Origin of the sequence: Paenibacillus sp. FSL H7-0737, assembly GCF_000758545.1 — a bacterium.
Taxonomy (GTDB): domain Bacteria; phylum Bacillota; class Bacilli; order Paenibacillales; family Paenibacillaceae; genus Paenibacillus_AQ.
Window position 1 is genome coordinate 2710559 of the sequence record NZ_CP009279.1, and the last position, 57671, is coordinate 2768229.

50 protein-coding genes (2 of these 50 running past the window's edge) are annotated in these 57671 nt (G+C 44.6%); 45 read left to right on the forward strand and 5 right to left on the reverse strand.

The window, feature by feature from the left end; all coding sequences use genetic code 11:
* The 6 genes from H70737_RS11590 to H70737_RS11615 all read left to right on the forward strand — a co-directional run.
* On the forward strand, positions 1 to 965 hold the end of the coding sequence (locus H70737_RS11590; RefSeq protein ID WP_042187360.1) for a helicase-associated domain-containing protein. It extends 967 nt beyond the left edge of the window; only the last 965 of its 1932 coding nucleotides appear in the window; the start codon falls outside the window, past its left edge; it ends in the stop codon at positions 963 to 965.
* A gap of 15 nt (positions 966 to 980) precedes the next feature.
* Complete coding sequence (locus H70737_RS11595) at positions 981 to 1418, forward strand: YlbF/YmcA family competence regulator (RefSeq protein WP_042187363.1); 438 nt, start codon at positions 981 to 983, stop codon at positions 1416 to 1418.
* Between the two features lie 40 nt (positions 1419 to 1458).
* Entirely contained in the window at positions 1459 to 1722 is a 264-nt protein-coding gene (locus tag H70737_RS11600) for a YlbG family protein (RefSeq protein WP_042126853.1), read from the forward strand.
* A gap of 164 nt (positions 1723 to 1886) precedes the next feature.
* Positions 1887 to 2324 (forward strand): hypothetical protein, encoded by a 438-nt coding sequence (locus H70737_RS11605; RefSeq protein ID WP_042193736.1) that lies wholly within the window; start codon positions 1887 to 1889, stop codon positions 2322 to 2324.
* A gap of 133 nt (positions 2325 to 2457) precedes the next feature.
* Entirely contained in the window at positions 2458 to 3357 is a 900-nt protein-coding gene (locus H70737_RS11610) for a selenium metabolism-associated LysR family transcriptional regulator (protein WP_042187365.1), read from the forward strand.
* A gap of 49 nt (positions 3358 to 3406) precedes the next feature.
* Positions 3407 to 4321, forward strand: a complete 915-nt coding sequence (locus H70737_RS11615) for a PHP domain-containing protein (protein ID WP_042187367.1) — start codon at positions 3407 to 3409, stop codon at positions 4319 to 4321.
* A gap of 83 nt (positions 4322 to 4404) precedes the next feature.
* Here the strand turns inward: H70737_RS11615 and H70737_RS11620 are convergent, their stop codons facing one another.
* Positions 4405 to 6294 (reverse strand): Rqc2 family fibronectin-binding protein, encoded by a 1890-nt coding sequence (locus H70737_RS11620; protein WP_042187369.1) that lies wholly within the window; start codon positions 6292 to 6294, stop codon positions 4405 to 4407.
* Positions 6295 to 6587: 293 nt separating this feature from the next.
* Between H70737_RS11620 and H70737_RS11625 the strand changes: the two genes are divergently transcribed.
* From H70737_RS11625 to H70737_RS11645, 5 genes are all read left to right on the forward strand, one after another.
* Positions 6588 to 9407 (forward strand): calcium-translocating P-type ATPase, SERCA-type, encoded by a 2820-nt coding sequence (locus tag H70737_RS11625; protein ID WP_042187372.1) that lies wholly within the window; start codon positions 6588 to 6590, stop codon positions 9405 to 9407.
* A 91-nt stretch (positions 9408 to 9498) separates the two neighbouring features.
* Entirely contained in the window at positions 9499 to 10335 is an 837-nt protein-coding gene (dapF, locus tag H70737_RS11630) for a diaminopimelate epimerase (protein ID WP_042187374.1), read from the forward strand.
* A gap of 138 nt (positions 10336 to 10473) precedes the next feature.
* Positions 10474 to 12138 carry a spore germination protein gene (locus H70737_RS11635; RefSeq protein WP_081951094.1) on the forward strand — a complete coding sequence of 555 codons (1665 nt, stop codon included), beginning with the start codon at positions 10474 to 10476 and terminating at the stop codon, positions 12136 to 12138.
* Complete coding sequence (locus tag H70737_RS11640) at positions 12128 to 13342, forward strand: Ger(x)C family spore germination protein (protein ID WP_042187376.1); 1215 nt, start codon at positions 12128 to 12130, stop codon at positions 13340 to 13342. Before H70737_RS11635 ends, H70737_RS11640 begins: the two co-directional genes overlap by 11 nt.
* An 18-nt stretch (positions 13343 to 13360) precedes the next feature.
* Complete coding sequence (locus H70737_RS11645) at positions 13361 to 14461, forward strand: GerAB/ArcD/ProY family transporter (RefSeq protein WP_042187378.1); 1101 nt, start codon at positions 13361 to 13363, stop codon at positions 14459 to 14461.
* Here the strand turns inward: H70737_RS11645 and H70737_RS30700 are convergent.
* Positions 14434 to 14691, reverse strand: a complete 258-nt coding sequence (locus H70737_RS30700) for a hypothetical protein (protein WP_149644186.1) — start codon at positions 14689 to 14691, stop codon at positions 14434 to 14436. The two genes, H70737_RS11645 and H70737_RS30700, sit on opposite strands and share 28 nt — an antisense overlap.
* A gap of 169 nt (positions 14692 to 14860) precedes the next feature.
* On the opposite strand from H70737_RS30700, the gene H70737_RS11650 reads away from it, so the two are divergent.
* The 16 genes from H70737_RS11650 to spoVM all read left to right on the forward strand — a co-directional run bounded on the left by H70737_RS11650 (position 14861) and on the right by spoVM (position 31964).
* Positions 14861 to 16732 (forward strand): bifunctional homocysteine S-methyltransferase/methylenetetrahydrofolate reductase, encoded by a 1872-nt coding sequence (locus H70737_RS11650; RefSeq protein WP_042187379.1) that lies wholly within the window; start codon positions 14861 to 14863, stop codon positions 16730 to 16732.
* Between the two features lie 38 nt (positions 16733 to 16770).
* Entirely contained in the window at positions 16771 to 17664 is an 894-nt protein-coding gene (locus tag H70737_RS11655; RefSeq protein WP_042187381.1) for a YicC/YloC family endoribonuclease, read from the forward strand.
* A gap of 48 nt (positions 17665 to 17712) precedes the next feature.
* The gene (gene remA / locus H70737_RS11660) at positions 17713 to 17973 is read left to right on the forward strand and encodes an extracellular matrix/biofilm regulator RemA (protein ID WP_006209218.1); all 261 of its coding nucleotides are present in this window, start codon (positions 17713 to 17715) and stop codon (positions 17971 to 17973) included.
* A gap of 19 nt (positions 17974 to 17992) precedes the next feature.
* Positions 17993 to 18562 (forward strand): guanylate kinase, encoded by a 570-nt coding sequence (gene gmk / locus H70737_RS11665; protein WP_042187383.1) that lies wholly within the window; start codon positions 17993 to 17995, stop codon positions 18560 to 18562.
* Between the two features lie 52 nt (positions 18563 to 18614).
* Positions 18615 to 18815 carry a DNA-directed RNA polymerase subunit omega gene (gene rpoZ / locus H70737_RS11670; RefSeq protein ID WP_036686188.1) on the forward strand — a complete coding sequence of 67 codons (201 nt, stop codon included), beginning with the start codon at positions 18615 to 18617 and terminating at the stop codon, positions 18813 to 18815.
* 229 nt (positions 18816 to 19044) lie between these two features.
* A complete protein-coding gene (coaBC, locus tag H70737_RS11675) occupies positions 19045 to 20280 on the forward strand; it encodes a bifunctional phosphopantothenoylcysteine decarboxylase/phosphopantothenate--cysteine ligase CoaBC (RefSeq protein WP_042187385.1) in 1236 nt (411 codons plus the stop codon).
* Complete coding sequence (priA, locus tag H70737_RS11680; protein WP_042187387.1) at positions 20280 to 22811, forward strand: primosomal protein N'; 2532 nt, start codon at positions 20280 to 20282, stop codon at positions 22809 to 22811. The genes coaBC and priA overlap by 1 nt, the downstream gene beginning before the upstream one ends.
* Positions 22812 to 22895: 84 nt before the next feature.
* Complete coding sequence (gene def / locus H70737_RS11685) at positions 22896 to 23381, forward strand: peptide deformylase (protein ID WP_042126884.1); 486 nt, start codon at positions 22896 to 22898, stop codon at positions 23379 to 23381.
* 4 nt (positions 23382 to 23385) lie between these two features.
* Positions 23386 to 24321, forward strand: coding sequence for a methionyl-tRNA formyltransferase (fmt, locus tag H70737_RS11690; RefSeq protein WP_042187389.1), 936 nt, complete (start codon positions 23386 to 23388; stop codon positions 24319 to 24321).
* Positions 24322 to 24398: 77 nt separating this feature from the next.
* Entirely contained in the window at positions 24399 to 25793 is a 1395-nt protein-coding gene (rsmB, locus tag H70737_RS11695; RefSeq protein WP_156113223.1) for a 16S rRNA (cytosine(967)-C(5))-methyltransferase RsmB, read from the forward strand.
* A gap of 151 nt (positions 25794 to 25944) precedes the next feature.
* Positions 25945 to 26985 carry a dual-specificity RNA methyltransferase RlmN gene (rlmN, locus tag H70737_RS11700; RefSeq protein WP_042187390.1) on the forward strand — a complete coding sequence of 347 codons (1041 nt, stop codon included), beginning with the start codon at positions 25945 to 25947 and terminating at the stop codon, positions 26983 to 26985.
* A gap of 6 nt (positions 26986 to 26991) precedes the next feature.
* Positions 26992 to 27765 carry a Stp1/IreP family PP2C-type Ser/Thr phosphatase gene (locus H70737_RS11705; protein WP_042187392.1) on the forward strand — a complete coding sequence of 258 codons (774 nt, stop codon included), beginning with the start codon at positions 26992 to 26994 and terminating at the stop codon, positions 27763 to 27765.
* Positions 27765 to 30032: a Stk1 family PASTA domain-containing Ser/Thr kinase gene (gene pknB, locus H70737_RS11710; RefSeq protein ID WP_042187395.1), complete on the forward strand. Its 2268-nt coding sequence runs from the start codon at positions 27765 to 27767 to the stop codon at positions 30030 to 30032. The genes H70737_RS11705 and pknB overlap by 1 nt, the downstream gene beginning before the upstream one ends.
* Before the next feature lie 100 nt (positions 30033 to 30132).
* The gene (rsgA, locus tag H70737_RS11715; RefSeq protein ID WP_042187397.1) at positions 30133 to 31038 is read left to right on the forward strand and encodes a ribosome small subunit-dependent GTPase A; all 906 of its coding nucleotides are present in this window, start codon (positions 30133 to 30135) and stop codon (positions 31036 to 31038) included.
* Between the two features lie 3 nt (positions 31039 to 31041).
* Complete coding sequence (gene rpe, locus H70737_RS11720; protein WP_042187399.1) at positions 31042 to 31707, forward strand: ribulose-phosphate 3-epimerase; 666 nt, start codon at positions 31042 to 31044, stop codon at positions 31705 to 31707.
* A 176-nt stretch (positions 31708 to 31883) separates the two neighbouring features.
* Positions 31884 to 31964: a stage V sporulation protein SpoVM gene (spoVM, locus tag H70737_RS11725; RefSeq protein WP_020431362.1), complete on the forward strand. Its 81-nt coding sequence runs from the start codon at positions 31884 to 31886 to the stop codon at positions 31962 to 31964.
* 108 nt (positions 31965 to 32072) lie between these two features.
* On the opposite strand, the gene rpmB is transcribed toward spoVM, so the two are convergent.
* Entirely contained in the window at positions 32073 to 32261 is a 189-nt protein-coding gene (gene rpmB / locus H70737_RS11730; RefSeq protein WP_042187400.1) for a 50S ribosomal protein L28, read from the reverse strand.
* 191 nt (positions 32262 to 32452) lie between these two features.
* On the opposite strand from rpmB, the gene H70737_RS11735 reads away from it, so the two are divergent.
* The 4 genes from H70737_RS11735 (at position 32453) to H70737_RS11750 (ending at position 37600) form a co-directional block, all read left to right on the forward strand.
* Positions 32453 to 34237 carry a DAK2 domain-containing protein gene (locus tag H70737_RS11735; protein WP_042187402.1) on the forward strand — a complete coding sequence of 595 codons (1785 nt, stop codon included), beginning with the start codon at positions 32453 to 32455 and terminating at the stop codon, positions 34235 to 34237.
* 84 nt (positions 34238 to 34321) lie between these two features.
* Positions 34322 to 35185 (forward strand): DegV family protein, encoded by an 864-nt coding sequence (locus tag H70737_RS11740; RefSeq protein WP_042187404.1) that lies wholly within the window; start codon positions 34322 to 34324, stop codon positions 35183 to 35185.
* A 9-nt stretch (positions 35186 to 35194) separates the two neighbouring features.
* A complete protein-coding gene (gene recG / locus H70737_RS11745; RefSeq protein WP_042187406.1) occupies positions 35195 to 37246 on the forward strand; it encodes an ATP-dependent DNA helicase RecG in 2052 nt (683 codons plus the stop codon).
* 66 nt (positions 37247 to 37312) lie between these two features.
* Positions 37313 to 37600 carry a stage VI sporulation protein F gene (locus tag H70737_RS11750; protein WP_042187408.1) on the forward strand — a complete coding sequence of 96 codons (288 nt, stop codon included), beginning with the start codon at positions 37313 to 37315 and terminating at the stop codon, positions 37598 to 37600.
* 583 nt (positions 37601 to 38183) lie between these two features.
* Here the strand turns inward: H70737_RS11750 and H70737_RS11755 are convergent.
* Positions 38184 to 39044, reverse strand: coding sequence for a YitT family protein (locus H70737_RS11755; RefSeq protein ID WP_197071282.1), 861 nt, complete (start codon positions 39042 to 39044; stop codon positions 38184 to 38186).
* Between the two features lie 867 nt (positions 39045 to 39911).
* Here H70737_RS11755 and H70737_RS11765 point away from each other — a divergent pair.
* Together H70737_RS11765 and H70737_RS11770 are read left to right on the forward strand one after the other, a co-directional pair.
* Positions 39912 to 40325 carry a DUF2500 domain-containing protein gene (locus H70737_RS11765; RefSeq protein WP_231573434.1) on the forward strand — a complete coding sequence of 138 codons (414 nt, stop codon included), beginning with the start codon at positions 39912 to 39914 and terminating at the stop codon, positions 40323 to 40325.
* A 97-nt stretch (positions 40326 to 40422) separates the two neighbouring features.
* Complete coding sequence (locus H70737_RS11770; RefSeq protein ID WP_042187412.1) at positions 40423 to 43149, forward strand: calcium-translocating P-type ATPase, SERCA-type; 2727 nt, start codon at positions 40423 to 40425, stop codon at positions 43147 to 43149.
* A gap of 94 nt (positions 43150 to 43243) precedes the next feature.
* Here the strand turns inward: H70737_RS11770 and H70737_RS11775 are convergent, their stop codons facing one another.
* On the reverse strand, positions 43244 to 44179 hold the full coding sequence (locus tag H70737_RS11775; RefSeq protein WP_042187414.1) for a C40 family peptidase: 936 nt from the start codon (positions 44177 to 44179) through the stop codon (positions 43244 to 43246).
* Between the two features lie 324 nt (positions 44180 to 44503).
* On the opposite strand from H70737_RS11775, the gene H70737_RS11780 reads away from it, so the two are divergent.
* The 12 genes from H70737_RS11780 to H70737_RS11835 form a co-directional block, all read left to right on the forward strand.
* Positions 44504 to 45574 (forward strand): ABC transporter substrate-binding protein, encoded by a 1071-nt coding sequence (locus tag H70737_RS11780; protein ID WP_042187416.1) that lies wholly within the window; start codon positions 44504 to 44506, stop codon positions 45572 to 45574.
* A gap of 61 nt (positions 45575 to 45635) precedes the next feature.
* Positions 45636 to 46559, forward strand: a complete 924-nt coding sequence (locus H70737_RS11785; protein WP_042187419.1) for an ABC transporter permease — start codon at positions 45636 to 45638, stop codon at positions 46557 to 46559.
* Positions 46552 to 47346: an ABC transporter ATP-binding protein gene (locus H70737_RS11790; RefSeq protein ID WP_042187421.1), complete on the forward strand. Its 795-nt coding sequence runs from the start codon at positions 46552 to 46554 to the stop codon at positions 47344 to 47346. Before H70737_RS11785 ends, H70737_RS11790 begins: the two co-directional genes overlap by 8 nt.
* 181 nt (positions 47347 to 47527) lie before the next feature.
* Entirely contained in the window at positions 47528 to 49303 is a 1776-nt protein-coding gene (locus tag H70737_RS11795) for a sensor histidine kinase (protein WP_081951098.1), read from the forward strand.
* Positions 49296 to 50864 (forward strand): response regulator transcription factor, encoded by a 1569-nt coding sequence (locus H70737_RS11800; protein WP_042187425.1) that lies wholly within the window; start codon positions 49296 to 49298, stop codon positions 50862 to 50864. The genes H70737_RS11795 and H70737_RS11800 overlap by 8 nt, the downstream gene beginning before the upstream one ends.
* A 120-nt stretch (positions 50865 to 50984) precedes the next feature.
* Positions 50985 to 52322: an extracellular solute-binding protein gene (locus H70737_RS11805; protein WP_042187427.1), complete on the forward strand. Its 1338-nt coding sequence runs from the start codon at positions 50985 to 50987 to the stop codon at positions 52320 to 52322.
* A gap of 142 nt (positions 52323 to 52464) precedes the next feature.
* On the forward strand, positions 52465 to 53385 hold the full coding sequence (locus H70737_RS11810; protein ID WP_042132108.1) for a carbohydrate ABC transporter permease: 921 nt from the start codon (positions 52465 to 52467) through the stop codon (positions 53383 to 53385).
* Positions 53386 to 53388: 3 nt separating this feature from the next.
* Positions 53389 to 54228, forward strand: a complete 840-nt coding sequence (locus tag H70737_RS11815) for a carbohydrate ABC transporter permease (RefSeq protein WP_042126927.1) — start codon at positions 53389 to 53391, stop codon at positions 54226 to 54228.
* A 30-nt stretch (positions 54229 to 54258) separates the two neighbouring features.
* Positions 54259 to 55371: a rhamnogalacturonan acetylesterase gene (locus H70737_RS11820; RefSeq protein WP_042187429.1), complete on the forward strand. Its 1113-nt coding sequence runs from the start codon at positions 54259 to 54261 to the stop codon at positions 55369 to 55371.
* Positions 55372 to 55485: 114 nt separating this feature from the next.
* On the forward strand, positions 55486 to 56277 hold the full coding sequence (locus tag H70737_RS11825) for an SDR family oxidoreductase (RefSeq protein WP_042187431.1): 792 nt from the start codon (positions 55486 to 55488) through the stop codon (positions 56275 to 56277).
* A gap of 169 nt (positions 56278 to 56446) precedes the next feature.
* Positions 56447 to 57163 (forward strand): MgtC/SapB family protein, encoded by a 717-nt coding sequence (locus tag H70737_RS11830; RefSeq protein WP_042126933.1) that lies wholly within the window; start codon positions 56447 to 56449, stop codon positions 57161 to 57163.
* An 84-nt stretch (positions 57164 to 57247) separates the two neighbouring features.
* A protein-coding gene (locus tag H70737_RS11835; protein ID WP_042187433.1) for an aldose 1-epimerase crosses the window boundary here: on the forward strand, positions 57248 to 57671 show its beginning. Its footprint extends 566 nt past the window's final position; the window shows 424 of its 990 coding nt (coding positions 1-424); it begins with the start codon at positions 57248 to 57250; its stop codon lies beyond the right edge, outside the window.

Genomic DNA, 57671 nt, shown 5'->3' on the forward strand with positions numbered 1-57671 from the left:
CCGATTTTGAAGTCCTGATTTCACCGGATGTTCTCTATACTGTGCGCTGGGTTTTAGCTGAATGCGCTGAACTTCTGCAAACAGATACGATGTGGAGCTTCCGACTGACTCGTGAGATGCTAGTGCATGCATCAGAGCGAGGGATGCCTCCAGAAGAAGCGATAGCTTGGATTAAAGATCATGCACTGGGTGGTCTGCCATCTGTGGTGGAGCTGTCTTTAGAGCAATGGGGAAAGAGCATTGGCCGAACATCACTCTCTGAAGTGATTCTGTTGACTTGTCAGACGGAGGAGGACGGAGGGGCTATTGCAGCCCATCCGCGACTGCAAGAGAGCCTTAAACGTATCGGACCGCTTCATTTTCTTGTATCTCCGGAGAATGTGGAACAGATGCGTAAGGAGCTGTTCTTAGCAGGATTGGCCCCTTCTAGGATGATTGGAGGACGTGAGGAAGAGGTGGATGCTGAATGGACTTCATTTCATCAAGAAGCCGAAACCGGGCAAGCGTTGTATTCACTTCCAGAACTAAATGCTGAACTAAAGCTACTCGACAGAGGGAATCCCTTTTTAAACCTACCAGTTATTTCTCCTGAGCAGGAGGAGGATATCTTATTAGGTGGAGAAAATGTGCCACAGATCTGGAGCAAGGAATGGCGCCATTATCATAGCTCAACCGCTCAGAAAGTAATGGAACAAGGGCTGAAATGGGGAATTAAGGTGCGGTTTTCCTTAAAGGACCAAATGTTAGATTTCATCCCCTCCAGAATAAAAGGTAATCCTTGGAAAGTGGCAGGCCATCTGCTGTATAACGATGGTGAAACGGTTGAGGAAATAGAGCTGGCCCCTGAAGACTGGAAGGAAATGAAGTTAGTAATTCCCAAAAGGCGAAGAAATTCCTCTTCTGCTGAAGCGAGTGATTATGGTATGATAGAAAAGTCTACTGAATTCGGTAGAACATTAACGTAGAAAAGAGCTGAGTTCATGAGCGTAGCGGAATTAAATACGGTCGATATGGCTGAAGTGCTGACATACGCCTATGAATTAGGCGATATGATTAATCAATCCGCCGAAGTGTCGGATTACTTATACTGGAAAGGACGGGTTGATTCGAACCCAGAAATTCAGGCCATGGTCAAACAGCTTCAAGCCAAGAAGGAGTTGTTTGAAGAAACACAGCGATTCGGACATTTTCATCCGAACTATCATTCAGCGAAGGATGAGGTTTCGGCAGTAGAAGCGGAATTGGAGAATTTTGAAGAGGTCGCTCGTTTTAAGCAGGCGGAGAAGACTCTTGATGACATTCTGCATTCCATGTCGGAAGCGATTGCTTTTTCAGTATCGGATAGCATTAAAGTACCAAGCAATGATCCTTCCCCTAAAGGTGGATGCGGTAGCGGGGGGAAATGCTCCTGCGGATAAGCTTCCCTTAGGATTTAGAGAGAGAAAGGCGGTTTAGCTTATGTTTGCGGAACGGACAGGATACATCATTTGGGTAAGTGACGTTAAAGCGGCACGTAACCTTGAGAAATACGGAACATTACATTATGTTTCTCGGAAAATGCATTATGCAGTGATGTATGTAAATGCAGAACGTGCCGAGGAAGTTATGAAGAATGTCCGCAGACTCTCCTACGTTCGTAAGATCGAAAGATCCTATCGTAACGAAATTAAGACAGAGTATACCAGTAATGGGCCGGACAAGTCCCGTAACTACGGTATGTAATTCTTGGAGATGAACAGGTGCTTAAGTAGCACCTGTTTTTTTATGCGCAGATCTCGGGTAACCGCGGTTTCTTCCGTGCTCTGGAACTTGTACAACTTTCAGCAATGAGGTAAGATGACAACATTAAGTACATACAAAGACCCTTATGGTGGAGTGTGATGATGATGCGCAACAAAGGGACGGATTGGCCCAGTTCTTACGAGCCCTTCCACATCATGCTGAACGACTACAGGGTCGCTGACATCGTTATAACAAATCATGCGAAGAGTCGTTATTTGGACCGGATCAGTAAAGGTGTAAGCGATGACGAAGAGGTCGCCGCATGGATGTGGCAGTGCCTGATGCAGAATCGGCTCAAGCCCTTTTCAGACAGTGATTTTAACGCGTATTTAATTGACGATGACTCTGTAGTAATCGCTGAGTTCACGGAATTGATAGGTGAAAAAGATATTTCAGGTCAGCCATTATATTCTATGATCATCGTTTCGTTTCTTGGTAGAATCTCTGCGACTCCACAGTTGAGAGATTTAAAAACTTACTTTTCGCTGCTGCGCAATTCCCGCCGCACTAAGCTAACGAAGAAGAAGCGTAAACGTAAATAGTGTATAAAGAACGAACAGGAGGCATGCGGCGGTGGCTGCATGTCCTTTTTGAAAATAAGAATATATAAGCTTCATATCGTACATAATCCCTTACTTAAGTTTCTTTTATAGATAGCACAAGGAGTTGCAGAGCATGAACTTTCATCAATTACATATTTTTTATACTGTCTTAGAGCGAGGAAGCTTCTCGGCAGCGGCACAGACATTACATATGACTCAACCAGCAGTGACCATGCAAGTACAGGCGCTAGAGGATTATTTTGGAACCAAGCTCTTCAATCGTTCTACCAAAAAAATCATGCTCACCGAAGCAGGTCATACGTTAATGCCATACGCGCTGCGCAGTATCCAATTGATGCGGGAGACGGATCAAGCGATGTCGGCGTTTACGCATATGTTGGAAGGGCGCTTGCAGCTTGGGGCAAGCCTTACCATTGGTGAGTATGTGCTGCCACGGCTCTTAGGTCCTTTTGGAAAGCAATATCCGAACATTTCAATCATGATGAAGGTCATGAATACCTCGCAAATTATGGAGGAAATCCTAAAACATCAGTTGAATTTTGGTTTAATTGAAGCATCGGTAACACATCCTGATATGGTGATTGAGCCGGTGATGGGGGATGAATTGAAGTTGATTGTGCCCCATGATCATCCGCTTGCAGAGCAGCAAGAGGTCACTTTGGAGGAGGTGCTTCAGCACCCTTTTGTTCTGCGTGAGCAGGGCTCAGGAACGCGGCGTGTGATGGAAGAGCAGCTGTTCTCGAAGGGGCTTGATCCGGGATCGATGAAAATAGTGATGGAGCTTGGTAGTACGGGTGCTGTGAAGTCGGCAGTGGAGGCAGGTCTTGGGGTTACTATTATCTCGACTTCTTCTGTTAAACATGAGGTTGCGCTTGGACTACTGAAAATCGTGAATATCTCGGATGCCTCATTTAAAAGACAATTCTACGCCATTCATCTAAAATCGACACTGCTGCCAATTTCTGCAGTGACGTTCTTGACTTTTTTGCGCGAGCATTCGAATGATAACTAAAGCAATATGACCAGAGGCAGGAAACTTAGAAACTAGCGAGGTGATAGAAATGGAGAATGAAACTAGACTGGATGAACTGAAGGGCGACAGACCGGAGAATATTGACGCCTCACGATGCGATCTTCACACGCATACTCAAGTCTCTGATGGCATGCAGCCACCAGAGGAAAATGTACGTCTCGCTAAAGAGAAGGGACTAATCGCAGTTGCCATAACGGATCATGATACTGTGGCTGGTGTGAAGGAAGCTCTCAAAGCAGGAGAGAAATACGGAATCACTGTTGTACCGGGTGTAGAGATCAGCACTCGTGCTGGAGGAAAAGATATTCACGTCCTTGGATACTACATAGATCCAGCAAATGAGTTGTTTCTTTCCCGTTTGGGAGGGCTAAGAGAAACCCGGGCACTAAGGAATGAGGCGATCCTCTCAAAATTACGTGGGCTTGGGATTGAAATTACGCTTGAGGCAGTTGTCGCGGGAATTGGACGGGAACTGAAGCCTGATGAGAGTATTGGGCGACCACATATTGCTGATGAGCTGGTTCGTCTTGGAGCAGCTACGGATATGAGAGATGCGTTCAATAAGTATTTAGCCGAAGGTGCAGCGGCTTACGTGTCACCCCCACGAATCACGCCCGAGGATGCCTGTGATTGGATCATCGAGGCGGGTGGGTCTCCAGTATTGGCGCATCCAGGCCTATATGGTGACGACCAGTTAGTACGAGGGATTATGGAGCGGGGGGCTTTTAAAGGGATTGAGGTTTATCATTCGGATCACGAACCCGCTGATTCAGAGCGTTACCTAACCATGGCTGAAGAATTCAGCTTAATTATAACCGGTGGCTCGGATTTTCATGGTGCCCGCCAAGGTGTTGTATTCCATGGAGATATCGGTAGTGTTACGGTTTCTGTTGAAGCGCTGGAACAGTTGAAGAAGGTTGCTGGCATGTTACGTCAAAACTAAGTTCAATCAGTTGCACATAATATACTGAAAAACGAAAACCGGCTGTCATCCACAAATGGACGACAGCCGGTTCTTTTTGTTAATTAGCTTCTCAGCGTATTTGGAAGACTCTTAATGCGATTTTCATCTGGAGTGACAAACAATGTTTTCTGATGATCATAGATCACAAATCCGGGTTTCGAGCCACTCGGTTTGCGGACATGGCGGATTAGTGTGCAGTCTACAGGCACACTGCTTGACTGCTTCGCCTGACTGAAATAAGCGGCAAGCTGGGCGGCTTCTTCCAGTGTGGCATCTCCAAATTCCTCACTACGGATGACAACGTGAGAACCAGGAATATCCTTGGTATGCAGCCAAGTATCATTAGGTGAAGCCAGTCGATTAGTGACGTATTCGTTCTGTAAATTATTTTTTCCGACATAAATGTCGATGCCTTCAGACGAGGTGAAGACCTGCAATGTAGGTCTGGTTGCTTTTTTCTTTTTCTTGCCTTTTTTGCTTCGGTCGCGAAGATATCCTTGACTTACAAGCTCGTCGCGGATCTCTTCAATGTCATTCAATGAGGCATGGGCAAGCTGCTGAAGTAAACTTTCCATGTAGGATATTTCCTCATGGGTCTTAATCAGCTGCTCATTAATGACAAGGAGGCTGTTTTTATATTTGTTGTACTTTTTAAAATAACGTTGTGCATTATCCGATGGGCTTAATAAAGGGTCGAGTGGGATGACCATTTCTGCCTGATTTACGTCATAATAATTGACCAAAGAGGCTTCTTTATCTCCTTTGGACACGGCATGTAAGGACGCGAATAGCAATTCACCCCAAATACGATAGCGATCTGCGTCTTGCGCTTCGTCTAGATCCTTCTGTAGATTGGCAAGCTTCTTAACGTTTTTGCTACGTTCGTTGCTCAGGAAACGGATCAAATCACTTACCCGTTGCTTCACCGTATCACGTTCAGCTTTATCCCCGTAATAATCCTCCATGCACTCACTAATCGTGTTATATTGCTTCGCATTCTCATCCAATAGAGATAACGGAATCGCGGAAAAAATCATTTTCCCTTTCGCATTCGCACCTGAAACAGGAGAGAATTCGCAATTATGGACAGGTCCCATTACAGACTGGAAGGCGTCCCATAACTTTGTTGGAAATTCTGGTGCAGATCCCTGTGTATCACCTATCGCAAGGTCATTTCTGAGACGAAGAGCAATCTCTCCGGCAACAAGTGGACTCATTCCGCTGAAGGCATGCACCATCCAGCCTACCGGGTCAGCTGATGGGGAAGGACCGCCTGAGCCGTCAGGTTTCTGTTCAACCTCTTCTTTTGTAATCAGGTTGGCGAGCTCACCTTCAATGATTTCTTCCGGTTCGGCCTCCTTCTCATCTTCTTCCAGTAGAGCGGATTCTTCAGCAGCTGAGATCAAATTGAGAAATCGTTCTTTATCGATCTCCAGAGGGTTCAGCTTGTGTTGCTGAGGAGGCTCTGTGTAAGCGACACCGGGCATTACGATCCGGTAGCTGCTGATTGATGGAGTAACATGATGAATGCCGTCTATGATCGTTCCTGTGCCGAGCTCAGTAAGGATGATATTACTATGCCGTCCCATGAGCTCAATGATGATCTTTTTGGCAGAGACGTCTCCAAGCTCATCTCTAGTCTTAACATTTATGTGAATAATTCGTTCCATGCCTACCTGAGTGATACTCTCAATAGCCCCACCTTCACAATGCTTACGCATGAGCATGCAGAACATAGGTGCTTCTGACGGGTTTATGCTGCTTCTTTCTGTAAGATGCAGACGCGGATATGTCGGATTAGCAGAGAGCAATAGCTTGCCGCCGCCACCGGCACCCCGCAGGTTGAAGATAAGATCGTGATTGCTCGGTTGATATATTTTGCCTATACGCGCACCGATGAATGATTGCAGTTCGTGCACGATAGCTCGGGTAACAATGCCGTCTAATGCCATGATAAAGCTCTCCTGTCGACGTGAAATGAATTTCTGAAAATATAAGAAAGTATAAGTTTCACATCATACTTTATATCTTATATTTCTTGTTTAAACGCTTACCGCCCTTATAAGAACACCGAAGACGTTTAAGCTTACCTCTCTATGATGCCATACTTTGGGACATTCGTGCAAAAGGGGAATTGGTTAGGCGGTGATATTATTGGACGACCTTGAATACACTTGGTCATGAACAGGTGGAAAAGCTGTGCGCCGCCGGAAGTCAAGAAACGACCGGGAGGGAAAGAAAAGTCATGGAACAAAACAGTTGGCACCGGCTCGGTGCAGAAGAGCTGCAGAAAATGTTCAATGTCCATCCGAGGACGGGCCTCAGTGGAGAGGATGCCGCGGAGCGACGGAAGCAAAATGGGTATAACGAGCTGTCCGAAGGAAAGACCGTATCCCCGTTTACCCTGCTGTTGAACCAGTTTAAGGATTTCATGGTGCTTGTGCTTATGGGTGCGACGCTCGTATCCGGTTTGCTTGGCGAATATTTGGATGCCATCACGATCATCGCGATTATCCTTTTAAACGGAGCCCTTGGGTTTGTTCAAGAGTTCCGCGCCGAACGTTCGCTAAGAGCTTTAAAACAGCTCTCCGCACCTTCTGCCAAAGTACTGCGTGGGGGGAACAGCGAGGTTATTCCAGCAAAGATGTTAGTACCAGGTGATATTGTCTTGCTGGAGAGTGGTGATCGAATACCCGCGGATATACGATGGCTGGATTGCAGTTCTCTATATGTGGAGGAATCCGCGCTAACTGGGGAATCACTGCCTGTCTCGAAGCATTCGGATGTGATCCGCGCGGAGGAGATTCCGCTCGGCGATCAGAAGAATCTTGGGTTCATGGGCACAATGGTAACCAGGGGTACTGGTAAAGCTATCGTAATTCGTACGGGTATGGACACAGAGATGGGTAAGATTGCAGACCTGATCCAGAATACAGAGTCTCAGGAGACTCCCCTTCAGCATCGTCTCGAGCAGTTAGGGAAAATTTTGATCTATGTATCACTAGGTTTAACTATTGTAGTTGTAGCAGCCGGTATTTTACATGGACAGCCTGCCACAGCAATGTTCTTGGCCGGGGTAAGCTTGGCGGTCGCTGCGATTCCGGAAGGGCTTCCGGCCATTGTAACCATCGCACTTGCGCTGGGCGTGCAGAGGATGATCAAACGAAAGGCTATCGTTCGTAAATTACCTTCAGTGGAAACCTTGGGCTGCGCATCCGTCATCTGTTCGGACAAGACGGGTACATTGACTCAGAATAAAATGACGGTGACCCGATTATGGACGGGCGGACGTGGCCTTGAAGTAACAGGTGAAGGTTATGCTCCGAACGGACAGGTTCTGGAGAAAGGTAAACCGGTAGATCTCAAAAATGATCAAAGTTTAAGACGGATGCTACAGGTGGGTGCTTTGTGCAGTAATGCGGAGATTATTGAGACCTTTCCGACCGAAGTGCGAGGTAAGCGTAAAGGGAAGGATAAGGACATAGTAGTTGATAAATCTTCTGACAGCTCATCGATCTGGGAACTCAAAGGAGATCCAACGGAAGGAGCTCTAGTAGCGCTTTCAGGGAAGATGGGTTTGACTGCCCAGACGCTAGCCGTAACATACTCCCGTGAGAAGGAATTTCCTTTTGATTCCGAGCGGAAGTTAATGTCAGTTATTATTGGTCATCCCGGAGGACGGATGGTATGTACGAAAGGCGCGCCTGATGTGCTGCTTAATCGCTGTTCGTATATGCTCTGGGAGGGCGGTGTCGTGCCTTTAACGCCAACATTGCGGCAGAAAGTACTTGATGCCAATGAGCAAATGGCTTCAGGTGCACTTCGTGTCCTAGGTATGGCTTATCGTGATATGCGTCCAAGTGAAAATGTGGATAGTGAAAAGGATGCGGAGTGCCAACTTGTCTTTATCGGATTGGCTGGAATGATTGATCCGCCACGGCGTGAAGTTCGCGATGCCATTAGCGTCACACGCCGAGCAGGAATTAAGACTGTGATGATTACTGGGGACCATGGAACGACTGCAGAGGCCATTGCTCACCAATTAGGAATTCTGCAACGTGGGGGCACAGTATTAACAGGGGCTCAACTGACTCGGATGGATGATGATGAGCTGGATAAAGTATCGGATAATGTGTACGTATTCGCCCGCGTATCTCCAGAGCATAAGCTTCGTATCGTGAAGTCTTTGCAGCGCCGTGGTCATGTTGTGGCTATGACCGGAGACGGAGTCAATGATGCTCCAGCCATCAAAGCGGCAGATATAGGAATATCTATGGGGATCACCGGAACAGATGTGACCAAGGAAGCATCTTCATTAGTGCTAGGGGATGACAACTTCTCAACCATTGTTGCTGCCATTGAAGAGGGTAGAAACATCTATGAGAACATTCGTAAATTCATTCGATACCTGCTCGCATCAAATGTAGGGGAAATCTTGACCATGTTCTTTGCCATGATGCTCGGTCTGCCTCTGCCATTAGTGCCTATTCAAATTTTATGGGTCAACTTGGTGACAGACGGACTGCCAGCGATGGCGCTTGGTGTTGACCAGCCTGAGAAGGACTTAATGGAGCATAAGCCGCGTGGTGCAAAGGAAAATATCTTTGCCCGTCGTTTAGGGTGGAAGATCATAAGCCGTGGATTTTTAATCGGTTTATGTACGTTAGGAGCATTTTGGCTAACCTTACGTGTAGCACCAGAAAATCCAGCGCAGCTGATTCGAGCACAGTCCGTAGCTTTTGCGACACTCGTTATGGCTCAGTTGATTCATGTCTTCGATTGCCGCAGTTCTCGTTCGGTGTTCCATCGAAATCCGTTCCAGAATAAGTACCTAGTTCTTGCTGTTTTGTCATCCGTGATTTTGATGCTGGCTGTTATGTATATTCCATTTCTCCAGCCCGTCTTCAAAACAGTGCCGCTTAATTTCCGTGAATGGTGTCTAGTATTCGTAACAGCGGGAATTCCGACCTTCTTGATGGGGGCTGGCAGTGTTTGGGGCGGTAAACGAAATCGAGGTCGTAGCGGCAGTAATTCGATGATAAAAAGTACAAAAATTTCGGCATAAAGTTAATAGTAACGCTCCATTCCTAAAGGTATACTTGTTGCAGTAAATAGCTCGTATCTAACTTAACATAACCTTTAGGAGTGGACTTTCAATGGAATTTACAAAAATGCACGGTCTAGGCAATGACTTCATCGTAGTTTTCGGCGAGCAAGAGCTACCAAGTAATGCAGCGGATCTTGCTGTAACGTTATGCAATCGATTCTTCGGAATTGGTGCGGACGGACTTGTATACATCCTTCCGTCTGAACGCGGCGATTACATGATGCGCATTATGAATTCTGATGGCTCGGAAGCAGAGCAGTGCGGAAATGCCATTCGCTGTGTATCCAAATATGTCTACGATCATGGCTTGGTAAACTCCGAGCAGATTGTTATTGAAACGATTGGTGCCGGAGAACAAAAGGTTACCTTGAATGTAAAAGACGGTGTAGTGGAAACTGTAACGGTTGATATGGGTGAACCTGTATTGTCCGGTCTTCAAATTCCGGTAGCTATTGATGCAGAACCCGTGCTCTCAGAGCGGATTGAATCGGATGGAACCGAATTTAAGTTTACTGCAGTATCTATGGGTAATCCTCATTGCGTTATTTATGTAGAAGATGCCGTATCTTTCGATCTAGCGACATGGGGACCTAAGCTAGAGGTACATCCATTGTTCCCGAGAAAGGTAAACGTTGAGTTCGCGACGGTTCTGGATCGAGGCAGAGTAGATATGCGGGTATGGGAACGCGGAGCTGGACCAACACTTGCTTGTGGGACTGGAGCTTGCGCAACTTTAGTGTCTTCTGTGCTCAATGGTCTGACGGACCGGGCAGCTTGGATTAGTCTAAAGGGTGGCGATCTCTATATTGAATGGAACGAAGAGGATAACCATGTGTATATGACAGGTCCTGCTGAGGTTGCATTCACAGGTAGTGTAGCCATTTAGAAAAATACTTAAGAAGGCAGCCCAAGAGAATCTCTTGGGCTGCCTTCTTGTGTTTCCACATCCTTACGACTTTATGTAGCCGAATAATGGAAGGGATAACCGAGAATAATACCTCTAAGATTGAAAAAAGGGGGGACCTTGTTGAACATAAACGGGATAAACAGAAGAAACAAATCCGCTAAGGAACAACAAGGAGCCTCAGTTCATGAAGATACTCGAATTCCGAGGCTTACCGATGATTTGGACCAAACGCTCGACCAAATAGATAATGAGTTGGGTCATAGTCCTGATCTCAAAATTCGTCAGGTAAAGATCGGAGGTGAGAGCCCCGTTCAAGCAGCAGTGATTCATCTTAATGGTCTTGTCAACAAGGAAACGGTCGATGAATTCGTAATCGGTTCGTTACTCGGAATTACAGACGAAATGCTCAAAGAGAACATCTCTGCAACAAATGATCTTAAGGAATTCGTATTGAACCGTGCTTTGGAAATAGGTCAAGCACAGCTGCAAGAGGAGTGGAATGAGGTTCTACTGGCGATCCTTTCTGGCAAAACGGTCATTCTGATTGAAGGTTATGACAGTGCAATTGTGTGTGAGACCGAGGGAGGAGAAGCTCGCTCCGTCAGCGAACCATCCACCCAGCTAGTCGTGCGAGGCCCAAAGGATAGTTTTGTTGAATCTGTAGCTACGAACATTTCCTTGATTCGGAGAAGAATTAAGTCTTCTAAGCTAAGACTAGAACATTTAAAGATCGGAAAGGTAACTCACACAGATGTGGCCCTCATGTACATTAAAGACAATGCAGACGAGAAGTTGGTAGAAGAGGTGAGAAATCGGCTACAACAGATTAATGTCGATGCCATCATGGAATCCGGTTATATTGAAGAACTAATTCAGGATAAAACCTTCACACCTTTTCCAACCATTAATAATAGTGAACGGCCTGACGTTGCAGCGACGAACCTATTAGAGGGTAGGGTTGTGATCATTATAGATGGCACCCCGTTTGTATTGATTTTGCCTGCGGTATTTACACTGTTTTTTCAGTCTGCCTCGGATTATGCTCAAAGGTTCGATATTGCAATTCTCATGCGTCTTGTTCGATATATCAGTTTTATTGTACTAATTCTTGGACCTTCCGTTTATATAGCGTTAACCACTTACCATTATGAGATGATTCCTACAACCCTGTTAATCAATCTATTATCACAACGTGAAAATGTACCTTTCCCTGCTTTTGTGGAGGCAATCCTGATGGAAGGAGCGTTCGAGATCATTAGAGAGGCTGGAGTAAGAATGCCGCGTGCAGTAGGACAGACAGTATCCGTTGTTGGTGCTCTTATTTTGGGACAGGCAGTAGTAGAAGCAGGAATCATCACACCGGTTATGGTTATTGTAGTAGCGCTGACAGGGATTGCGAGCTTTGCTATACCTGCTTATAACATGGCGATAGCAGGTAGAATTATCCGTTTCGGATTTTTAGTGCTGGCCGGTATGTTTGGTTTTTATGGGATTACTTTAGGCTTAATTGTTTTGCTTGCACATATGAATAGTCTGCGTTCATTCGGTGTCCCTTATCTATCCCCTATTGTGCCTATATCCTCACATGGTCAAAAAGATGCGTTCTTAAGACTGCCCTTATGGGCTTTGAGAACGGAGCAAGTTTCTACAACAAAGAGGCAAGAAGGCATTTCGGAAGGAAAGAAGATCTCAACAGGACATGAACAGAATATTTCTCCTAAAATCCTTGAAAAATCTACTGGGGCAGAGCATCCAAAAAAAGGAGCGCAGGATGAAGAGTAATCGCACTATTTTTATTGGGGTTGTCCTGCTATGTTTATTGATATTTCTCAGTCTTACAGGCTGCTGGGACAGTGTGGAGCTAAATAGAAGGGCAATCGTTTCTGGAGTGGCTATTGATAGAGGTCCTACAGATGAGGAAAAATATGTATTATCTTTTCAGATTATAATTGCTGACGAAATCTCTGGCGAGAACGCCAGAGGTACTTCGCCAGTCGTAGTATATAAAGGCAGTGGACGTACAATGTTTGAAGCGTTGGCTAATGCCTCGCGTCAGACTGCGCGCTTCTTGTCCTTAGGACATATCCGAGTGATCGTTATTTCGGAAAAGTTTGCTCGCGAAGGTATCAAAGATATGATGGATGTCCTAGAAAGAGAGAGTGAAACTAGGCTAACCAGTTTTATTTTTATATCAAAGGGACAGCCGGCGGTAGATAGTATGACGACCATGACTACGTTTGGCAAAATACCCGCCAATGATCTAGTGGAGAAGCTGCAGACGACCTCTAAACAGTATGGATATAATTACCGGATGGAAGTAGACGATATAATTCGTGGTATTCAAATTCCAGGTGGTGGGCCTATCGTCAATGGGGTAATGGTAACAGGCGAATTGGACAAAAAAGATAATAACGACAGTTTGAAAAATATAGATCCTGAGGCCATTCTTAGAGTTACAGACTTCGCTGCATTTAAAGAGGACAAGCTGATAGGCTGGCTACGAGGTGATGAAGCTATAGGCACTGCCCTGCTAAAGAATAAAATCACACAAATTCCAGTAGTGGTTTCGATTGGTGAGGATGAATATGTAGCGTTCATCGTGTATTTATCTCAGGTACATATTCATGCTGATGCGAAGGACGCCGAGCATCCGGTAATCACAATAAATATCACTGAGCAGGCAGGTTTAAAAGAATCGCCTAATGCTTTGGATTTGACAGATCCCAAGGTCTTAAATAATCTTTCGGAACTTCTAGAACAGAGTATCAATGATAAGTTACATGCAGCTGTCTCAGCAGCCCGTTTGTTAAAAAGCGATTACCTTGGATTTGGTGAAGTTGTAGAACGAGAGAATCCGCGGGGGTGGAAGCAAGTAAAAGATCATTGGGATAGCATATTTGCAACCTGTGAGATCAAGTTTAATGTGGATATAGTTATTCGGCATACCGACATGCGGAGTGATTCTTTTCAGTCCAAAAAGAAATGAAAATTTAGGAGGGCAGCTATGGGAAATATAAAAATAGGACTACTTCAATTTTTCACCCTGACAGTGTTGTTTGAACTAGGGACGGCGCTGGTAGTAAATCTTGGAATGGAGTCTGATAAGGATGCTTGGATTTCCATATTGCTGGGGAATTTGATAGGATTAATTGTTTTTGCAGGATATGCCTATCTTTATAGAAAGTTTCCGAATCTGCCCCTTACGGCATATCTCCGGCAACTATTTGGTAAATATGTGGGTTCGTTGATATCCATAGCTTATATCGTGATATTTCTTAATTTGGCTGGTCGTGATCTGCGAGATGGTAGCTCTATGCTAGTTATGGCTACTATGCACAGGACGCCGTTATTCATTGTAGCGATGTTAATGGTATTATCTAGTGCTTATGTATTGCATAAAGGAGTAGAAGTGCTGTCCCGAACTTCGTTGGTGTTTGCGGTGATTGTGATATTAATCGGTTTATTTTGTTCGAGCATGTTAATGTTCTCGGGCTCCATTAATTTGAACCGTTTGCTCCCTGTTTTTGAGAATGGAATTAAGCCAATTGTTTCTTCTGTTTTACATCAAAACTACATTTTCCCTTTTGGTGAAATGATCTGTTTTACTATGCTTATGCCCTATCTGAATAACGTTAAAAAAGGTCCTTGGGTAATCGCAGCGGGCATATTTGTATCAGGTATACTGTTAAGTATGACCATGGCCTTAAATATATCGGTGCTTGGTACAGATATTGTCAGGCGTTCTCCGTTCCCCTTAATGCCTACGATCAGTAAGATCTCTATCTCCGATTTTATTCAACGTGTGGATATTCTAATTGTCATGGTGCTAATAATAGGTGTTTTTTTCAAATTGTCTGTTTTTTTTGCAGCAGCACTTATTGGGATTTCAGATTTGTTCAAGATTCCTTACCGAAGAATGGTGTATCCGGTAGCTCTAATAATCCTGTTCAGTTCGATGCTGAACGCACGGAGCTTCACAGAGCATATTGAAGAGGGAGGGAAACTGCTATATACGGTCTTTCCCTTCTTTATGGTGTTGATTCCATTGCTCCTAATTATTATTACAGCGATAAGAAGTCACAGTTCCCCTCCTCGTTCTGGTTGATGCCCCGTGTTCCAGGCTAGGATATCGGGAATAATCAGACAGAGTAACAAAATACAAGCAGCGACTTTCTCAGAGGGGGTATATAGCAAGTAATTTAGAATATAACCGATATTGCCCAGACCATACCCGTACATCCAATCTCCCAAATACAGAAATAATAGGCAGAGAATACATAGAAGTAGAATTACAGTGTATTTTCGGATCAGAAGCTTTCTTGTTTTTTTCTTCACTTAAACACCCCTTTAATTTTTTTAACGTTAGTATGAGGCTTTTAATACTTGTTCATGCATACCACTGGGGGGGATTGCTTTTCTTATGAAAGCTTATCATCCATAGCGATTTATGTTACATTAGTATGAAACTAAAGTAGAACCTAATGTGACAGGGGAGGATCTTGCAGTGAAGCCGGATTTACGTTCCGCATGGGGAAACAAAGTATTGGTTGGAGACGGAGCGATGGGTACCTATTTATATCAGAAGGGTTTCCCTGTCGGCATTTCCTACGAAGAATTAAATTTGACCTCTCCGGGGGTTATCGAAGATGTCCATCGCAGCTATATCGATGCAGGAGCAGTGCTGCTAGAAAGCAACACCTTCTCAGCGAATTTTGACAGGCTGTCCAAATATGGTTTGGAGTCCAAGGTTGAAGAAATTAATCGCGCCGGAGTAAGAATCGCTCGTAAAGCTGCTGGAGATACAGGTTATGTATTAGGTGCTGTAGGCTCTATTCGCGCCGGTAAGCGTGCAAATCTCTCATCGACAGAGTTGAAGAAGTATTTTACACAGCAGATTACAGCTTTGTTAGAAGAAGAAGTAGACGGCATTATGCTAGAAACCTTCTACGATGTCGAGGAACTGCATCTTGCACTAAGAACAGTACGTAAACATAGTACTCTCCCAGTCATTTGCCAATTTGCTGTGGATGAATCGGCACGAACATTAGATGGATTGACGTTACCAGAGGCTTTCCGGATCTTAGAAGGTGATGGAGCGGATATCATCGGATTTAACTGTAATACTGGCCCGAATGGAATTAAGAGAGCACTAAAAGCGGTACAAGGCAATCTTATTCTGCCTATCTCGGTCTATCCGAATGCGGGCGTTGCGGATTATGTAGACGGAGAATATCGGTATGGAGCCTCACCGGAATATTTCGGACAAATGGCAGTTACTTTTGCAGAAATGGGTTGCAGAATTATTGGGGGCTGCTGTGGTACTACTCCGCAGCATATTGCTGAAATTTCTTCCGCATTGAAAGATTACGTACCTCAGCCACTTCCAGAACCGACGCTTCCGACTGTGGAGCGTGTATCTTTGCAGGAGCATTTTGGCGAAGATGAGGGAAGAGATGGTCGTGAGCCGAACCTGGTTGATCTAGTCAAGGAACGTCATACGGTTATCGTTGAGCTTGATCCACCTCGTGATTTGGATATCGGCAAGTTCATGAAGGGTGCAGAAGCGTTGAGAAGAGCAGGTGCGGATGCGCTGACACTCGCCGATAACTCACTGGCTGTTACACGGATGAGCAATATGGCTTTGGGCCATTTGGTGCATGCTAAAACTGGACTCCGTCCACTAGTGCATATTGCTTGTCGCGATCGCAATCTGATTGGTACCCAATCGCATTTGATGGGTTTTGATGCGCTAGGAATTGATCATGTGTTAGCGGTGACTGGAGATCCAGCGAAATTCGGAGATCTTCCCGGCTCAAGTTCGGTTTACGACTTAACCTCTTTTGAAATTATTCGTATGATTAAGCAGTTGAATGATGGTATTTCCTTCTCAGGTAAACCTTTGAAGCAGAAAGCGAATTTTGTTATCGGTGCTGCCTTTAACCCGAATGTTAAACATTTAGATAAGGCCGTGCAGCGACTGGAGAAGAAAATTGCCTCTGGTGCAGATTATATTATGACTCAGCCTGTCTATGATCAGGAGCTTATCGTAAAGATCGCTGAGGCAACTGCACATCTGGATATTCCCGTGTTTATTGGTGTGATGCCATTGGCTAGTGGGCGTAATGCAGAGTTCCTGCATAACGAGGTTCCGGGAATCCAGCTTACGGATGATGTCCGGAATCGCATGAAGGGACTTGAAGGGGAAGCGGGAAGAGCAGAAGGGGTCGCCATCGCCAAGGAATTGCTAGATGTTGCAACTGCCCATTTCAATGGAATCTATTTGATGACACCGTTTATGTTCTATGATATGAGTACACAGTTGATCGAGTATGTATGGGAGAAATCAGGACGTAAATTGTCCCCCTTGTTTCGCTAGTAATAATCAATTACAATAGTGTAATGGATGTGATTCCGTTGTCATTTAGCATGACCGGATACGGTCAATCGTCCCTGCAATTCGGCGGCTACAAGATTATGTTCGAAGTGAAATCGGTGAATCACCGATACTGCGAAGTTGTACTGCGGATGCCCCGGGATTGGACGGGTTATGAGGATGTGCTGAGAAGAAAGGTTCAGCAGCACGTCAAACGGGGAAGGATAGATGTTACCATCAATAGAGAGCACGATGAGTCGTCTTCCGGACCGGTTCTGAATCGCTCTACTGTCATGACTTATCTTAAGGCAGCAGATCAGCTTAAGAACGAGTATGGTTTGTCCGGTGAGTTGACTCTACGTGATATACTTTCTATACCCGGTATTATGGAAAGCAAAGATGAGGCTGCGGGTGCCGTGTCCGCGGCCTTAGAAGACTACTCTGAAATGTTGGAGACGGGACTTGAGCAGAGTTTGCAGTCTCTGCTAGAGATGCGCGCCCGTGAAGGCAGTTTTCTAGCCGCTGATATTGAACAGCGTCTCAATCATCTCGAATCCATGCATGCTGAAATGGTAGAACTTGCACCTGTTGTAATCATTGAATATCGTGACAAGCTTCGTCATCGATTAAATGAGTTAAATGATGGGACGTTCGCTTTTGATGAGCATAAATTCGGGATGGAAATCGCTATTTTTGCAGATCGCTGTAATATTGATGAAGAGTTGACCCGGTTGTATAGTCATTTCGAACAATGCAGAACCCTCCTGAAGGGGAAAGGACCGGTAGGACGCAAGCTGGATTTTCTCATTCAGGAGATGAACCGGGAGACGAATACAATCGGATCGAAATGTAATCATTTAACACTCGTGGGTCTTGTGCTAGACATGAAAGCTGAGCTGGAGAAGATTCGTGAACAAGCGGCAAACATAGAGTAACCGGGAACAGGCAATAGCATAGAACTTTATGGGGGGAACTACCGGAACATGGCAATCAAACTTATCAACATTGGCTTTGGGAATATTGTGTCCGCCAATCGCATTATTTCCATCGTCAGTCCGGAATCTGCACCGATCAAACGTATTATCCAGGAGGCTCGAGATCGACATATGTTGATCGACGCCACCTATGGCCGACGGACTCGTGCCGTAATCATTACAGATAGTGATCATGTCATTCTGTCGGCTGTACAGCCGGAGACTGTAGCGCATCGCTTATCCAGTAAAGATGACGACAACGACGAATAACAACTAAATGGAGTGTATTATGTCAAAAGGATTGCTCATCATATTATCCGGACCTTCCGGCGTGGGTAAAGGTACTGTATGTACTGCGCTACGACCGAAGATGCCCGAACTTGTCTACTCAGTTTCTGCTACTACTCGTTGTCCGCGTGCGGGTGAGGAAGACGGCGTGAATTATTTTTTCAAAAGCAAAGAGGAGTTTTCGGCTATGATAGAAGCCGATCAACTGCTTGAATATGCGGAGTACGTAGGTAATTTTTACGGTACTCCACGTGATTTTGTAGAGAGAACTCTCAATAGCGGCAAAGATATTATTCTCGAAATTGAGGTTCAGGGAGCTCTCAAAGTTAAAGAAAAATTTCCTGAAGGTATTTTTGTGTTCCTTCTTCCACCTTCTATGGATGAGCTGAAGGACCGCATACGCGGACGGGGTACGGAACATCCAGATGTGATCGATCACCGCATGACTGTAGCGGAGGATGAGATTAATCTAATGCAGCATTATGATTATGCTGTTGTAAATGATGAGATTGATCTGGCCTGTAAGAGAATAGAAAGCATTATTATCGCCGAACATTGTAAAGTTAGATAATGAATGCTGCAAGGCTGAAGGTATTACCAGTAAACTATGAAGAGGTGTCCCTGTGCTATATCCATCAATTGATGAAATGATGACCAAGGTTGACAGTAAGTATTCGCTCGTTGTAGCCGCAGCACGTCGTGCTAGACAATTGCGTGAGGGTGGCAAGACAGATGTGAAGAACCCTAGATCGCATAAATTTGTCGGTGTTGCTCTTGAGGAAATTTACGAAGATCGCATTACGCTTACCCGTGGTGAAGAGTAGTCTCAAGTTTATTTAGATATGACCTTTTGTAGAAACGGATACCGCCTATTTGTTATTAGGCGATGCCGTTTCTTCTTGGGTTATGGAGCAATTATGGGTCTTTAATGAATGCTGATAGCCCAAGACCGGGCTGTTTCTGACAACCGGAAGGTTGTTATTTTTTTCTCAAAATATAAGTAGTTTAAGAAATAGATCATTCGTTGTAAGAGAAGGGAACAGGGGGGAGATCATGTTGAAGAGCTTGAAGGGGAAGACTATTTTACTTGGGATTACAGGGGGAATTGCCGCTTACAAAGCAGCAGCCCTGACCAGTAAGCTTGTCCAAAAAGGAGCCGAGGTTCATGTCATTATGACAGCTTCGGCAAAGCAGTTCATTACAGAATTAACTCTACAGTCACTGTCGAAGCAACGAGTATATAGCGATACATTCCAGGAACGGGACCCATCCTCCATCTCGCATATTGATTTGGCTGATTCGGCGGACCTTGTGATAGTAGCACCAGCAACTGCAAATATTATTGCTAAAATGGCGCACGGAATTGCGGATGATATGTTATCCACAACGTTACTCGCTACTACTGCACCTATAATGGTGGCACCGGCTATGAATGTTCATATGTATCAGCATCCCGCTGTAATTAGCAATTTGGATACCCTCGCTAAACGAGGTATTCAGTTTATTGAGCCTGGAGAAGGTCTGCTGGCATGTGGTTACGTGGGTAAAGGACGTTTAGAGGAACCAGAGACTATTGTAAGTTATGTTGAGGATTTTTTTGCGTTGCAAGAAAGTGTGAAGTCTAGTCCACTCAAGGGTAAAAAGATCGTCATCACAGCTGGTGGTACAGTAGAACGGATTGATCCGGTACGCTATATCTCTAATGATTCCTCCGGTAAGATGGGTTTTGCATTGGCACGTGCTGCACGTGCAATGGGTGCTGAGGTTACCTTGATTGCTGCGCGAACAGATGAAGCGCCTCCGCAGGACCCGGATATGAATGTCATTCGTGTTCAATCTGCACAAGAGATGTACGATGCGGTTACTGCTCAGTGGGATAGCTGCGATATCATGATCAAGGCGGCTGCTGTATCGGATTACCGGCCTAAGCAAAGTGAGCCATCCAAAATTAAAAAAAATGGAGATACACTGACTCTTGAGCTTATAAAAACAACGGATATTCTGGAAACGCTAGGTAAGAACAAAGACAAGCAGTTCTTGATCGGCTTTGCTGCGGAGACGGGAAACACAGAATTTTATGCAAAGGACAAGCTAGTCCGCAAAAACTGCGATCTCATTGTTGCAAACAATGTAGCGGCTGCAGGAGCCGGATTCGGATCGGATACGAATATTGTATCGATTTATGATGTAGATGGATTGGTGCTCGAATTGCCACAATTGTCTAAGGATGAGGTCGCTCGCCGCTTGCTGACGCTCGTGGCAGAGCGGATTACTGGAGCTTCATTATAATGGATATTGCCAAGGTCATTGTGGATGTGCCTGTACGCAGCACTGACCGGCCATTTGATTATAGTATTCCAGAATCACTAAAGTTATGGATTGAAGTGGGCAGCCGAGTAGCGGTCCCGTTTGGACACCGCACGGTGCAAGGCTTTGTCGTTTCTCTGGAGTCAGGTGAAACAGTAGTGAATCCTGGTCTTAAGGCTATTCAAGAGGTGCTGGATTTACTTCCACCTTTATCTCCTGAATTAGTTGAGCTAGCGGACTGGATGAGTAAAAGATATGCATGCAGACGAATTTCAGCCCTGCAAGCGATGCTGCCCACTGCTCTAAAAGGGAAGGCAGAACGACTGATTTCGCTAGGAGATGTGGAAGAAGAAGCAGCATTTTCTGATGATGAATTATTCCCTATGTTTGCAGATACAGGGAATGAGGAACGACTAATTACTGAGTTTATTGGACGTAATGGCGAAGTTTCCATGAAGCAGCTCACCCGTGCATTTCCGGAGGCTGCGGAGACGGTGAAGTTCATGCTAAGACGTGGAGTTCTTGTAGAGAGCCAATCGATTAAAGATAAAATGGGCAAGAAGAAGCTAAAAGCAGTAGATCTTGCGATAGGGATTACGGCTGCTCGTGAGGCGTTGAATAAATTCCCCAAAAAGTCCGCGCGACAGAAGGAAGTGCTTAGCTTTCTGATTGAAAGGGAAGCTACACTCCCAATGGCGCTTAAGGAAGTCTTGTCTGCACTTCAAGTGACGGCAAGCACCGTGAAGGGTTTAGAGGAAAAAGGCTTTATCGAAATCAGTGAAATCGAAGTCTATCGCGACCCTTATCAAGGACGTGATTTTAAGCCTACTACGCCTCTGCCACTTACAGCAGAACAAGAGATTGTATACACACGTATTTCACGAACGCTAGAAGAACAGCTCCATGAAGTTTTTCTGTTACATGGCGTTACGGGGAGCGGTAAGACAGAAATCTATTTGCAATGTATCAAACGTTGTCTGGATCAGGGTAGACAGGCCGTAGTGCTCGTCCCAGAAATCGCATTAACGCCGCAGATGGTGGAGCGCTTTAAAGGGCGCTTCGGAAGTGGTGTCGCGGTAATGCATAGCCGATTATCTGTTGGCGAACGTTACGATGAGTGGCGCAAAATCCGTGAAGGAAAGGCTACGGTTGCCGTTGGCGCCCGTTCAGCGGTGTTTGCCCCGTTCTCTAACCTAGGTTTGATTATTATGGATGAAGAGCATGAAACTTCATATAAGCAGGAGGAAAATCCGAAATATCATGCCCGTGATGCAGCGATTCGCAGAGCCGAACAGTGTGGGGCATCCGTGATTTTAGGCTCCGCCACGCCTTCGTTAGAAAGCTATCATGCTGCCAGAGCGCAGAGTGATATTCATTTTTCACCAGTCCTTCTAGAGATGCCTACCCGCGCGCTTGGTAACGAACTACCGAAGGTAAATGTCGTGGATATGCGGGAAGAGCTTAAAGAAGGTAATCGCTCAATGTTCAGTCGAAAGCTTCATGCTGCATTGGCTGAAAGACTGGAACGTGGAGAACAGACCGTGTTATTGCTTAACCGTAGAGGTTTCTCGACGTTTATTATGTGCCGGAGTTGCGGATATGTAGCAGGCTGCCCCGAGTGTGATATTTCATTAACGTACCATAGTCGTAGTGACAATTTGCGTTGTCATTATTGTGGTCATGCTGAACCAGCACCTAAACTTTGTCCAGAGTGTGGAAGTGAGCATATCCGTTTCTTCGGAACGGGGACGCAGCGGGTGGAAGAAGAGCTTGGTAAGTTGTTCCCTGGGATACGGGTGATTCGTATGGACGTGGATACAACGACAGAAAAAGGTTCGCATGAGAAGCTGCTGAATCAATTCAGAGACAAAAAAGCGGATGTTCTGCTAGGCACTCAGATGGTAGCAAAAGGTTTGGATTTTCCTGACGTAACTCTTGTTGGCGTAATTACAGCAGATTCAGCGTTGAACCTGCCCGATTTTCGTGCAGCGGAGAAGACCTTCCAATTGCTTACACAAGTTGCTGGAAGAGCAGGTCGGCATCAACTTCCGGGTGAGGTCGTTGTTCAGTCCTATACACCAGAGCATTATTCTATTATTCATGCTAGCGGGCATGACTATCTCTCTTTTGTAAGGGAAGAGCTGAAGCATCGCAGAGGGCTACATTATCCACCTTATTGCAGACTGATACTCGTTACATTATCCCATGAGCAGTTACCGCTACTACTCCGGATGGCAGAGAATTACGCTATGAATCTGCAGGGGAAGGCCAGAAATCTAAGATGGTATGGGAGTCTAGATAAGCTAACCACGGATGTACTAGATCTGTTAGGTCCCGTAGCTTCTCCAATCCCTCGCTTAAAGGGTAGATATAGATTCCAATGTATGATAAAATGGCGCGGCGCCATCGATGTGATAGGGCTTGTTCGACAAGTGGCTGAGGAGTTGGAGGATTCTGTACGGGATACAGGGCTTCAGATCAGCATTGATGTTGATCCGCAAATGTTGATGTAAATCGTTATCATGTTACAATGTAAAAAAAGAGCTAGATCAATAAACTCTAAATATAGAGATGTACAGAACGGGAAGGTGTTTTTAATGGCGATACGTATGATCGTTAAGGAACCGGATGAAGTGTTGCACAAAATAGCAAAAGAAGTAACTGTAGTTACACCTAATGTTAAAAAATTGTTAGATGATATGGCTGATACGATGTATGACGCTGAAGGTGTAGGGCTGGCAGCTCCGCAAGTTGGTATTTTGAAGCGCCTAATTGTGGTGGATGCAGATGAAGAGCACGGGCTTATCAAAATGATTAATCCGGAAATCATCGGTACAGAAGGGGAGCAGCTAGGACCTGAAGGATGTCTTAGTATTCCCGGATTGAATGGTGATGTACGCCGTGCAGAGACAGTAACCGTACGTGGTCTTAACCGTGAGGGAAAAGAAATTACCATTACCGGCAGTGGTTTACTTGCACGGGCTTTTCAACATGAGATTGACCATCTGAACGGAGTACTGTTTACCGATATCGCTGAGAAAGTATACGAGATGACAGCTGAACGCAATGAGACTGAGGAGTGAGGATATGAAGATTGTATTCATGGGAACCCCAGCCTTTGCGGTACCAAGCTTGCAAATGCTGATGGATGAAGGCTATGAAGTTGTAGCAGTCGTCACCCAACCAGATCGACCGCAAGGACGTAAAAAGATCTTGGCTCCTTCACCAGTTAAAGAAGCCGCATTATCTCTCGGTTTACCTGTGCTCCAGCCTGAACGGATGCGCAAACCTGAGGCTGTCGCAGAGCTAGCTGTATATGAGCCTGACCTGATTGTTACAGCTGCTTATGGTCAAATTTTGCCTAAAGCTGTATTGGATTTGCCGCGTAATGGTTGTGTGAATGTTCATGGTTCACTACTTCCTAAATACCGGGGTGGCGCACCGATTCAACGTAGTATCATTAACGGTGAGAAGGTTACCGGCGTTACCTTGATGTATATGGCTGCAGGACTTGACACTGGAGATATGATCTCACGCGTCGAGGTGGCTATCGAGGATGAGGATACTTCCGGCACGATGTTCGAGAAGCTTAGCCTTGCTGGACGTGATCTTTTGAAGTCTGAAATGCCGCGATTAGTAAACGGCCTTGTTCAAGCGACTCCGCAAGACGACAGTCAAGCGACCTTTGCTCCTAACCTAAATCGTGAGGATGAGCGTTTGGATTGGAACGCTGGCTCACGTGATAACTATAATCGAATTCGTGGATTAGTACCTTTTTCCGGTGCGTTTACGCTTTGGAATGGAGAGACCTTCAAAGTATGGGCTTCAAAAATTCCTGCTGAGCAGAAATCATCTGATAGTGCGCCAGGAACGGTACTTTCGGTCACTGAACATGGTGTCGAGGTTAAGACAGGAGACGGAAGTCTGCTGCTAACTACGGTTCAACCTGCGGGTAAAAAAGCGATGAGCGCTGCGGATTTTAGCCGTGGCGGTGTCATGAAACCAGGGATGGTGCTAGGTTGAGCGCGGGTGGTAACGGTGCGGGCCGATCAGGAGTAAGTCATAACTCTGGTAATAAAAATAGTAACGATCATAAAGCAGTGAGTGGTAAAAAGGGCGGTAGCGGAAATAAAGGTAAAGCTGCTACAGCTTCTTCCCGCGATATCGCTCTCGATATCCTGGTTAAAGTCGAACAACAAGGGGCTTACAGCAACTTATTGCTGAACAGCAGTCTGCAGAAGTCTGCACTCAGCAGAGAAGATGCTGGACTAGTTACAGAGCTTGTCTATGGTACCATCTCTCGGATGAATACACTTGATTATGTGCTCGAGGAATTTGTTAGCAAAGGGATCGCTAAATTGCAGCCCTGGGTGCGTAATTTACTGCGTCTAAGCTTATATCAAATTATGTACCTGGATCGCATACCATCTCATGCAGCTGTAAACGAGGCTGTTAATATAGCTAAGAAAAAGGGCCATCAAGGAATTTCGGGTATGGTTAATGGCGTGCTTCGTAGTGTGCTGCGCGCTGGAAATCTGCCGATAATACCTGATGGATTGGGTCCTGCGAAACGGATATCTATTCAGTATTCCCATCCTATATGGTTAGTGAAGCGCTGGATTACGGAGTATGGTGTTGACACTGCGGAAGCTATTTGTGCTGCTAACAATGAGCCACCCGCTGTCAGTGTACGCGTAAATACTACGATGATTAGCCGTGAAGCCCTATTGAGTCAGATGATTGAACAAGGTCTGCAAGCTTCTGCTTCTGAAGTAAGTCCTTATGGTATTGTTGTAAAAGGCGGAGGTAATCTGGCTCTTTCATCCTGGTACCGGGATGGATATCTATCTGTTCAGGATGAAAGCTCCATGCTTGTAGCTGAAGCTGTTGCACCTGAGCCTGGAATGAGAGTGCTTGATTGCTGCGCCGCGCCTGGGGGTAAAACGGCCCACATGGGCGAGCTGATGAAAGATGAAGGATCTATTTTCGCTAACGACCTTCATCCACATAAAGCTAAGCTTATCTCGGATCAAGCTGCAAGGTTAGGTCTCGAAAGCGTAGTAACAGGCAGTGCAGATGCACTGGAGCTGGAGCATACCTTAGAACATCATTCCTTCGATAGAATTCTTTTGGACGCGCCTTGCTCTGGGCTTGGTGTAATCCGCCGTAAGCCAGATCTCAAATGGCGTAAGCAGCCTGAGGATGTTGCAAGTGTAGCATCACTGCAGGGTCAGCTGCTGCAGTCGGTTTCTAAACTGTTGAAACCGGGTGGTGTTCTGGTTTATAGTACCTGTACGACTGAACAAACGGAAAATAGTGAGGTCGTAGCTGCCTTTTTGAAGCAAAATCCTGATTTCACTTCTATAACATTTGCTTCCCCGCTGTGGGGGAGATTGGAAGGTACTGCGCTGGCTGCAGGTGAGGGGATTCAGTTATTGCCACATCATTATGGCAGTGATGGGTTCTATATCTCCAAGCTTCAAAGAGTCTTGTAATATAGCAAATTTACTGACAATCGTTGTATCTTCCGCCCGCCGGGCTAACGTACGGCGGGCTATTTCTTTTACCGTCTCTGAAATTTGTGTTAAAATAGGAAGAATGAGAAATAATACGCATATCCTTATGAAAGAACAGGTGCTAATAATAATGAAACCTTTAATATATGATTTTTCTTTAGAAGAGTTACAGCAGTGGGCGAAAGATAACGGTGAGCCTGCTTTTCGTGGTGGACAGATTTTTGACTGGTTGTATGTAAAACGTGTAAGTGACTTCGAATCCATGAGTAATTTGTCTAAAGGACTTCGTCAGAAGCTGAACGAGCAATTCTCCATTGCAGCGCTCACTGAGATTACTAAAATGGAATCGAAAGATGGAACAGTAAAATTCCTGTTTGGATTGCATGATGATCATGCGATCGAGACAGTTATCATGAAACATAATTATGGAAATAGCGTTTGTGTAACAACTCAAGTAGGCTGCCGAATCGGCTGTACCTTCTGTGCCTCTACGCTTGGTGGATTGAAACGTGATTTGACAGCGGGTGAAATTGTAGCTCAGGTTGTACGCTCTCAACAGATCTTGGATGAGCGGGGTGAACGTGTCAGCAGTATTGTTATCATGGGTACTGGTGAGCCGTTTGAGAACTATGATGCAACAATGAGATTCTTGCGTCTTATGATTCATGAGAAAGGTCTAAATATCGGACAACGGCATATTACTGTTTCCACAAGCGGGATTGTGCCGAGCATTTATAAATTTGCAGAAGAAGATACACAAATAAATTTGGCGATTTCGATTCATGCACCTAACGACAAACTGCGTTCGAAGCTAATGCCAGTTAACCGCCGCTTTCCGTTTGATGATGTGATTGAATCTTTACGTTATTATCAAGCTAAGACGGGGCGACGGGTCAGCTTTGAGTATGCATTGATCGGCGGGGTGAATGATCAGCCGGAGCATGCTGAGGAATTAGCAGGTGTGCTTAAGAACATGCTGTGCCACGTCAATTTGATTCCAGTAAACCACGTGCCAGAGCGGAAATATGTACGTACTTCACGCAATGATATCTTTGAGTTTCAACGTATTTTGGCTGACAACGGCGTGAATGTTACCATTCGCCGTGAGCAAGGCCATGATATCGCGGCCGCATGCGGACAGCTGCGTGCCAAACATATGGAGTTGGGGTGAGGATATTTGATCAGAACAGTTCATGCCAGCGATATTGGCCGAGTGCGCTCTGTCAATGAGGATTCGGTCTGGATCGGCGCGACGCGCCACGGTTATACACTCGGCATAATTGCCGATGGGATGGGTGGACATCAGGCTGGTGAAACCGCGAGCAGGCTTGCTTTGGAGACGATGAGGAATACCCTAGACGGGCTCCTGCCTGAGCTTCAGGACGAAGCACTGCGTGATGCGTTATCAGCTGCTATTTTGGAAGCTAACAGCACTGTCTTCAAGGAGGCTTCCAGCAACGATAAGTACCACAATATGGGTACTACTGTCGTTGCTGCCCTGATGAATGGTTCAAACGGATATATTGGCCATATCGGAGACAGCAGAGCCTATTTAATAAAGGACAGTGCAGCAGTTCAATTAACCGAAGATCACACGCTAGTCAATGAGCTGTTCAAGAACGGTCAGATCAGTGTGGAGGAATTAGATAATCATCCGAGACGGAATGTGCTGACGAGAGCACTTGGAACAGATGCTGAGGTGCTGGTTGATTTAGCCCCTGTTACCTTGCTACCTGGGGAACTTTTGCTTCTCTGCAGTGATGGTTTAAGTAATTTTGTTAACAATGAGCATTTGGGCAAGGTAGCGGGAATACATGAGATACCGTTAGAGGAAAGAGCGGACCGCTTACTTCAGTTGGCACTGCTTGCTGGCGGCGGCGATAATATTAGCGTCGCTTTGTTAGAACATCATGGAGAGGCCGCTGTGCCCGAAACAAAGGAGTGGGATTGATGATCGGTCACGAACTGGGCGGCCGTTACCAAGTCATCGAACGGATCGGCGGAGGTGGAATGGCGCTCGTCTATAGAGCACATGACATTCTTTTAAACCGAAACGTCGCCATCAAAGTATTGCGTAATCAATTTGTTCATGACGAGGAATTTATCCGCCGTTTTAGGCGTGAGGCGCAATCAGCTGCATCTTTGTCTCATCCGAATGTGGTTAGTATTTACGATGTAGGACAAGAAGACGAAATTCATTATATTGTCATGGAATATATTGAGGGCAAGAATCTTAATGAAATTATAAAAGAACGAGCGCCATTACAGGTTGACGAGTCCGTAAGGATCGCTTCACAAATCTGTGATGCACTTGATCACGCTCATCAGAATCAAATTATTCATCGGGATATTAAACCACATAATATATTGATCGGGCGCAATGGCCGGGTGAAGGTAACGGATTTCGGTATTGCTCGTGCGGTAACATCTACTACCATTACTCAGACAGGCTCTGTAGTAGGTTCCGTTCATTATTTCTCACCAGAGCATGCCAAAGGTGTCTCAACAGGAGAGAAATCCGACCTGTATTCATTAGGGATTGTACTCTATCAAATGCTTACCGGAAGTCTTCCATTCTTAGGGGAGAGTCCGATTAGCGTAGCTCTAAAGCATCTGCAAGAAGAGTTTGAAGAGCCAAGGCTCATAAATCCACTTATTCCGCAAAGCGTTGAGAATGTAATTCTAAGATCGATGCGTAAAAATCCGGAAGAGCGTTATCAGTCTGCAAAGCAAATGCTGCAGGATTTAGAAACCTGCTTGTTGCCTGAGCGCCGTAGTGAAGCAAAAGTTCTTTTTAACGATGAGGAAGACGAGGATCGAACGCGGGTAATACCAGCGATTAAACCGATCCAAAGAAGCAATGGAAATCGTAATCATCGCCACGACCGGATGGATAATGATGAAGATGATGATGACGATCCGGTACCTGTGAAAAAAGGTAAAAAACAATGGACTAAACCTGCATTATGGATTGGTTTAACTTTAGTGTTACTGCTGGCTATGGCCAGTCTCGTGTGGTACGTTAAATCCCAATTAGTTGTTCCTGAGGTATCGGTTCCTTACGTGGTCGGTAAACAGCTGGAACAAGCGAAGACTGAACTTGAGGATTTGGGGCTTGAGGTTGCTGATCCTATACTGTATGACTACAGTCCGAATTTCGAAGAGAATGTGGTCATGAAGCAAAGTAGGGAAAAGGACGCCAAAGTGAAAAAGGGAGCCTCCCTAATACTAACTGTGAATACGGCGAAACCATTAACTAAGATGCCAGATGTTACAAATTTAAGCTTTGACGAAGCGGTTAAAGCGCTGATGGCAAAGGGTGTACCCCAGAATCAAATTAAGAATGAACCTCTCTTCGATGAAAATACGGCGGTGGGTAAGGTTGTAAAATCAGACCCAGCCTTTGACAGCGAGTTTGATCCTGAGTCGGTTTCAATCATCCTCTACGTTAGCAAAGGAGAAGAAAGTGTCACGATGCCAGACCTCATCGGTAAGACGGAGAGTGAAGCTAAGGCGCTTTTGGAAGAATCCAAACTGGTCCTCGGAGATGTAAAGGAAGAATCCAGCTTCACAGTTGATGAAGGTAAGGTAACGAAAACTTGGGCTTATGAGAAAGGTACCTCTGTTCCACCTGGAACAGCGATTACGATTTACTTAAGTACAGGTTATCCACCTGAAGCCCTGAATTATACCTTTAATGTACCAGTAGCTCCTGCACAGGATGGAAAGAAGAGCAAGATTCGAATTGAGTTCGTTGATGCGCGCAATAATGGTGAGAAACAAGATTGGGGAACGCGTACCATTGGAAAGAGCCAAGTGCTGTCCGTTAATCTAGTGCTTGCTCCGAATAAAGATGGCTCTGTTATTGTTACCCGAGATGGTGTGCTTTTAGACACTTATGTGATTCCATATATTGATGCGAAGAATGGCACGGTGCAAGAACCTGAACCACCGACGATTCCGACTCCGCAGCCGACTCAGACACCGATAGATCCTACACCTACTGCTGAACCGACCATTGAGCCTGAGATCCTGCCTCCAAGTTCAGACAACGAAGGGTCTACTAATACTGGATCAGCCAATCAGACGGGATTCCTTACTAACAATTCGGTGAATAATGAATCGACCAATAGTGGTAACAACAAGAACAGTAATAAAAATGGTGACAAGCATAATAATAAAAACAAAGACAAATCTAAAGATAAAAGCGATAACTAATCAGGACAGAAGTGCTTGAATAGTTGTGGCAGCGAAGTGACCCGGGGATGTTCAAACTTGGGTCATTTTCGCAAAATCAGGAGAGGAAGGCTCACTATGTATGCCTGAAGGAATAATAGTAAAGGCGTTAAGCGGATATTATTACGTAAAACCGCTTCGTGAAGGATTAATTGCAACAGAGGAAGTTTCAGTTCAATGCAGAGGCCGAGGCATACTTAAGAAAAAGGGGATCGCTCCTCTTGTAGGTGACCGCGTGATCTATATGCTGACTGAGCATGGTGAAGGGATGGTGGATGAGCTTCTCCCTAGAGAATCTGAGTTAATTCGTCCACCTGTAGCGAATGTAAGCCTTGCCGTTCTATTATTTTCTGTGCGGGAACCTGATATGAACCTGAATCTATTGGACAAGTTCCTAGTTCATATTGAGCACTCGGGACTGGAACCTTTAATCGTTCTGACCAAACAGGATTTGGCTAATGATAATGGTGAAGCCACTAAGTATGTTAAAGAGCTCTATGAAGATATTGGTTATGAAGTGATGGTTACAAGCTCAATTACAGGAGCTGGCAGTGATGAACTAAGAGAGCGGCTTACTGGTGGTATTAGTGTATTTGCCGGACAATCTGGGGTAGGAAAGTCGACCTTATTGAATCGTATTGTGCCAGGACTTAAACTGGAGACAGGTGAGATCAGCTTACGTTTGGGCCGTGGTCGTCATACTACCCGACATGTAGAATTGATGGATATTGGCGGGGGCGGCTTTGTAGCGGATACCCCTGGTTTTAGTCAGCTTGATTTTCTTGAGCTTGGGGTTGAAGAGCTCTCTACTTGTTTCCGTGAATTTGCAAACTATGCTGGGGATTGTAAATTCCGTGGTTGTAGTCATCAGCATGAACCAGGCTGCCGAGTTATCGAGGCATGGAAAGCTGGAAATATCGCTGATAGCCGGTATGAACATTACAAATTATTTTTTAATGAAATGAAAGATAAAAAGCGGAGGTACTAAGTCATGATACGAATTGCACCATCTATATTGTCTGCCGATTTCGCAAGTTTAGGTTCAGAGGTTGCAGAAGCTGAGGTCAGTGGCGGGGATTGGATCCATGTGGATGTAATGGACGGGCATTTTGTGCCGAATATAACGCTTGGTCCACCAATCGTAAAAGCGGTCTCGTTACATACGAAACTTCCACTAGACGTTCACTTAATGATTGAGTCTCCAGAACGTTATATTTCTGATTTTGCTGCCGCAGGCGCTAGTGTGATTACTGTTCACGCTGAGGCTTGCGTTCATTTACACCGTGTGGTGCATCAGATCAAGGAATTGGGTCTTAAGGCAGGAGTAGCTATTAATCCTGGCACTCCGGCATCAGCGGTGCGTGAGGTGCTTGAGGATGTGGATATGATTCTCGTGATGACCGTCAATCCTGGCTTTGGAGGTCAAGCATTCATTCCTAACACGTTGCGCAAAATTACTCAAATTAGAGAATGGGCGAATGAAGTCAATCCAGATCTACTTATTGAAGTCGATGGTGGTGTTTCGGAAGCTACAGCGCCATTGGTTGTCGGTGCAGGAGCGGATGTTTTGGTTGCAGGAAATGCAGTTTTTGGCCGGAGTGATCGTGCTGCAGCGATCCTTGAGATTCGAGAAGCAGCGGAAGCGGCACTTCGTTAAAAAAATAGGCTATTACGACTAAAGGTATAGGCCAAGTCCTCGACGCATAAATATGGTTACATGAGCAGAAATCTCATGTAGCCTTTTTTGTTTTGGCAGGGAGGACTGCAGTACGTTACCGTTAGAACAAGAAGAAAGTCTCCTGCGTACGGCATGAATTGATGGGAGGGTAAACCATGAAATTTTACACGTTTAAGCTGCCAAGGTTTTTGGGAGGTTTTGTTAAAGCGATTTTGAACACATTTCAGAAGAGTTGATCTTGGGCTTGGAACAGAAAAGAAAACATGAAAAAAAGCACCTTACAAATGTAAAGGGTGCTTTTTGCTTCATATGAGTGATCGCTCGGTCTTTAAAATTGCAAAAGACTAAACGCGTTCAACTTTACCGGCTTTCAAAGCACGGGTGCTGACGTACACGCGTTTTGGTTTACCGTTCACGAGGATACGGACCTTCTGAACGTTAACTCCCCAAGTACGACGGTTGCGGTTATTGGCGTGAGACACGTTGTTACCGCTGCTCGGTTTCTTGCCTGTTACTGCACATTTGCGGGACATAGATTACACCTCCTTATTCCTAACACCTGCATAAAACAATACTTATCTATAATATCACAGCAAATTTTGCTACGTCAACCGATTCAAAAACATTTATTTCTTTTAATACTTATAGTACAATGTAAATTAGTGCATTATGTCCTGTTAATCATAGAATGATTAGGCATGAAGTTAGGAAGGGGAATTCTCAATTGAGTAAGCGTTCTATAAACGGAACAGATTTTACCGCTATGGTATTGGCTGGAGCGGATAAGCTGCAACAGCATGCAGAACACGTCAATTCCCTAAATGTTTTTCCGGTTCCAGACGGAGATACCGGAACTAACATGAATTTGACGATGACCGCAGGTTCGAATGAATTGAAGAAAAATAATACAACGTCTGTCGGTCAATGTGCAGGTGTACTCTCTAAGGGCTTGTTAATGGGCGCACGGGGGAACTCCGGAGTTATTTTATCTCAATTGTTCAGAGGGTTTAGCAGATCTGCAGCTCAACATGATGAGCTGAACACACAGCAATTTGCTGCTGCATTGCAAAGCGGAGTGGACGCAGCCTATAAAGCAGTTGTAAAGCCTGTAGAAGGAACTATTCTTACAGTGGCTAAAGAGGCTGCAAGACATGCTGTCTACTATGCTCGCCGAACTACAGATGTTACAGAGCTCATGACAGAGGTATTGGCCAAAGCAAAGGAAGCCTTAGCCTATACACCGGAACAATTGCCTGTCTTGAAGCAAGTCGGTGTCGTAGACTCTGGAGGTCAAGGACTGGTCTATATTTATGAAGGGTTTCACCAGCATCTGACGAGCGGAAGCTCCGGTGTATCTGAACCTGTAAAAGGACAACCTCAGGCACCAGTCGTGCCAACACCGGTACCGGTGTTAAAGAAACCTGAAAGCGAACTGTCTTCTGTACAGTCTTCTGCGCAATCACAGCTTTCAACAGAGGACATAGAATTTCTATATGATATGGAGTTCTTCATTAATCGCCAGTTAGGCGGTAACGTGAGAACGGACTTTGATGAGGAAACCTTTAGGAAAGCGTTGTCAGTAAATGGAGATTCCATTATTGTAATTTCGGATGATGAAACCATTAAAGTGCATGTGCATTCCAAGGCTCCAGGTGAAGTTTTGAATCTGGCACTCCTCTATGGGGAAATTACGCAGATTCATATTCTCAATATGCGTGAGCAACACCGCGACTTGTTAACTGCAGGGATGGATATTGCACCTATGCCAGATGTTTTCGCGGATATGCCGGATGAGCAGAGCCGTGTACAATCAGCTCCAGCCGAACCACCAGCAGATGATTTGGCACCTTACGGCTTCATCGCAGTATCATCAGGCGCTGGGATTGCAGATATTTTCAAAAGCCTCGGTGTGGACGTAGTCCTAGCTGGAGGTCAGACTATGAACCCTAGCACAGAGGATTTCGTGAACGCGATTTCTTCCATCTCTGCGAAGCATGTTTACATTCTGCCGAATAACTCTAATATTGTTCTTGCCGCTCAGCAAGCTAAGGAGCTCTTGGAAGGCGAACGTGAGATTACGGTTATTCCAAGCAAAAGCATTCCTCAAGGAATCGCTGCAGCCTTCGCGTTCCAAGAAGAGGATTCCGTGGAGACTAATTCTGGGAACATGCTAGAAGCAATCTCACAGGTCAAGTCAGGACAAGTAACAAATGCTGTCCGTGATACAAGCTTTGATGATCTGGAGATTAAATCCGGGCAATTTATCGGAATTTCGAACTCCAAAATTGTCGCTGCCGCAGATGATCTGTTAGCTGCAAGTCAGGCGCTGCTGTCCAATATGCTTGAGAATGGCGATGAAATCGTCACGATCCTTATTGGAGCAGAAACTGATTCTGAGGTCACAGATTCCTTAAGCGAGTGGCTGGAAGAGACTTACCCGAATGTGGAAGTAGAGATTCATGAGGGTGGCCAACCCCTTTATTATTATCTTTTCTCCGTAGAGCCATAGGTAGATGCTGAGGGTTCTATAACAGTTCAGGAGCAACTTGCTAATTACGTAGTTGGCAAAATTATAGTATGGGGGAGATAATCCATGAATCGTACCATTATCGTCACCGACAGCACATCTGATATCCCGCCAGCAATGGCGGAAACGTATGGCATTGAGGTCGTCCCTTTGACCTTGATGTTCGGCGAAGAGGCTTTCCGGGACAATCTGGATATGACGCCGGAGCAGTTCTATGAGCGACTTCCCCGCTCGTCACAGTTGCCGACTACTTCTCAACCCTCACCGGTTGAATACATGAATGTGTATCGAGATATTTTGGAACGTTACCCGGGAAGTCCTATCCTTTCGTTTCATATTTCTTCTGGACTAAGCGGTACGTACCAATCAGCACTATTGGCTAAATCGATGTTGGAGGAAGAGGGAGAAGGGATCACTGTAGTAGATTCTCTCTCCGCTTCTTACGGTTTTGGATTTATGGTGGTGGAAGCCGCCAGATTGGCTGCTGAAGATAAGAGTCCCGAAGCGATTCTTGAAGCTGTAGAAAGTCTGCGCCAATCTCGTAAGCTTTACTTCTTGGTAGATACACTTGAATATTTACAAAAAGGCGGGAGAATCGGAAAGGCCTCGGCCATTCTGGGAACGCTTCTTAATATTAAGCCGATCCTGTCTATTGATGCAGAAGGAATAATATATGCGGTGGAGAAAGTTAGAGGCCGTAAGAAGGCTATTGCCCGTATGATTGAATTATTTAAGAAGGATATTCAAGGTGTAGACAAAATCAATGTGGCCGTGGGTCATACGGCTGAACCGGCTTCCGGTGAAGAGTTCCTGAAAGAGCTGTCAGGACATTTTACACTAGAAGAGAAAGTGCTGACGAACGTCGGCCCTGTCGTGGGCAGCCATGTCGGAAACGGTACGTTAGCTGTATTCATTTGGCCTGCAAAATGAGGGATGAATATGACACTGTCATTAAATCAAATTGAAGTAAAAAACATAACTGGCGTGAGTGCTCAAAAGCAAAGCGAGCTTCACGCCTTTGGCGTCTTTACAGTAAAGGATTTATTAGAGTATTATCCGTTCCGTTATGAGGATTATCGACCACGCTCGCTGAGTGAAACTAAACATGGGGATAAAGTGACTACAGAGGCTAAAGTGATCGGTATCCCCGTACTGCAACGTTTTGGTGGTAAGTCACGACTTAGTTGTAAAATGGTTGCGGAGCCTTGGATGTTCACAGCTACATGGTTTAATCGTCATTACGTGCGTGAGCAACTTACTGTGGGACGAGAAATTGTACTCACAGGTAAATGGGATCAGAAGCGAAATCAAATTACAGTGACGGATTTTGAATTCCCCGATCGTGGGGAAGGGAAGACAGGGACACTACAGCCTGTCTATTCCGTCGGTGGAAAGATCACGCAGTCGTGGATTAGGAAAAGTATTAATCAGGCGCTTCAACAGTATGGAGATTTAATTCCCGAGATACTACCACATGCTATTATGCGGCAATATGATTTTATGCCCCGTAAACGGGCGATTGCTACCATTCATAGGCCAGAGGATACGCGTGAAGGGCAGCAGGGACGCCGCAGGATGGTGTATGAGGAGTTGTTTCTGTTCCAGTTGAAGATGCAGGCATTCCGGGTACTCAATCGCGGTAGGATGGATGGTGTAGTCCATACCGTAGATAACGCAACCGTGCGCCAGTTTGTTCGCAGCTTACCTTTTGAGCTTACAGATGCTCAGAAACGAGTAGAGCTGGAGATCTTACATGATCTGCGATCACCATATTGCATGAATCGACTGCTTCAAGGTGATGTGGGTTCCGGCAAAACGGTACTAGCTGCCGTCGCGCTTTTTGCCACCGTGCGATCTGGTTTTCAGGGTGCGCTTATGGTGCCCACTGAGATTTTAGCAGAGCAGCATATGCGTTCACTTACGAAGATGTTTGAGCCGTTTGGAATTACGGTTGGTCTGTTAACAGGGAGCGTAACTGGACGGAAACGTAAAGAATTGTTAGCTTCACTACAAATGGGGATGCTCGATATTGTTGTAGGAACGCATGCATTGATTCAGGAGGATGTATTTTTCCGTGATCTGGGTCTTGTAGTTACGGACGAGCAGCATCGGTTTGGTGTAAACCAGCGAGGTGTATTGCGGCGTAAAGGATATAATCCGGATGTACTTACGATGACTGCAACACCTATTCCACGTACTCTTGCGATCTCTGTTTTTGGAGATATGGATGTATCCACGCTGTCGGAAAGACCGAAAGGCCGAGTGCCAATAACTAGTTATTGGGTCAAGCATGATCTCATGGATCGTGTCCTAAATCTGATTAAGCGTGAAATAGAGCTGGGACGTCAGGCGTATCTGATCTGTCCGCTCATTGAAGAATCGGAGAAACTGGATGTACAGAATGCTATAGATTTACATATTCAGATGAGCCAAGCTTTTCCTAACTATAAAGTTGGGCTTTTGCATGGAAAGATGTCTCCAGCTGAAAAAGATGAAGTGATGCGAGCATTTTACAACAATGAACTGCAACTCTTAGTATCCACAACGGTTGTAGAGGTGGGTGTAGACGTTCCTAATGCCACGTTGATGATTATTATGGATGCAGACAGGTTCGGATTATCACAGCTGCACCAGCTTCGTGGACGGGTTGGTAGAGGTCAGCATGCCTCTTATTGTGTACTAGTGGCTGATCCGAAATCTGAAATCGGGCGTGAACGAATGACTGCCATGACGGATACCGATGATGGATTTGAGATTTCGCGGAGAGATTTGGAGCTGCGTGGCCCAGGTGATTTTTTTGGAACCAAGCAGAGTGGATTACCGGAGTTTCGCTTGGCGGATATGACGGCTGACTTTGAAGTGCTGGAGCAGGCGCGTGATGATGTGGCAGAGCTGCTTAAGGATGAGAAGTTCTGGACATCTCCTGAATATGCACCTCTTCGGCATTATTTACAAGGCGAGCAAATTTTCCAAGGGGAATTAATTGACTAAGTAGGCACATCTAGCTCCTAAGCCTCATATACTGTGAAAGATTGGATATGACGGGAGGTGCTACACTTGGGTTATCAACAATTCGGAATTAGCCCTCAGCTCGTGGAACGCATCAAGCTGAAGATGAAAAACGCGACTGTCAAAGATCGTATTAAAAATATGATTAACGGCGTCTCGAAACAAGAGCTACAGGACACGGCAGTTGTTCGCAGGCTGGTACGGAATGCGTCAGGTGTACTGAACGAGAAATTGACCTCGACGCAGGAAGACCAAATTGTGAAATTTATTATCGCTCAGAAAATTGATCCAAACAACACCTTCCACTTGATCCGTTTGTGGGGAATGTTCCGTTAGGAAAGTGTGCTAGCGAGTATAGGCTAGATCTTAGGTCTAATTCTCAGCTAGCTAAAGGAGTAGAGGCTGTCTCAAAAGTAGTGAATGCTGCTTTTGAGACAGCTTTTTTTTGTGTCAATCAAGGATGAATTCTAGGGAAACGAAGACAAACAAACACTGGCTCATTAACGTTGATTAATGAACGCCGACTGACGAACACTGATTAACGAACGTAGACTAACCAATAATTTTCCGGTGAAAATCCTGCAATAGTACATCTTTAGATGATACGAGGAGGGTTAATGTATTGATTCCTGCAAATCTGCAGGAATTCTTGCATCAGAAGAAGCTTTCGAGCCATAAATGAGGATATTCCTGTACATTTGCAGGATTTGGGCTTAATGGAGCGGATATCTGAGCCAAAAGATGTACTTTGCAGGATATCGTAATACCAGCGAAAGAACCCCGGTTGATAACGAAAAAGTAGCGCTCCCCCCATACACGGGAGAAACGCTATTTCTATTACGTGGAATCATAAAGGTTACCTTCAAACAAAGAAGACGTAATCATCCTACTCACCATGCTTATCATTCTGCCCTAATAGTTAGGATGGCAGATTACTCAATCTTTGATCACTGGCAGCTGATTTGAGCACAATTTGGCTGTCAGGATCACAATTAAGGACGATGGTCCGCAATTGATGTTCTTCCATTTTGTTGATGAGACAAAACAATGTGCTCAGCTCTCCATTTTGCCCGGAGCCTTCAGCAAGCCCAACTTCTCGATTTAATGAGTTTTCGAGAGCTTCCTGGATATCCATGCAACTATTGCTGGTAATCCATGCAGCGCGTGAATCGGATAACCCTCGGAGTGAGAATCTCACACCTTCGAAGGCCAATAAGTAAGCAATAATGGAGTACATGGCTTGCTCCCAGCCAAATAGTGTGCCTGCTATAAGCAAAATAGCACAGTTTAGAATCATGATGACGACTTCGGTTGACTTTGGCGGTCCACCACTCAGAAGTGAATATCCTTGATCACTTGCATGTTTGTTCACACCACCGAATCGGACAGATATACCGATACCGAGTCCTAAACATATGCCACCTGCCATAGCAGCAGGTAAAGGATCACTAATCACTGCAGGAAAACGGTGTAGAGCAAGAGAAGCGATGGTCAAGCAAGCTAATCCTAGAACGGTATACAGAGCAAAGCGAAGATTCACTTGCTTTCGAGACATGAATATAAAAGGTAGATTGAATAGAAAAAGAAACAATCCCAACCGCATTTCAGTGGTATGAGCGAATAATGCCGATAAACCTGTGATTCCACCAACTACAAGCCCATGTGGTATGAGAAATAACTCTAATCCTACTGCGGCAAGTAGTGCTCCTGCAATAACGGTTAGAACTCGTAATACTGAATTTTTACGTAATTGTTTATGTTGTGTTGTCTTAGTCTGCAATGTTTTTCCTCCTTTAGCAGGGGAAACAACTTTATTCATTTTCGTAGGAAGCGACAGCTTTTTGGATAATTTTAGCAGCATGTCACTTCTTTAATTTATATACTGTATCCAATAATTTATAGATCCATTTTGATTCCTATGCTAGAAGTAAGTTTGCACTAACAAATTTTTACCGATTCCCGATAAATCCGATTCTCTATAATCCACGAAAGTCTACCCTGCATTTAGGTGTCTTATAATTATTTCGCTTTCTTCGAATTTTTATCAATGGAAGTTCTAAATGACCTTCAGTAACAATCATTTAAGGTAGATATGAAATTCGCATTGCGTGATATTAGAAAGTGAGAAGTGAATTTTAACAGGTACAGCCGCAGTCGAAGCAAGAATTTATAGATCACAGGACGGAATACAAAAGAAAGCACAGGGAGTATCGCGGCTACCGCAATAGATTTAGTTCCCCACTGTTCAGTTATTTTGATGGCTCCTATTTGAGGAGTTATTTGGGGTACCGTCCTTACGGGAGCTATAAACTTTCGCTCGTAGCGTTCAATTTCGGTTGTCTTTGATTCTTGCTCCGTAGTGAATAATCCTCCAGACCAAACCGGTGGAAAAGAAAACATCATTCCTAGAATTAGGACTATACGAAGAAACCAAAGTAGTGACAAGCGCGCTATATATTGCACCGAAATAACACCTCCCAACTGTATGTAGTATAAAAAGCATACCATACCTTATCATTTGATTCCAAATTGTTTTGTGAAAAAAATTCATTTGAAAACGATGAAAACAAGAAACCGAACGGGAAAAATGACGTATTTCGTAGAAAAGAAGACTTTTATTATCTTGTATCAGTCAGGAGGAATGAATTTGAGCGAATGGCAGGATTTTAACGGTTTTGATAAACGAAGCTTTTTCGGAAGTTTCATTCATGAGATGCCCCTATTTTTTAAATTATTTGCTTTGTTTATTCTAGGTGTTTTCGTCTTTATAATTTATAAATCAGTGAGAAGCTGGATAGCCAACAACGCAAGTCCCTTGATAAAAGCTAGCTCTAAAGCTGTAACGAAACGGACTGAGGTATGGGGTGGTTCGGGTGAGTCGAGCGCACATACTAGTTATTATGTGACGTTTGAGTTTGAGGATGGTGGACGCTTGGAATTGCAGGTTAGAGATCAGGATTTTGGTCTGATTGTAGAAGGGGATCGAGGAGAACTCCTTTATCAAGGGACTAGATTCAAGAGCTTTGATCGAGTCAAGCAGACGGAACAGCTTAATTTCTAAAATTGTACATAACGTTCTAGAATCACCGTGCCTTTTTTGGGTAAGACTCATATGAGAGGTTTTACCAGAATCTCAATCCCGGAAGGAGGCTATTGTCTTGAACTCAAATGATCCAAAATCGCAGGGGCAGGTACCTTTTCATACACTAAGTGAGGAAGAAGTGCTCAAAAGGCTGGAAACTAGGAAAGATGGTTTGTCTTCCGGTGAAGCCGCTAAACTTCTGGAGCAGTATGGGAAGAACGTACTTCAAGAAGCAAAAACTAAATCTCTGCTAGGAAAATTTATTGAACAATTTAAAAATGTAATGATCTTTATTTTGCTAGTGGCGGCAGTATTGTCTGGGGTTTTGGGAGAATGGACAGATACAGTCATTATTTTGTTGGTAGTCATCCTGAATGCGGTACTTGGCGTTATTCAGGAAAATAAGGCAGAGCAGGCGCTAGATGCCCTGAAAAGTATGTCCTCTCCGCATGCCAGAGTGCGACGTGGAGGTCAGGTCTCAGAGATTAAAAGTGAAGATCTCGTACCTGGGGATATCGTATTGCTGGAAGCTGGAAATGTAGTTCCGGCGGATATTAGACTGTTAGAAGCTGCTTCTTTGAAAACAGAGGAAGCCGCGTTAACCGGAGAATCATTACCTTCAGAAAAGAAGGTTGGTGTGCTTGAGGGAAGCGACATTGTTATCGGGGATCGCACCAATATGGCTTATATGAGCAGCAATGTAACTTACGGTAGAGCGGTTGGTGTCGTCACAGCTACAGGAATGCAGACTGAAGTCGGCAGGATTGCTGGGTTTATCTCGGAGGAAGAGAATGATGTAACACCGCTGCAAAAGAAACTAGATGAACTAGGAAAATATTTCACCTTTATTATTCTTGGTGTCTGTGTAGTCATTTTTGCCGTCGGTATATTTGAGGGTAGAGAGCTGCTGGATATGCTTCTCACCTCGATCTCACTTGCAGTAGCAGCGATTCCTGAAGGGCTGCCAGCAATTGTGACGATTATCTTGGCACTCGGAGTGCAGCGGATGGCTAAACGTAAAGCGATCATTCGCAAACTCCCCGCTGTAGAAACGCTCGGAAGCACCGAAATTATTTGCTCTGACAAGACAGGTACTTTGACTCTAAACAAGATGACTGTCGAAAAAGTGCATGTCAATGGAACTACGAAAGAAGCTGCTGAAGGTCTTGAAGGGACACCGGGTGGTGAACTATTGCTTCAGGCTATGACGCTTTGTAATGATTCCAGCATTGACGAAGGGAATTCCTCTGAAGAACCTGGAGGGAATGATGGAGCTAAGGACCCGCAAACTAAGAGTGGTAAAGCGATTATCGGGGATCCTACGGAAACAGCGTTAGTGGACTACGCGCTCAGTATAGGTACTGACAAAAGGGATTTAGAAAAGAAATTCCCACGTAAAAATGAACTGCCATTTGACTCCGATCGCAAGCTGATGACGACGATTCATGAAGTTGAGAACGGACGTTATCGTGTGTTAACGAAAGGTGCACCAGATGTGCTTTTGTCCAAATGCAGCCATATCTATGTGGATGGAGAGATCGTTCCTTTTAATGATGAACATTCACGACATATCATGGAAAGTAATACAATGCTTGCGAATGATGCACTGCGGGTGCTGGCATTTGCTTTCAGAGATGAACAGCAGCTACCGACTAACCTCTCCCCGGAAGCTACGGAGAAAGAACTTATATTTATCGGTTTAGTCGGTATGATTGATCCTCCACGAGAGGAAGTACGGGATGCGGTAGCAATCTGTCGTAAAGCGGGGATTAGACCTGTAATGATTACAGGAGATCATCGAGATACTGCAGCGGCCATTGCTAAAAGATTAGGTATTATCGAAGATGAGACAGGCGTATTGACCGGCAGTGAGCTGGATAAATTCAGTGAAGAGGAATTTGCTGAGAAAGTCACTAATTATTCGGTTTATGCACGTGTATCTCCTGAACATAAAGTTCGGATCGTTAAGGCGTGGAGGAAAAAAGGGAAGATTGTTGCCATGACGGGTGACGGTGTGAATGATGCTCCTGCGCTTAAATCATCAGATATCGGCGTCGGGATGGGCATCACAGGAACGGATGTAGCTAAGGGCGTCTCAGATATGGTGCTAGCTGATGATAACTTTACGACCATAGTTGTTGCTGTTGAAGAAGGACGGAAGGTTTACAGCAATATCCGTAAGGCCATCCAGTTCCTACTCTCAGCCAATCTTGGGGAAGTGCTTACGCTATTCATTGCAACCATGATCGGCTGGCGTATACTCGAGCCAATTCATATTCTGTGGATTAATCTTGTTACCGATACCCTACCGGCACTAGCTCTTGGGCTTGAGAAGGCGGGGGGTGATTTGATGTCGAAGAAACCACGCAAAGCCAGCAGCAGTATCTTTGCTGGAGGCGTGGGAATCGGGATCATCTACCAGGGTATATTAGAGGCCGCGCTTACGCTGTTTGTATACCAGTGGGCACATACCCATTACAATGAGGGGATTGCGGTTACGATGGCATTCGCCACATTAGGATTGCTGCAAATTTCTCATGCGTTTAACGTCAGATCCAATACGAAATCGTTGTTCCAGATTGGCTGGTTCAGCAACCGGTATATGCTGTGGGCATCACTGATCTCTACACTTATGCTGGTGCTGGTGATTATCATCCCAGGACTGAATGACTGGTTTGGTGTCTCGCATTTAAGCGGGTTACAGTGGGGAATTGTAATTGCTGCAGCACTGGCGATTATAGTGATTGTAGAGTTTGTAAAGCTGTTTGTACGTTTAAGTGGCAAGGGCAAGAACTGGGATTAAGAATACCGCTTTATGCTGCAACAAAGAAGCCTGAACCCTTCCATAGCGGAGGATTCAGGCTTTCTTAATAGGTGCCTTTAGCCAGTAATATGGGTTACAGAATGCGCTGCATATGCAGGATTACGTTGCTCCAATACCCTGAGTCCAGCTCACTGATCTGAACCCCGGGATCACCCCAAGTATGAATGAACTTTCCATCCCCAATGTAAATACCGACATGCCCGGGTATAGCGTCACTTTCAAACCGACCTGGGACAGTGAAGAATATAAGATCGCCGACATCTAATGCACTGCGTTGTACGCGAGAACCTATATTATCTTGATCCTTGGCTAAGCGCGGTAAGTTTACACCGAATTGTTTGAATACATGCCTTGTAAAAGAAGAACAATCAAATTTCTTAGTCTCTTCATAAGGCCCGGTACCGAATTCATAAGGCACACCTAAGAATTTTTTGGCATAAGTAACTAATTCCTTCTTGTCTGCTTCAGAAATACTTTGAATGTGAAATGGTTTAGCTTCATTCAATGATTTAGCAGATGGTGTTTTTATAATAGCTTCATGGTCGGTCGGTGTGGCTATGTTGATTTCACCAGACTGAGGATTCCAACCCACCTCCGTTTGAAGAAATTTGGATAGGGCTAAAGGTGTGATATAGATTTGACCTTCTTGTCGTCTAGGTGCCTGCGGTAATGTGATTTTCTCACCTAGGGAGAAGACTTGAGTAGAGCCAGGGCGCAGCATATACATAACATCACTGTAGCCAATTTTGGTGTATCCCCCATGAGTAGCATCATCTTTCATACGATAACCGAGTGAAGTAATCGCAGGTTTGAGTGGAATCCAGTACTTTCCTTGAGCATCGGTGATGGCGGACTTTTCATAATAACTTGAGGCTTGCATGCCATCGGGAGTTACGGCGTTTACCTTGGGTTTTTGTGATTGTGAAGAGTAACCGCATGCGGTACTTGATAAAACGGCAGCGAGCAATACAGTAGCAGTGGATAGTAATTTTTTGTGGTTATTAGGCATATGACACGCTCCAAATTCAAACTGTAGTTTAAGTTTGTGCAGGGGGCTTTTTTTTATGTAATGGGGACCAAGGCAATCACTGTAAGACATAACCAAGTCCTTCCTATATTGGTGAGTTATGCGCTATAAAATTTGTAATCTATGGAAGTAGGATAAGTGATTGACGGATAAACAACCTCCATATAATATAGGTTTAATAGATTTCTATCATTATTGTGAGGTACGTGTAAGCTTATGCTTTAATGCTTTTATCGATAAAAGTGATAATGCTGAGTCGCTCACTTTGATGCACGCGTTAATAATCTAATGAAATGGGGTACTTTAATGAAAAAGAGAAACATTTTTGCAGGTTTAAGCTTATGCTTCATGCTAGTAGCTGCTGGCTGTGGCAACAATAATGCCGCTGTAAACTCAGGAAACGCAACAAGCACTGGAAATGCGCCAACGAATGCTGGAACCGCTGATTCCAAAACGTACAAAATCGCAATTTCCCAATACGTAGAACATCCATCACTTGATGCTACACGCGAAGGTATTCTTGCTGCTTTGAAGGATGCCGGGCTTGTTGAAGGAGAGAACCTGAAGGTTGACCTTGAGAATGCTCAAGCTGACCCTGCGAATAACTTGACCATTGCTCAGAAGATTGCAGCTGACACTAATGATTTGGTATTGGCTATTGCAACACCTTCTGCTCAATCGGTTGTTCAAGCGCTTAGTAAATCAAGTAAGGACACTCCGATACTGTTCGCAGCAGTGACTGATCCACTCGATGCAAAGATCGTAACTGATCTGGAGCACCCAGGTGGAAATGTTTCTGGTGTATCAGATACGAATCCTGAAGCTATTAATAGATTAATGCAATTCATTGCTACTCAATTTCCTAATGTGAAGAAGCTGGGCATTGTTATCAATGAAGGTGAACCGAATGCTGTAATTATGGCGGATATTGCTAAGAAAGAGCTGGATAAACATGGCATTGAGCTTGTGAAGGCAGCCATCACAAATACTTCTGAAGTGAAGCAAGCTGCTGAATCACTAGCTGGTCGTGTAGATGCATTCTACATTACTTTGGATAACACAGTAGTGAGCGCTGTTGATACGATTATTCAAACAGCTAATGATAAGAAAATACCGTTCTTCTCCAGCGACCGGGATACCGTTGAAAAAGGCGCATTTGCAACCGTTGGCTTCAAATATTTCGACCATGGTTACCAAGTTGGACAAATGGCAGTGGACATTCTGAAGAATGGTAAAAAGCCAGCAGATATGAAAGTAACGATGCAAGAAAAGCTCGATCTTATCCTTAACCTTAAAGCGGCTGCCGCACAAGGCATAGAAGTGACGGATGCGATGAAAAAAGAAGTTGCCGATCAAGCTAACAATATTATTCAATAAGACATTCTATAGGGGCGATTCCATGAGGGCGCCCCTTGATGCTTGAAAGGAGAAGACTTCTATGTATGATTCAATGCTCGGGGCTGTGGAGATGGGTTTGCTCTATGCATTTATGGCTTTAGGGGTGTATATTACTTTTCGCATTTTGGATTTTCCTGATTTGACTGTAGATGGAAGCTTTACTACTGGCGGTGCTATTGCAGCCGTTATGATTACCAATGGTTATGCACCCTGGTTAGCCACGCTTGCTGCTATTGCAGGTGGGATGCTGGCAGGAATGTGTACCGGTCTACTACATACGAAGGGCAAGATTAATGGATTGTTATCCGGGATTCTAATGATGATCGCACTTTATTCCATCAATCTGAGAATTTTTGGCGGTAAGCCTAACTGGTCACTAATGGGTGATACCACGTTGTTCTCGTCCATCAATCCGCTTCTTGTTCTTCCTTTTATTGTTTTATTTGTGAAAATTCTAATGGATTTATTCTTGCGTACTGATCTTGGGCTTGCTTTAAGGGCTACCGGAGATAATGCAAGAATGATCCGTAGTCTGGGTGTAAACACAGATAACACGACAATTCTCGGCGTCAGTTTATCCAACGGAATGGTGGCACTTTCAGGTGCATTGATCACTCAGTATTCTACCTTTGCGGATTCCTCAATGGGTATAGGGATGATTGTTATCGGCTTAGCTTCGGTAATCATTGGTGAAGCCATTTTCGGTGCTGGAAATGTTTTCCGTGCGACGTTGGCAGTTGTTCTGGGATCTATTGTTTACCGAATCGTAGTTGCATTAGCCTTGTATGTACCATGGTTGAGACCTTCGGATCTTAAGCTGATTACGGCGATTATCGTTATTTTCGCACTTGTATTCCCATCGATTCAGCGTTTCTTGAAGCAGAAGAATATGGCGCGTAAACGTTCGCTTGAATTAGCTGAACAAGCGATTAGCAGCAAGAGAGGAGGCACCATCGATGCTTAAACTGGATAACGTATCTAAGCTGTTTAATCCTGGGACACCGGATGAGAAGATCGCGCTACTTGGCATTGATTTGGAGCTTCTTCCTGGTGACTTTGTTACCATTATTGGAAGCAATGGTGCTGGTAAATCAACGCTAATGAACATTATTTCTGGTGTGATGAAGCCGGATCTTGGTTCAGCTAGTATTGAAGGGAATTCGATTAGCCATTTAGCAGAATATCAGCGCAGTCGCTGGATCGGACGGGTTTTTCAGGACCCGATGGCAGGTACGGCTCCACGGATGACGATTGAAGAAAATTTAGCGATGGCTTTTAAAAGAGGGAAGAGTAGAGGATTATCGTTTGGTGTAAATGCAGCGAGACGGACGATGTTTCGTGAGGAGTTAAGTCGTCTCGGGATTGGATTGGAGAATCGTCTGCGAGCTAAGGTAGGATTATTATCTGGTGGGGAGAGACAAGCACTGAGTTTGCTAATGGCAACCTTTACCCAGCCGCAAATTTTGCTGTTAGACGAACATACAGCGGCACTTGATCCTTCACGAGCGGAGCTGATTACTAAACTGACAGAGTCTATCGTCCGTGAGATGAAGCTGACTACGCTTATGGTTACCCATAACATGGAGCAGGCTATACGTCTTGGCAATCGTCTTATCATGATGGATAAAGGCCGTATTATCCTTGATATTGATGAAACAAGGAAAAAGGATCTTACGGTAGAACGCCTGCTGGGAGAATTTGAGACCATCAGTGGTCATAAACTGGCGGATGATCGAATGATGCTTGGTTAGTTTTGTATAGGAGTATCTTAGGCTCAGGATAGGGGCTTAAAGTGAATTCTGACTCTGGATTTCACTTTAAGTCCTTTTTGTTGTAAGTTTTCCCGAATGCTTCAATATCATTTATGATAGGATATAGTGACGATAAATATTATTCCCATAATAAGGGTTTGGAGTGAATTGGAGGATGCTTATGTTTTGGAAGAATGTTAGCGCTTACAGGAGTTCGGGTATTTTTAATAAAATGATATTGATCATTTCATTTTTGCTGCTGCTGTCCTTTCTGTTCTCTTTAACCGTCCTGCAGTATGTTTATCGAATTTATGACAAGCAAATCTATGAAAAGGCATCTGAAGTGCTGGGAATGTCATCTATCAGTATAGAGAGTACTTTGAGAGAGCTGGAACAACTTTCTTTTACAGTGGTCTCTGATGAGCAAATTCAGGAATGTCTTCGCCAGTTGCAGGATGATCCTCAACCATATGAGCGGCAGGTCCTACATAATAAAATCATTAACAGGTTAGTTGCCTTTGCAGGAGCAGAGAAATACGTTTATTCCATGATGTTATTGGATACGAATGGCGGCGCTATGACTGCGGGTAATCGGGAAGGTGTATCACAGGATCTCCAGGATCAATTAAAGCCTCTGGCTAAGGAAGCTAGCGGTAGTATTGTGTGGTATCCCCAAGGGAATAAGAATTCACTCCTGGCTGTTCGGCAGATTAAATCTTACACCGGATCAACCTTTACGCTGGACGATTTAGGGACGTTAGTCATTCGAATTCGGATTGATCGTATTATTGCAGATAGCACTAGTAACACTTCGGATGGCGATCAGTTGATTGTTGCAGATGCGACTTCAGGGCTAGCGGTTTATCCCCAAACTCCGATGTTGCTGCCAAATGAGCTTAAAGCGGAAACGGAACGTTCCGAGCTTTATCGTACGGCTAAGTATGAAGAAGGAACATATTTTATAACGAAGACTAAATCATCTTATATGGAATGGATGTATATCAATGCGACCCCCTTCAATGAGATGTTCAAACATATTACTTTTGTAAAAAAATTGGTCGTCATCATATTCGCGCTCATATTACTAATTGGATTGCTCTTAGGCTATCGATTAGCCCGAAGTATTGTACGCCCGATTTCAAAGCTGACTAAAAAAATGAAACAAATCGAGAAGGGTGATCTGGATAATCTGGAGGAACAGTCGCTAGGTGTCGTTTCACAAACTGCGCAGGACGAGGTAAGTCAGCTTAACAGAACCTTTAAAATGATGATCCGCAGAATCAGAGAACTTATCGATGAGAATTATGCGAAGCAGCTCATTATTAGAGAGACCGAGCTTAAAGCACTGCAGGCACAGATCAATCCGCATTTTTTGTACAATACACTTGAATCGATCAATTGGTTAGCGAAGATGAACAAGCAAGCTAAAATCTCAGAAATGGTAGAAGCGCTCGGCTATTTGTTTCGCAGTTCGATTGGTCTTAAAGACCCGTTGATTACAATTGAAAAAGAGCTCACCATTGTGCGCAATTATGTCATTATCCAGAAGACACGATTTGACGAGAGACTTGATTTCCGCATGGATTTTCCAGAGCATTTGCATGACGCTTTAATTCCGAAGCTGACCCTTCAGCCATTGATCGAGAATGCGATCCGATATGCATTGGAGCCTAATATCGAGCCTTGCACGATTTCTATAACCGTAAGTGAGGAAGACCAGGGCCTTGATATTCGTGTTAGTGATAATGGGCCGGGGATGAGTGCCGAGTTCATCAAAGATTTACAGCAGGGAAGAGTTAAGACACGTGGCGAAGGCATTGGGTTAGCGAACATCGCAGAGCGTATTCAAATCGTTTTTGGCCCAGAATGGGGTACAGTGATTGAAAGTGAGCGAGGTCAAGGAACAACAATACACGTACGTATACCTTATTTAAAAGGAGTGCAAGAGAATGTATAAGTTACTGCTGGTTGATGATGAACGGTTGATACTAGAAGGAATATCTCAGGTAGTGGACTGGGCGCAGGCAGGAACGGAACTTGTGGGTACTGCGCGAAACGGGATAGAGGCCTTAGAGAAAATAGAGGAGCTTCGCCCAGAAATAGTGATTACTGATATTTCCATGCCCGGATTGGATGGACTAGGCTTGGTGCAGAAATGCAGTGATCGGTTTCCTGAGGTAAAGTTCGTTATGTTGACGGGTTATAAGGATTTTGACTACGCCTGTATCGCTATGCAGCATGGAGTGAAACATTATCTGCTTAAGCCGTGCAATGAGAATCAAATTCATGATGCGTTAGTTGAACTGGTAGCAGAGCTCGATGAACTTAAGGGCCGGACGGAATTTGTAAATGATATGAAGCAACGTTTTACTAAAGTTCTACCGCATGTAAAGGAACAATTTTTGAAGGAATGGATCTCTAACAAAACGTACGGGAGTCAAGATTTAGAGTATTATCAGGAGCTGCTAGGTATCGAATTAAATGACAAAGTGGTGCGTTTGATCTTGTTCAGACTGGAAGGTTCTTATGAATATGAGCAACTATTTGCTTTGCAAAATATTGCACAGGATATGCTGCAAGAAACGCTGCTTAGTACAAGGATAGGCGGATTTATTCTGACACTAATGGAAGTCGAAGGAGAGACTGCGCTGAATAGTACACTGCTTGAACGAATTTCTGATGTACGGAAAATGTTCTACGAATTTTATAAAGTGGATGTAACCATTGCGATTAGTGACGCGGACTTCATGATACATTCACGGAGATTGTATCGTCAGACTCTGCAATGCCTTAACCACTGCTTTTATATGGAAGAGGGAGGTTTGATCACAGGAAGTGATATTCCTAGTGATGAACTAAGCGGAAGAAATGACATTGAACTAGATGAAGAGCAAATCTGTCTGCTGATTAAGGCGGGCGAACAAAGTGCAGTAGAGTTTGAATTAGAGCGGTTATTTAATCTGCTAGCTGAACAGCGTGTGGATATTAATGTAACGCGATCTTATGTTTTGCAATTGTATTCTGCGATGATACGTTTAGCCGTCCCTGATGAAAGAAATACCTTTACTTCAAGTATGGTGGAACTGGCTGAGATCAGGACTTTAAGTGGTCTTAAAGCCTATGTAAAAGATGCTGCTGCTCGTTTGACAGCGATGTATGATCGACATTTTCGCTGTCGCCAATCCTTAATCGTAGATAAAATGTTCAAAATTATTGCGGATGATTATAAGAATGCGGAACTGTCACTTAGCTCAGTCGCTGCTGAGATGTTATACATGAATCCTGATTATCTCGGGAAAATATTTAAGAAAATCACGGGGGAGAAATTCTCTAATTACGTTACTAATTACCGGATTACTAAAGCATCAGAACACATTATGCATAGTGGTGATGTAAGAGTATTTGAGCTCGCTGAAATGTTCGGCTTCGGTGGGAATGCACAGTATTTTAGTCAAGTGTTCAAAAAAGTAACTGGGCAGACACCCACAGAATTTATGAAACCCTCTCAAGGGAACTGATTATTGAACAAACAAGACGGTTTTTTGTATTCAACAATTACTGAATATTTGAGAAGATTTATACATGAAAGCGCTACCTAAAGGGATCAGAGCCTTTATACTATTATAGGAAAAGGGGACATGAATTTGAAAAAGAGATTCGCTTTACTAGCCGTACCATTGTTGTTGTCATCGATGTTAGCTGGTTGTGGTGGAGGTAATAACAATAATAGTGCTGCCGCTACGGATTCCGCTACAAACACGCCTTCAGAAACGAAACCCGCAGCTACAACTTCAGCAGAACCCGTAACTCTGCGTATAGCTTGGTGGGGTGGAGATACACGGCATTCTTATACACAACAAGTGATTGATATGTATGAAACCAAGTACCCGAATGTAACGATTGAACCTGAATATGCTTCATTCGATGATTATTGGAAGAAGCTTGCCCCTCAAGCAGCAGCGAATCGACTTCCTGATATCGTTCAAATGGATATTTCTTATATTAATCAATATGGGTCTAACGGACAGCTCGAAGATTTGAAGCCTTATTTGAACTCTCAGATCCAAGTCGGCGATGTGAATGAGAACGTCCTTAGTACTGGGGTAATCAATGAGAAGCAATTCGGAATTCCATTAGGCGTTAACGTACTTGGTTTTCAATATGACCCAGAATTGCTAAAGAAGGCAGGGGTGGATTCCATTCCTGAGAACTGGACTTGGGATCAGTACAAAGAAATTGCTGCGAAAGCTAAATCAGCTGGACTGTATATCGACGGTTCTATGGCAGCTGACGTATTCTTCAACTATTATCTGCGTACAAAAGGGCTGGCACTTTATAACAATGATGGTTCAGCGCTTGGATATGAGGATGATGCCTTGTTCACTGACTTTTTCGGAATGCTGTCTGGTTTAATTAAAGATGGAGCGGTTCCATCCCAAGACAAACTGAGCCAAAACAAAGGCGTTATCGAGGAGTCGGATATAGTAAAAGGAACAGGTATCGGCGTATGGCAATGGTCTAACCAATATGTTGCATTGCAAATCGCTGTAAATCGCCCTATGGCACTGGCACAAATGCCTGGTCCGGATATGGAAAAAGGACTCTACATGCAGCCAAGTATGTATTGGTCGGTTACTTCTAACTCAAAAGTGAAGGAAGAAGCAGCGAAGTTCGTTGATTTCTGGATTAATGATCCCGAAGCCAACAATCTAATCAAAGGCGAACGTGGTGTGCCAATTTCAAGCAAAATCAAAGAATCTGTAGCTTCACAATTAACGGATTCCGGTAAGCAAGTATTTAAATTCGTAGCTGACATGGAGCCTACTACTTCTCCAATGAGTCCGCCAGTTGGATCGCCAGAGGTAGTAGCACTCCTTACAGACCTTGCTGAACAAATGAACTTCGGCAAAATTGACCCAGCCGCAGCCGCCGCGCAGTTCCGAAAAGAAGCGAACGCTATTCTCTCCAGCCGGTAATAGAAGGTAATAGATAACTATACTGCGTCTAACATGGGAAACGGCATGCCATTTGGTTAGGCGGCAGTCCGTTTCCCTTATTATTCACATAAAAAGGAGTTGGAGACCCTTGGCATCCACGAATCCCCTTCCTTCGAATCCGCTGGCTTTTAAGAAAAAGAAGCTAACAGGCCGGAGTTTACGAAGCAACCTTACAGGATATGCCTTTATCAGTCCATTCGTCATTGGCTTCCTTTGCTTCACATTGATCCCGATGATCATTTCTCTTTATCTTTCATTTACCAAATACAATTTGTTCGCTCCACCTAAATGGATCGGATTTGATAATTACATCAAAATGTTCTCGAATGACCCGAAATATTTACATTCATTAAAGGTGACGCTGCTTTACGTATTTATTGGTGTGCCTTTACGTCTCACCTTTGCATTATTTGTGGCTATGATTCTAAATACTAAATCGCGCATGATCGGAGCCTATCGTACAACTTATTATTTACCTTCTATTATAGGTGGCAGTGTGGCGGTATCCATCATGTGGCGTAATATTTTTAGTGATACTGGAATTATTAATGGCATGCTCGGTTTTTTCGGCCTTGGTCCAGTAAGTTGGTTTGGTAATCCGAGCGCTGCGCTTATTATGTTGATCACCTTATCCGTGTGGCAGTTTGGTTCATCCATGTTGATCTTTCTGGCGGGTCTAAAGAACATTCCTGGTGAAATGTACGAGGCAGCTAGTGTAGATGGAGCAGGCTTTTTCAGAAAGTTCTTTAAGATTACAATGCCCCTCCTAAGCTCAGTTATTCTGTTCAATCTAGTCATGCAGACGATCAGTGCATTTATGACCTTTGTTCCAGCTTATATTATCTCTAAAGGTGAAGGCGGACCAATGGACGGTACGATGTTGTATTCTCTATATCTATTCCGTCAGGCCTTTATGTTTAATAACATGGGTTACGCTTCAGCTATGGCGTGGGTGATGTTGTTGCTAGTCGGCATCATGACCGGAATTTTGTTCAAGACATCCAAATCGTGGGTCTTCTACGAATCGGAAGGAGGAAAATAATCCATGGCGAAAATGAAACTGAAATGGCCGCTGTATCACATTCTTATCGGTGGCCTCGCTATCATTATGCTGTATCCGATTTTGTGGATGATCATGAGCTCTTTTAAAGAGAGCCGGCTTGTATTCGTTACCGCTCAGCAGCTTCTTCCCGATCCATGGGTATGGGGGAATTATGCTAAAGGCTGGGAAGGGATTGCCGGATATTCCTTTGGTGTCTTCATAAAGAATTCATTAATTATTGTCGTTGTAGCCACTCTAGGAGCGGTGGTTTCTTCTTCACTGGTAGCCTTCGGATTTGCACGTAATAAGTTTGTAGGGCATGGCTTATGGTTCGGTATCATGATGATGACGCTTATGCTTCCTTCAGATGTAGTGCTAGTCCCGCAATATATCATCTATGCGAAATTGGAATGGCTCGATAGTATCAAGCCGATCGTGGTTCCACAGTTCTTCGGTGTTCCGTTCTTTATTTTCCTAATGCTGCAGTTTATTCGGACAATACCTGTTGAACTTGACGAAGCGGCTACGATTGATGGGTGCGGGAAATTTGGACTGTATTTCAGAATCATTCTCCCACTCATCCGTCCATCTATGGCTACTGCAGCGATCTTTTCCTTCTATTGGCGCTGGGAAGACCTGCTTGGGCCAGTGTTGTACCTGAACTCTCCATCTAAATATACAGTTTCTATGGGGCTGAAAATGTTCCTCGACAGTGAGTCCGTGTCCAACTGGGGACCCATGTTCGCCATGTCCGTTCTTAGCTTGGCACCCGTCATGATTATTTTCTTTATCTTTCAAAAGCAGATTGTGGAAGGAATCAGCACCAGTGGTTTGAAAGGATAAAATATCTAATGAAGAAAGGTGCGGCTGAATTTGGATAGCTATCATTTTGACTTTGGGATTAAAGATACAGTGCCCGGCTACACCAAAATTCGGCCGGACTCACGATACTCTCCGGATGCGCGATTTGGTTTTACTTCAGACTCAGCAGTATTCGGGCGTTCCAGGGGAGGAGCAGATCCATTAAGAAGTGATTTCTGCATTCCGCAGAAGGCAGCCTTCCTGTTAGATATTCCTGATGGGATTTACCGGATTTCTTTGTTACTTGGTGACTCCTTAGCAGATACGAGTACAATAATTCGAGCAGGTGATGGTAAGTACGTATTAGATACATTGAACGTCCCGGCAGGTCAGTATATACGAGAATCATTTGCGATGCGAATCATGGGTGGTCAGCTAAAGCTCTCCTTCTCAGGTATTGCGCCTCGAATAAATGCTCTCGACATTGAGCCTGACAACGAAACGCTTGTCTTATATTTGGCTGGTGATTCTACGGTGACCGATCAAGGAGAAGCTGGTTATCCCTATGCTGGCTGGGGCCAGTTGCTGCCTCGCTGCTTCAAAGCAGGTCTTGTAGTGGATAATCGAGCCATTTCAGGACGTAGCTCCAAGAGCTTTATTGAGGAAGGGCATTTGGACAACATTTCTACTGTGCTTCGGCCCAGAGATTATATGTTCATACAGTTTGGTCATAACGATTCAAAAGGGGATGAACATAGACACACCGAACCTTTCACTACATATAAAGAATATTTGCTGCGGATGATTACAGTTGCTAGGAAAGCAGGAGCCTACCCGGTACTGGTGACCGCTGTACATAGGCGGAGATTTGATCCTGCAGAAGCTATAGTAGACAGTCATGGAGAGTATTTAACGGCAATGAAAGAGTTGGCTGAGACTGAGCAGATCCCCCTAATCGATTTGGCGGAGAAGAGTCGTAAGCTTTTTGAAGCCTATGGTGTGGAAGGAACAAAGGATCTGTTCATGTGGTCCTATCCGGGAGAATATATCTTGCATCCAGTTGGCGTACAAGACAATACACATTTTCAGATTTTAGGAGCACGTCTGCTTGCTGATCTTATTGTAGAGGGCATCCGTGAAGCCGGTTTAAATGATCTCATTATCCATCTTCGGCAGGGTGAATAAAAATAATCCTTTGGGGTATTAAAGATCTATCGATTCAACTTCTGTATGCGAGGTTAAGGTTAAGGAAAGAACTTAACTGGAAGGCTTGCATGACAAGAAGGAGGATACTTAAACATGGCAGATAAGAAGCTGGAAGGTAAGGTAGCGATTGTAACAGGAGGTGGTTCCGGCATTGGACGAGCAACTGTGCTTGAGTTCGCTCGTAACGGGGCCAAAGTTGTGTTGCTGGATAGAACTGTTGAGAACGCAGAAAAGGTTAGAAAACAAGTGGAGAAAGAAGGCGGAGAAGCCCTCGTAATTGAATGCGATGTTGCTGAACCCCCGCAAGTGGAAGCTGCCATAAACAAGGCGGCCGCGAAATGGGGTCGTCTTGATGTTGTTTTTGCAAACGCAGGGATTAATGGAGCCATGACGCCCATTGAAACGATGGATATTGAGTCTTGGGACCAGACGATTCACATCAACCTTCGTGGAACCTTCGCGACTGTTAAATATGCGATACCGCATCTAAAAGAAAGCGGTGGCAGCATCCTGATTAACAGCTCCATTAACGGAAATCGTGTATTTTCTAACATCGGTTTTTCTGCTTACAGTACGACAAAGGCAGGTCAGGTTGCTTTTATGAAGATGGCAGCATTAGAACTGGCTCAATTTCAAATTCGCGTAAATGCGATCTGTCCTGGGGCTATTAAGACCAATATTGATGACAACACTTTTCCATCCGAGGATCTCAAAGAGGTAAAAATCCCTGTCGAATTTCCGGAAGGGGATCAACCGCTAGAGGAAGGTCCTGGGCGTCCTGATCAAGTTGCAAAGCTGGCACTTTTTCTGGCCTCCGAGGATTCCGATCATATTACAGGAACTGAGATTTATTGTGACGGTGCAGAATCGTTGCTTCATGGTTAAATAATCTTTCACCAAAACGGATTCTATCCTCTTCATTATGCGGATTTTATAAGCTGTCTGCGCATATACATGGAGGATAGGAGTGCCGTTTTTTTGCTGTAAAATAAAGCTAATCATAATCTCCGTTTTCCGTTATAATGGAGTATCTGTGGAGAAAGGAGAATGAACTATGGATTTTCATATTGAATCATTAATTAAGCTGCTAGTGGCCATGCTGTTCGGGCTGTTCATCGGGATTGACCGACAGATCAAGCAGAAACCGCTGGGGATTCGGACCAGTATGGTCATTAGTATTGCCTCTTGTCTTGTAACCGTAGTGTCTATTCATGCCTTTGATAAGTTTGCAGGTCCTGAGCATCCAAATATGGATCCGATGCGCCTCGCTGCTCAAATTGTCAGTGGGATAGGGTTCTTGGGGGCTGGTGTTATCCTGCGTAGAGGCGGTGATGCGATATCAGGCTTGACCTCGGCAGCACTCATCTGGACAGCTTCGGGGATTGGTATAGCTGTGGGAGCAGGATTCTATATTGAAGCAGCATATGCGGTTATTCTTCTAATGTTTGCGGTGAATTTGGTTCCTCATTTAATTCGTTCGATTGGTCCTGAAGTGCTTAACAAGCATGAAGTTTCGGTGAGGATCATCATGGAAGCTAATTTTGTACTTACTGAAGTGATCCAAAAAATTGAGAGACCCCAGGTTAGTACCCAACGAAGTACTAGAAGTCCATCCCGGGCGATCCGCAGAATGAAAATTAAGGATTTGGAAGATGGAAGACAAATGATCGATATGGTGATCTCAGCCCCGGATAAAGATTACGCAACAGAGATCTATTATGATGTGAAGAAAATTGATCATGTCATGAGCGTTGAAGTGGAACAGCTGTAAAAAGGGCATGTCACGTCATGACCAGATGTGGTAATCTATCAAGTAGAGACAATTATCAGACACTGGAAGGGAGAACACATTATTATGTCTATCACAGCCTATGAAGGACAATATGAAGGAGAAGCAGCCATCTGGTTGAAAGCTGGCCGTTATGAGGCAGCTATCCTACCAGGCATCGGTGGCAACTTGATCTGTTTCCGTGATACCGAAAACGGTTACCGTTTCTTGCATGAACCGGGAGCTGAGGAAATGGAAGCCTTCAAAGCAAGTCCAGGCATCCATGGTATTCCTGTATTATTTCCTCCGAATCGTTATGAAGATGGCAAATTTCCTTGGAATGGTCAAACTTATCAACTCCCGGTAAATGAAGTCGCAACAGGCAACCATTTACATGGATTTTTACATACGGCAGCTTGGGAAGTGGAAGAGTTCGGTAGCGGTAAGACCGCAAGCTTCGTAACCGTATTCATCAAAGTGGATGAGAGCCATCCTTCTTATCAATACTTGC

Excerpts from the sequence above, each read along its gene's own strand:
- H70737_RS11615 (WP_042187367.1), top strand. The coding sequence starts at position 3,407 with ATGGAGAATGAAACTAGACTGGATGAACTGAAGGGCGACAGACCGGAG.
- H70737_RS11625 (WP_042187372.1), top strand. The coding sequence starts at position 6,588 with ATGGAACAAAACAGTTGGCACCGGCTCGGTGCAGAAGAGCTGCAGAAA.
- H70737_RS11645 (WP_042187378.1), top strand. The coding sequence starts at position 13,361 with ATGGGAAATATAAAAATAGGACTACTTCAATTTTTCACCCTGACAGTG.
- H70737_RS11620 (WP_042187369.1), bottom strand. The coding sequence starts at position 6,294 with ATGGCATTAGACGGCATTGTTACCCGAGCTATCGTGCACGAACTGCAA.
- H70737_RS11610 (WP_042187365.1), top strand. The coding sequence starts at position 2,458 with ATGAACTTTCATCAATTACATATTTTTTATACTGTCTTAGAGCGAGGA.
- spoVM (WP_020431362.1), top strand. The coding sequence starts at position 31,884 with ATGAAATTTTACACGTTTAAGCTGCCAAGGTTTTTGGGAGGTTTTGTT.
- H70737_RS11800 (WP_042187425.1), top strand. The coding sequence starts at position 49,296 with ATGTATAAGTTACTGCTGGTTGATGATGAACGGTTGATACTAGAAGGA.
- fmt (WP_042187389.1), top strand. The coding sequence starts at position 23,386 with ATGAAGATTGTATTCATGGGAACCCCAGCCTTTGCGGTACCAAGCTTG.
- H70737_RS11605 (WP_042193736.1), top strand. The coding sequence starts at position 1,887 with ATGCGCAACAAAGGGACGGATTGGCCCAGTTCTTACGAGCCCTTCCAC.
- rpmB (WP_042187400.1), bottom strand. The coding sequence starts at position 32,261 with ATGTCCCGCAAATGTGCAGTAACAGGCAAGAAACCGAGCAGCGGTAAC.
- rpe (WP_042187399.1), top strand. The coding sequence starts at position 31,042 with ATGATACGAATTGCACCATCTATATTGTCTGCCGATTTCGCAAGTTTA.
- def (WP_042126884.1), top strand. The coding sequence starts at position 22,896 with ATGGCGATACGTATGATCGTTAAGGAACCGGATGAAGTGTTGCACAAA.
- H70737_RS11805 (WP_042187427.1), top strand. The coding sequence starts at position 50,985 with ATGAATTTGAAAAAGAGATTCGCTTTACTAGCCGTACCATTGTTGTTG.
- H70737_RS11785 (WP_042187419.1), top strand. The coding sequence starts at position 45,636 with ATGTATGATTCAATGCTCGGGGCTGTGGAGATGGGTTTGCTCTATGCA.
- remA (WP_006209218.1), top strand. The coding sequence starts at position 17,713 with ATGGCAATCAAACTTATCAACATTGGCTTTGGGAATATTGTGTCCGCC.
- H70737_RS11825 (WP_042187431.1), top strand. The coding sequence starts at position 55,486 with ATGGCAGATAAGAAGCTGGAAGGTAAGGTAGCGATTGTAACAGGAGGT.
- H70737_RS11790 (WP_042187421.1), top strand. The coding sequence starts at position 46,552 with ATGCTTAAACTGGATAACGTATCTAAGCTGTTTAATCCTGGGACACCG.
- rsgA (WP_042187397.1), top strand. The coding sequence starts at position 30,133 with ATGCCTGAAGGAATAATAGTAAAGGCGTTAAGCGGATATTATTACGTA.
- H70737_RS11595 (WP_042187363.1), top strand. The coding sequence starts at position 981 with ATGAGCGTAGCGGAATTAAATACGGTCGATATGGCTGAAGTGCTGACA.
- priA (WP_042187387.1), top strand. The coding sequence starts at position 20,280 with ATGGATATTGCCAAGGTCATTGTGGATGTGCCTGTACGCAGCACTGAC.
- rlmN (WP_042187390.1), top strand. The coding sequence starts at position 25,945 with ATGAAACCTTTAATATATGATTTTTCTTTAGAAGAGTTACAGCAGTGG.
- gmk (WP_042187383.1), top strand. The coding sequence starts at position 17,993 with ATGTCAAAAGGATTGCTCATCATATTATCCGGACCTTCCGGCGTGGGT.
- H70737_RS11600 (WP_042126853.1), top strand. The coding sequence starts at position 1,459 with ATGTTTGCGGAACGGACAGGATACATCATTTGGGTAAGTGACGTTAAA.
- coaBC (WP_042187385.1), top strand. The coding sequence starts at position 19,045 with ATGTTGAAGAGCTTGAAGGGGAAGACTATTTTACTTGGGATTACAGGG.
- H70737_RS11740 (WP_042187404.1), top strand. The coding sequence starts at position 34,322 with ATGAATCGTACCATTATCGTCACCGACAGCACATCTGATATCCCGCCA.
- H70737_RS11780 (WP_042187416.1), top strand. The coding sequence starts at position 44,504 with ATGAAAAAGAGAAACATTTTTGCAGGTTTAAGCTTATGCTTCATGCTA.
- H70737_RS11795 (WP_081951098.1), top strand. The coding sequence starts at position 47,528 with ATGTTTTGGAAGAATGTTAGCGCTTACAGGAGTTCGGGTATTTTTAAT.
- dapF (WP_042187374.1), top strand. The coding sequence starts at position 9,499 with ATGGAATTTACAAAAATGCACGGTCTAGGCAATGACTTCATCGTAGTT.
- pknB (WP_042187395.1), top strand. The coding sequence starts at position 27,765 with ATGATCGGTCACGAACTGGGCGGCCGTTACCAAGTCATCGAACGGATC.
- H70737_RS11775 (WP_042187414.1), bottom strand. The coding sequence starts at position 44,179 with ATGCCTAATAACCACAAAAAATTACTATCCACTGCTACTGTATTGCTC.
- H70737_RS11815 (WP_042126927.1), top strand. The coding sequence starts at position 53,389 with ATGGCGAAAATGAAACTGAAATGGCCGCTGTATCACATTCTTATCGGT.
- H70737_RS11640 (WP_042187376.1), top strand. The coding sequence starts at position 12,128 with ATGAAGAGTAATCGCACTATTTTTATTGGGGTTGTCCTGCTATGTTTA.
- recG (WP_042187406.1), top strand. The coding sequence starts at position 35,195 with ATGACACTGTCATTAAATCAAATTGAAGTAAAAAACATAACTGGCGTG.
- H70737_RS11830 (WP_042126933.1), top strand. The coding sequence starts at position 56,447 with ATGGATTTTCATATTGAATCATTAATTAAGCTGCTAGTGGCCATGCTG.